The 57,671-nt window shown below is 70.4% G+C and carries 52 protein-coding genes (1 of these 52 running past the window's edge); 35 read left to right on the top strand and 17 right to left on the bottom strand.

The window, feature by feature from the left end:
• Positions 1–301, bottom strand: partial view of a carboxyl transferase domain-containing protein gene (locus AB0F72_RS29335; protein WP_360437545.1) — the 5' end (the start) only. The gene continues 1,085 nt to the left of window position 1, outside the view; the window shows 301 of its 1,386 coding nt (coding positions 1–301); it begins with the start codon at positions 299–301; its stop codon lies beyond the left edge, outside the window.
• A 171-nt stretch (positions 302–472) separates the two neighbouring features.
• Positions 473–1,150, bottom strand: a complete 678-nt coding sequence (locus tag AB0F72_RS29330; protein ID WP_014447921.1) for a Crp/Fnr family transcriptional regulator — start codon at positions 1,148–1,150, stop codon at positions 473–475.
• Between the two features lie 206 nt (positions 1,151–1,356).
• Between AB0F72_RS29330 and AB0F72_RS29325 the strand changes: the two genes are divergently transcribed.
• From AB0F72_RS29325 to AB0F72_RS29305, 5 genes are read left to right on the top strand one after another with little or no spacing between them, the layout of a single operon-like run.
• Positions 1,357–2,541, top strand: a complete 1,185-nt coding sequence (locus AB0F72_RS29325; protein ID WP_360437542.1) for a CapA family protein — start codon at positions 1,357–1,359, stop codon at positions 2,539–2,541.
• 6 nt (positions 2,542–2,547) lie between these two features.
• Complete coding sequence (nth, locus tag AB0F72_RS29320; RefSeq protein WP_360437539.1) at positions 2,548–3,378, top strand: endonuclease III; 831 nt, start codon at positions 2,548–2,550, stop codon at positions 3,376–3,378.
• A complete protein-coding gene (locus AB0F72_RS29315; protein ID WP_360437536.1) occupies positions 3,375–3,959 on the top strand; it encodes a TlpA disulfide reductase family protein in 585 nt (194 codons plus the stop codon). Before nth ends, AB0F72_RS29315 begins: the two co-directional genes overlap by 4 nt.
• Positions 3,956–4,684: a CoA pyrophosphatase gene (locus tag AB0F72_RS29310; protein ID WP_360437533.1), complete on the top strand. Its 729-nt coding sequence runs from the start codon at positions 3,956–3,958 to the stop codon at positions 4,682–4,684. Before AB0F72_RS29315 ends, AB0F72_RS29310 begins: the two co-directional genes overlap by 4 nt.
• 28 nt (positions 4,685–4,712) lie before the next feature.
• A complete protein-coding gene (locus AB0F72_RS29305; protein ID WP_360437530.1) occupies positions 4,713–5,891 on the top strand; it encodes a MarP family serine protease in 1,179 nt (392 codons plus the stop codon).
• A 112-nt stretch (positions 5,892–6,003) separates the two neighbouring features.
• Here the strand turns inward: AB0F72_RS29305 and mycP are convergent, their stop codons facing one another.
• Both mycP and eccCa read right to left on the bottom strand, forming a co-directional pair.
• Positions 6,004–7,275: a type VII secretion-associated serine protease mycosin gene (gene mycP / locus AB0F72_RS29300; protein WP_360437527.1), complete on the bottom strand. Its 1,272-nt coding sequence runs from the start codon at positions 7,273–7,275 to the stop codon at positions 6,004–6,006.
• 88 nt (positions 7,276–7,363) lie between these two features.
• Positions 7,364–11,182, bottom strand: a complete 3,819-nt coding sequence (gene eccCa / locus AB0F72_RS29295; RefSeq protein WP_360437524.1) for a type VII secretion protein EccCa — start codon at positions 11,180–11,182, stop codon at positions 7,364–7,366.
• Between the two features lie 115 nt (positions 11,183–11,297).
• Between eccCa and eccD the strand changes: the two genes are divergently transcribed.
• A complete protein-coding gene (gene eccD / locus AB0F72_RS29290; protein ID WP_360437521.1) occupies positions 11,298–12,653 on the top strand; it encodes a type VII secretion integral membrane protein EccD in 1,356 nt (451 codons plus the stop codon).
• Positions 12,654–12,781: 128 nt separating this feature from the next.
• On the opposite strand, the gene AB0F72_RS29285 is transcribed toward eccD, so the two are convergent.
• On the bottom strand, positions 12,782–13,288 hold the full coding sequence (locus AB0F72_RS29285; protein WP_360437518.1) for an inorganic diphosphatase: 507 nt from the start codon (positions 13,286–13,288) through the stop codon (positions 12,782–12,784).
• Positions 13,289–14,513: 1,225 nt separating this feature from the next.
• Between AB0F72_RS29285 and dacB the strand changes: the two genes are divergently transcribed.
• From dacB to folE, 6 genes are all read left to right on the top strand, one after another.
• A complete protein-coding gene (gene dacB, locus AB0F72_RS29280) occupies positions 14,514–16,016 on the top strand; it encodes a D-alanyl-D-alanine carboxypeptidase/D-alanyl-D-alanine-endopeptidase (protein WP_360437705.1) in 1,503 nt (500 codons plus the stop codon).
• Positions 16,017–16,076: 60 nt separating this feature from the next.
• Positions 16,077–17,117: a zinc-dependent metalloprotease gene (locus tag AB0F72_RS29275; RefSeq protein WP_360437515.1), complete on the top strand. Its 1,041-nt coding sequence runs from the start codon at positions 16,077–16,079 to the stop codon at positions 17,115–17,117.
• A gap of 3 nt (positions 17,118–17,120) precedes the next feature.
• A complete protein-coding gene (tilS, locus tag AB0F72_RS29270) occupies positions 17,121–18,095 on the top strand; it encodes a tRNA lysidine(34) synthetase TilS (protein ID WP_360437512.1) in 975 nt (324 codons plus the stop codon).
• Between the two features lie 64 nt (positions 18,096–18,159).
• Positions 18,160–18,735 carry a hypoxanthine phosphoribosyltransferase gene (gene hpt / locus AB0F72_RS29265; protein ID WP_014447908.1) on the top strand — a complete coding sequence of 192 codons (576 nt, stop codon included), beginning with the start codon at positions 18,160–18,162 and terminating at the stop codon, positions 18,733–18,735.
• Between the two features lie 298 nt (positions 18,736–19,033).
• Positions 19,034–21,049, top strand: coding sequence for an ATP-dependent zinc metalloprotease FtsH (ftsH, locus tag AB0F72_RS29260; RefSeq protein WP_360437508.1), 2,016 nt, complete (start codon positions 19,034–19,036; stop codon positions 21,047–21,049).
• A gap of 5 nt (positions 21,050–21,054) precedes the next feature.
• The gene (folE, locus tag AB0F72_RS29255) at positions 21,055–21,693 is read left to right on the top strand and encodes a GTP cyclohydrolase I FolE (protein WP_360437505.1); all 639 of its coding nucleotides are present in this window, start codon (positions 21,055–21,057) and stop codon (positions 21,691–21,693) included.
• Position 21,694: 1 nt separating this feature from the next.
• Here folE and AB0F72_RS29250 read toward each other — a convergent pair whose 3' ends face one another.
• From AB0F72_RS29250 to AB0F72_RS29240, 3 genes are all read right to left on the bottom strand, one after another.
• Entirely contained in the window at positions 21,695–21,955 is a 261-nt protein-coding gene (locus AB0F72_RS29250) for a hypothetical protein (RefSeq protein WP_360437502.1), read from the bottom strand.
• 66 nt (positions 21,956–22,021) lie between these two features.
• On the bottom strand, positions 22,022–22,708 hold the full coding sequence (locus AB0F72_RS29245; protein ID WP_360437499.1) for a hypothetical protein: 687 nt from the start codon (positions 22,706–22,708) through the stop codon (positions 22,022–22,024).
• Positions 22,705–25,317 (bottom strand): FtsK/SpoIIIE domain-containing protein, encoded by a 2,613-nt coding sequence (locus AB0F72_RS29240; protein WP_360437496.1) that lies wholly within the window; start codon positions 25,315–25,317, stop codon positions 22,705–22,707. The genes AB0F72_RS29245 and AB0F72_RS29240 overlap by 4 nt, the downstream gene beginning before the upstream one ends.
• A 165-nt stretch (positions 25,318–25,482) precedes the next feature.
• On the opposite strand from AB0F72_RS29240, the gene AB0F72_RS29235 reads away from it, so the two are divergent.
• From AB0F72_RS29235 to AB0F72_RS29215, 5 genes are read left to right on the top strand one after another with little or no spacing between them, the layout of a single operon-like run.
• Positions 25,483–25,776 carry a hypothetical protein gene (locus tag AB0F72_RS29235; RefSeq protein WP_360437493.1) on the top strand — a complete coding sequence of 98 codons (294 nt, stop codon included), beginning with the start codon at positions 25,483–25,485 and terminating at the stop codon, positions 25,774–25,776.
• Positions 25,777–25,789: 13 nt separating this feature from the next.
• A complete protein-coding gene (locus AB0F72_RS29230) occupies positions 25,790–26,131 on the top strand; it encodes a hypothetical protein (protein ID WP_360437490.1) in 342 nt (113 codons plus the stop codon).
• Positions 26,128–27,123, top strand: coding sequence for a hypothetical protein (locus AB0F72_RS29225; protein ID WP_360437487.1), 996 nt, complete (start codon positions 26,128–26,130; stop codon positions 27,121–27,123). Before AB0F72_RS29230 ends, AB0F72_RS29225 begins: the two co-directional genes overlap by 4 nt.
• A gap of 3 nt (positions 27,124–27,126) precedes the next feature.
• Complete coding sequence (locus AB0F72_RS29220) at positions 27,127–27,411, top strand: hypothetical protein (RefSeq protein ID WP_360437484.1); 285 nt, start codon at positions 27,127–27,129, stop codon at positions 27,409–27,411.
• 49 nt (positions 27,412–27,460) lie between these two features.
• Positions 27,461–28,015, top strand: a complete 555-nt coding sequence (locus tag AB0F72_RS29215; protein ID WP_360437481.1) for a hypothetical protein — start codon at positions 27,461–27,463, stop codon at positions 28,013–28,015.
• Positions 28,016–28,018: 3 nt separating this feature from the next.
• Here AB0F72_RS29215 and AB0F72_RS29210 read toward each other — a convergent pair whose 3' ends face one another.
• From AB0F72_RS29210 to AB0F72_RS29180, 7 genes are all read right to left on the bottom strand, one after another.
• Positions 28,019–28,621: a hypothetical protein gene (locus tag AB0F72_RS29210; protein ID WP_360437479.1), complete on the bottom strand. Its 603-nt coding sequence runs from the start codon at positions 28,619–28,621 to the stop codon at positions 28,019–28,021.
• Positions 28,618–29,733 (bottom strand): M23 family metallopeptidase, encoded by a 1,116-nt coding sequence (locus AB0F72_RS29205; RefSeq protein ID WP_360437476.1) that lies wholly within the window; start codon positions 29,731–29,733, stop codon positions 28,618–28,620. Before AB0F72_RS29205 ends, AB0F72_RS29210 begins: the two co-directional genes overlap by 4 nt.
• Positions 29,730–30,275, bottom strand: coding sequence for a hypothetical protein (locus AB0F72_RS29200; RefSeq protein WP_360437473.1), 546 nt, complete (start codon positions 30,273–30,275; stop codon positions 29,730–29,732). Before AB0F72_RS29200 ends, AB0F72_RS29205 begins: the two co-directional genes overlap by 4 nt.
• A 5-nt stretch (positions 30,276–30,280) precedes the next feature.
• On the bottom strand, positions 30,281–32,227 hold the full coding sequence (locus AB0F72_RS29195) for a DMT family transporter (RefSeq protein WP_360437470.1): 1,947 nt from the start codon (positions 32,225–32,227) through the stop codon (positions 30,281–30,283).
• Between the two features lies 1 nt (position 32,228).
• Positions 32,229–35,798: an ATP-binding protein gene (locus AB0F72_RS29190; protein ID WP_360437467.1), complete on the bottom strand. Its 3,570-nt coding sequence runs from the start codon at positions 35,796–35,798 to the stop codon at positions 32,229–32,231.
• A 94-nt stretch (positions 35,799–35,892) separates the two neighbouring features.
• The gene (locus tag AB0F72_RS29185; protein WP_360437464.1) at positions 35,893–36,255 is read right to left on the bottom strand and encodes a hypothetical protein; all 363 of its coding nucleotides are present in this window, start codon (positions 36,253–36,255) and stop codon (positions 35,893–35,895) included.
• Between the two features lies 1 nt (position 36,256).
• Positions 36,257–36,517: a hypothetical protein gene (locus AB0F72_RS29180; protein ID WP_014447892.1), complete on the bottom strand. Its 261-nt coding sequence runs from the start codon at positions 36,515–36,517 to the stop codon at positions 36,257–36,259.
• Between the two features lie 363 nt (positions 36,518–36,880).
• Here AB0F72_RS29180 and folP point away from each other — a divergent pair, with 363 nt between their 5' ends.
• The 8 genes from folP (at position 36,881) to AB0F72_RS29140 (ending at position 43,147) form a co-directional block, all read left to right on the top strand.
• Positions 36,881–37,693 (top strand): dihydropteroate synthase, encoded by an 813-nt coding sequence (gene folP / locus AB0F72_RS29175; RefSeq protein WP_360437702.1) that lies wholly within the window; start codon positions 36,881–36,883, stop codon positions 37,691–37,693.
• A 94-nt stretch (positions 37,694–37,787) separates the two neighbouring features.
• Positions 37,788–38,150 (top strand): dihydroneopterin aldolase, encoded by a 363-nt coding sequence (gene folB / locus AB0F72_RS29170; protein WP_360437460.1) that lies wholly within the window; start codon positions 37,788–37,790, stop codon positions 38,148–38,150.
• Positions 38,147–38,674, top strand: a complete 528-nt coding sequence (folK, locus tag AB0F72_RS29165; RefSeq protein WP_360437458.1) for a 2-amino-4-hydroxy-6-hydroxymethyldihydropteridine diphosphokinase — start codon at positions 38,147–38,149, stop codon at positions 38,672–38,674. The genes folB and folK overlap by 4 nt, the downstream gene beginning before the upstream one ends.
• Positions 38,671–39,189: a DUF3180 domain-containing protein gene (locus tag AB0F72_RS29160; protein ID WP_360437455.1), complete on the top strand. Its 519-nt coding sequence runs from the start codon at positions 38,671–38,673 to the stop codon at positions 39,187–39,189. Before folK ends, AB0F72_RS29160 begins: the two co-directional genes overlap by 4 nt.
• A gap of 126 nt (positions 39,190–39,315) precedes the next feature.
• On the top strand, positions 39,316–40,548 hold the full coding sequence (locus AB0F72_RS29155; protein WP_360437452.1) for an ABC transporter permease: 1,233 nt from the start codon (positions 39,316–39,318) through the stop codon (positions 40,546–40,548).
• 94 nt (positions 40,549–40,642) lie between these two features.
• On the top strand, positions 40,643–40,936 hold the full coding sequence (locus tag AB0F72_RS29150; protein ID WP_360437449.1) for a hypothetical protein: 294 nt from the start codon (positions 40,643–40,645) through the stop codon (positions 40,934–40,936).
• A 44-nt stretch (positions 40,937–40,980) separates the two neighbouring features.
• Positions 40,981–41,472: a hypothetical protein gene (locus tag AB0F72_RS29145; protein WP_360437446.1), complete on the top strand. Its 492-nt coding sequence runs from the start codon at positions 40,981–40,983 to the stop codon at positions 41,470–41,472.
• 121 nt (positions 41,473–41,593) lie between these two features.
• Positions 41,594–43,147, top strand: a complete 1,554-nt coding sequence (locus tag AB0F72_RS29140) for a hypothetical protein (protein ID WP_360437443.1) — start codon at positions 41,594–41,596, stop codon at positions 43,145–43,147.
• 28 nt (positions 43,148–43,175) lie between these two features.
• On the opposite strand, the gene AB0F72_RS29135 is transcribed toward AB0F72_RS29140, so the two are convergent.
• Together AB0F72_RS29135 and AB0F72_RS29130 are read right to left on the bottom strand one after the other, a co-directional pair.
• Positions 43,176–44,309 (bottom strand): NADH-quinone oxidoreductase subunit D, encoded by a 1,134-nt coding sequence (locus AB0F72_RS29135; RefSeq protein ID WP_360437440.1) that lies wholly within the window; start codon positions 44,307–44,309, stop codon positions 43,176–43,178.
• 31 nt (positions 44,310–44,340) lie between these two features.
• Positions 44,341–45,360 (bottom strand): SAM-dependent methyltransferase, encoded by a 1,020-nt coding sequence (locus tag AB0F72_RS29130; protein ID WP_360437437.1) that lies wholly within the window; start codon positions 45,358–45,360, stop codon positions 44,341–44,343.
• 286 nt (positions 45,361–45,646) lie between these two features.
• On the opposite strand from AB0F72_RS29130, the gene AB0F72_RS29125 reads away from it, so the two are divergent.
• The 10 genes from AB0F72_RS29125 to AB0F72_RS29080 all read left to right on the top strand — a co-directional run bounded on the left by AB0F72_RS29125 (position 45,647) and on the right by AB0F72_RS29080 (position 57,476).
• Positions 45,647–46,528, top strand: coding sequence for a Rossmann-like and DUF2520 domain-containing protein (locus AB0F72_RS29125; protein ID WP_360437434.1), 882 nt, complete (start codon positions 45,647–45,649; stop codon positions 46,526–46,528).
• A complete protein-coding gene (panC, locus tag AB0F72_RS29120) occupies positions 46,525–47,358 on the top strand; it encodes a pantoate--beta-alanine ligase (protein ID WP_360437431.1) in 834 nt (277 codons plus the stop codon). The genes AB0F72_RS29125 and panC overlap by 4 nt, the downstream gene beginning before the upstream one ends.
• Complete coding sequence (gene panD / locus AB0F72_RS29115) at positions 47,359–47,787, top strand: aspartate 1-decarboxylase (protein ID WP_360437428.1); 429 nt, start codon at positions 47,359–47,361, stop codon at positions 47,785–47,787. It begins immediately after the preceding gene.
• Positions 47,788–47,952: 165 nt separating this feature from the next.
• Positions 47,953–48,834 (top strand): septum formation family protein, encoded by an 882-nt coding sequence (locus AB0F72_RS29110; RefSeq protein WP_360437699.1) that lies wholly within the window; start codon positions 47,953–47,955, stop codon positions 48,832–48,834.
• Positions 48,835–48,896: 62 nt separating this feature from the next.
• Entirely contained in the window at positions 48,897–50,579 is a 1,683-nt protein-coding gene (locus AB0F72_RS29105) for an L-aspartate oxidase (protein WP_360437425.1), read from the top strand.
• A 55-nt stretch (positions 50,580–50,634) separates the two neighbouring features.
• Positions 50,635–51,492 carry a carboxylating nicotinate-nucleotide diphosphorylase gene (gene nadC, locus AB0F72_RS29100; RefSeq protein WP_360437421.1) on the top strand — a complete coding sequence of 286 codons (858 nt, stop codon included), beginning with the start codon at positions 50,635–50,637 and terminating at the stop codon, positions 51,490–51,492.
• 129 nt (positions 51,493–51,621) lie between these two features.
• Positions 51,622–52,380: a type III pantothenate kinase gene (locus AB0F72_RS29095; protein ID WP_360437418.1), complete on the top strand. Its 759-nt coding sequence runs from the start codon at positions 51,622–51,624 to the stop codon at positions 52,378–52,380.
• A 56-nt stretch (positions 52,381–52,436) separates the two neighbouring features.
• Positions 52,437–53,945 (top strand): lysine--tRNA ligase, encoded by a 1,509-nt coding sequence (lysS, locus tag AB0F72_RS29090; RefSeq protein WP_360437415.1) that lies wholly within the window; start codon positions 52,437–52,439, stop codon positions 53,943–53,945.
• A gap of 103 nt (positions 53,946–54,048) precedes the next feature.
• Positions 54,049–54,405, top strand: a complete 357-nt coding sequence (locus tag AB0F72_RS29085) for an Lsr2 family protein (RefSeq protein ID WP_014447873.1) — start codon at positions 54,049–54,051, stop codon at positions 54,403–54,405.
• 548 nt (positions 54,406–54,953) lie between these two features.
• Entirely contained in the window at positions 54,954–57,476 is a 2,523-nt protein-coding gene (locus tag AB0F72_RS29080; RefSeq protein WP_360437411.1) for an ATP-dependent Clp protease ATP-binding subunit, read from the top strand.
• Positions 57,477–57,671: the final 195 nt, after the last annotated feature.

Genomic DNA, 57,671 nt, shown 5'->3' with positions numbered 1-57,671 from the left:
ACTCGACGCCCTCGACCGCCCCGACGCCGGTGACGACGCTCGCGCCGACCGGGTACTCGGACCCCCAGGCCGCCGACGGCGCCAGCTCGAGAAACGGGCTGTCCTGGTCGAGCAGCATCTCGATCCGCTCGCGCGGGAGCAGTTTCCCGCGCGCGTGATGCCGGGTCACCCACTTCTCGCCGCCGCCCGCACGAGCCTGGTCGAGCGCGTCCTCCAGATCGGCGAGGAGTTGCAGGGTGGCGCTACGCCCTTCCAGGTACGCGGGGTCACGCGGGTCCAGCGTGGTGTCGAGCACGGTCATGCAGACACCCCGATGCCCGCTCCGCCCCTACCTGCGTTCAAAGCCGCGCCCTTCCTTGTCACGCCGGTGCCTCTCGGCCACCTCCGTAACGAGTGGCCTGGGGGGTGCGACACGGTGACGCGGGCATGCTGAAGGGGCTGTCCGCGAGGACAGCCCCTTCAGACGGAAAGGTCAGACGCGGGCGCGCCGCGCGAGCCGCTCCGGGTCGAGGATGATCACGCTCTTGCCGTCGAGCCGCAGCCAGGCCCGGGAGGCGAAGTCGGCGAGCGCCTTGTTGACCGTCTCCCGGGACGCGCCGACCAGCTGGGCCAGCTCCTCCTGGGTGAGGTCGTGGGTCACCCGCAGCACGCCGCCGTCCCGGGTGCCGAACCGGCCGGCCATCTGCAGCAGGTTCTTGGCGACCCGGCCCGGCACGTCCGTGAAGATCAGGTCGGCGAGCGCGTCGTTGGTCCGGCGCAGGCGGCGGGCCAGCACGCGGAGCAGCTGCTCGGCGATCTCCGGCCGGTTGTTCAGCCACGGCCGCAGCGACGACTTCTTCAACCGGGCCAGGCGGCTGTCGGTCACCGCGGTCGCGGTGGCCGTCCGCGGGCCGGGGTCGAAGAGGGAAAGCTCGCCGAGCATGTCCGACGGCCCCATGATCGAGACCAGGTTCTGCCGGCCGTCCGCGGCCCGGCGTCCGAGCTTGATCTTCCCGGACAGAACGATATACAGGCTGTCGCCGGCCTCGCCCTCGTTGAAGACCACGTCGCCCTTACGGACTTCGATCGTGTCCATCTCCTTGGCGAGCGCCTCTGCGGCTTCCGGGTCAACGCCCTGGAAGATCCCGCTGCGAGCCAGTACCTCATCCATCGCCGCACCTCCGAAAACGCGCAACGTCTGCGCTCGATCAGTCTAGGCGCACGCGGGCGGGAAACGGGCGGCCACCCCTTGATCCAGATACTGGACGGTAACCAGAAATGCCGTGACCGCTAGTGACGAATCAGCGGTCCGGGCATATCAGGACAGGCCTTTCGTCGGTCGATCCCGCATGCGAGCTGACGGTATCGTCCCGGTCGATGAATTCGCACCCCCGGTCCCATCGCCAGGCACGTTTAGGACACCCTGCCCTAACTGTCACCATTGTCCTAGCGGTTCTGGCCGGTGCCGGCGTTGCCGGTGTCGCCATCGCCAAACGCGGAGACTCCCCTGCCGCGGAGTGGGAGGCGCCGGCCGGCTCCGCCGCGCCGGCTACTTCGCGTGGCCCGAAGCCGGTCGAGGAGTCCGCCACCGTCGAGTCGATCACCCTCAGCGCCACCGGCGACATCATCATGGGCAGCGCGCCCAATCGGCTGCCGGCCAACGGTGGCGAGGGCTTCTTCGACTCGGTGAAGAAGGGACTCGCCTCCGATCTGGTGATGGGCAACCTGGAACAGCCGCTCACCGGTGACACCGGCAGCTCCAAGTGCGGCTCGCCGCCGCGGCCCAACTGCTTCGCGTTCCGCTCGCCGCCCTCGTACGCCGAGCACCTCAAGGACGCCGGGTTCCAGCTGCTCAACACCGCGAACAACCACTCCAAGGACTACGGGACGGCCGGGTACCGGAACACGGTCGAGGCCCTGGAGGGCGCCGGGCTGGAGCACACCGGGGCCGAGCGCCAGATCACCGTCGTGGAGATCAAGGGCGTCAAGGTCGCGGTCATCGGATTCTCTCCGTACGCGGGAGCGAACAACCTGAACGACCTGGACGCGGCGGCCGAGATCGTGGCGAAGGCCAAGTCCGAGGCGGACCTCACAGTGGTGCAGGTCCACATGGGCGCCGAGGGTTCCGACAAGCAGCACGTGAAGCCGGGCACCGAGCTGTTCTTCGGCGAGAACCGCGGCGATCCGATCAAGTTCAGCCACACGGTGATCGACGCCGGGGCCGACCTGGTGATCGGGCACGGGCCGCACGTGCTGCGCGGCATGGAGTTCTACAAGGGCAAGTTGATCGCGTACAGCCTCGGCAACTTCGCCGGCGGCGGCAAGACGCTCTCCAGCAACGGTGTCCTCAAGTACGCGGGGATCCTGCACGTCTCGCTCACCAGGGACGGGAAGTACACCGGCGGCAAGTTCCTCTCCACGTACATGAACACCACCGGCGTGCCGACCCGGGACAGTAAGAACGAGCGAGGACGCGAACTGGTCGCTCAGCTCTCCGAGTCTGATTTCGGCGACTCCGCAGTGTCGATCGGTGACGACGGGACGATCAAGCCCTCGGCGTGACCGCAGATGTTCGCCGCACCGACGTACTCTTTACCGGTGACTCCGCCCGCCTCCGCATCGCGATACGCGGGGGAGACCCTGCTCGGCCGCAAACGACGGGCCCGCAAGATGGCCCGGGTGCTCGCCGAGACCCATCCGGACGCGCATTGCGAGCTCGACTTCACCAATCCGCTCGAGCTCGCGGTGGCGACGATCCTCTCGGCGCAGACCACCGACGTGCGGGTCAACCAGGTCACCCCGGAGCTGTTCAAAAAATACCGGTCGGCCGCCGACTACGCCGCCGCCGACCGGGCCGAGATGGAGACGCTGCTGCGGCCCACCGGCTTCTTCCGGGCGAAGACCGACTCGCTGATCAAGCTGGGTCAGGCGCTTCTCGACCGGCATGACGGCCAGTTGCCGCGCAAGCTCGACGACCTCGTGAAGCTTCCCGGGATCGGCCGCAAGACGGCCAACGTGATCCTCGGCAACGCGTTCGGTGTGCCAGGCATCACCGTCGACACCCACTTCCGGCGGCTGACCAACCGGTTCGGCTGGGTCGACGAGGAGGACCCGGTGAAAATCGAGTTCCTGGTCGCCGAGCTGATCGAGAAGCGCGACTGGACCATGCTGTCGCACCGGGTGATCTTCCATGGGCGGCGGGTCTGTCACGCGCGGAAGCCGGCCTGCGGCGCCTGCACGCTGGCGAGCACCTGCCCGGCGTACGGGACCGGCCCGACCGAGGCGGCGGCCGCGGCGAAACTGCTCAAAGGACCCCGGGCCCGGGATCTGGCGGTGGCGGCCGGTGTCGACCCGGAGCTCGTGCCGGCCGCCGCGGTCCTCGCGCCGGAGGAACCGTGATCCGGTTCCGTGCGGTGGCGCCGCTCGTGATGGCGCTGGCGGTGGTGTCGGGCTGCACGGCCTCGGCCGAACCGAGCAGCAGCGAGCCGGAGACGCCGCCACCGTTCGTCGCCTGCGACACGCTGGCGTCGCCGCCAGCGTCGGCGTCGCCGGCCCCGAGCCCGAACGAGTTGCCGGATCTGTCCCTGCCCTGCTTCACCGGCGGCGAGCAGGTCAACCTCCGCGACGTGCGGCTGCCCGCGGTGATCAACATCTGGGGTTCGTGGTGTTCGCCCTGCCGGGAGGAGCTGCCGGTCATCCAGGGCCTCGCTGACCGGGCCGACGGCCGGCTGACGGTCTTCACCGTGGACAGCATGGACCGGCGGGAGGGTGCCACCGCGTTCGCCGCTGACAACGGGATCAGCATGCCGACGCTCTTCGACCCGGAGCAGTCACTGGCGATCGCTGTCAAACAGCCGACGTTGCCGGCAACGATCTTCGTCGACCCCGCCGGGAAGGTCTACGTTCACCGCTTGCCGCTGGACGTGGACGGTTTGATCAAGCAGGTCAAGGAGCACACCGGCGTGACGGTGACCCGATGAGTCAGGGGCAGGTGCTGCGGCGGCCGGACGGCCTGCCGGACTGGTTCGAGCCGCTGCTGACCCGGGTGTCGACGTGCCGGACCGAGGACTTCACCCCGCTGCGCCAGCCGGCCGGCGGCACCGGGCGGCACAGCGCGGTCCTGGTGCTGCTCGGCGAGAGCGAGCCCGCGGCCGACACCCCCGGCGGGCCGGACCTGCTGGTCCTGCAGCGGGCGGCGACCATGCGCAACCACGCCGGGCAGCCGGCGTTCCCGGGCGGCGCGACCGACCCCGAGGACCGGGACGCGCCGGACACCGCGCTGCGGGAGGCCTCCGAGGAGGTCGGCCTGGACCGCGGCAGCGCCGAGGTGCTGGCCCTGCTGCCGGACCTGTGGATCCCGGTGAGCCGCTTCGTCGTCACGCCGGTGCTGGCCTGGTGGCGGCGGCCGCACCCGGTGCATCCGCTGCAGGCGACCGAAGTCGCGCATGTCGCACGTCTGCCGATCAGTGAACTGGCCGACCCGGCGAACCGTATCCGGGTGCGTCATCCGAGTGGCTGGATCGGACCCGCGTTCAGAGTCCGAGGGCTGCTCGTCTGGGGTTTCACGGCAGGGGTGATCTCGTCGTTGCTGGACATGGCCGGGTGGTCGCAGCCCTGGGAACCGGGCCGCGTGGTGGAACTTCCGGATGCGTCGGCGCCCGTTCCGGCGGCTCGAGGTGGCGCGCCCGACGAGGTGGTGCCGTGACGTGGCCACGTGCTTCTACGCTGAGTGAGTGCCCGTGGTCGATGTGATACTCGTTGTGCTGATGCTGCTGTTCGCGATCAGCGGCTATCGGCAGGGATTCGTCATCGGCGCGTTCTCGCTGGGCGGGTTCTTCAGCGGGGTTCTCATCGGGCTCCAGCTCGGACCACTCATCGCGCAGCAGTTCGCCGACGGGACGGTGCGGCTGGTCGTGGCCCTGGCCGTCATCCTCACGTTCGCGGTTCTCGGGCAGACGCTGGCCGGCTGGCTCGGCACCAACCTGCGCCGGGGGATCTTCAGCAAGCCGCTGCAACACCTGGACGACGCCGGTGGCGCGCTCGTCTCGGTGGTCGCGCTCCTGCTCGCCGCGTGGCTGGTCGCCGTCCCGCTCGGATCCACCCCGTTCCCGGCGATCAACCGGGAGTTCCGGAGCAGCGCGATACTGTCCGGCATCAACGGGTTGATGCCGGAGCAGGCGCAGGCGCTCTCCTCGGCGCTGCGCGACACCCTGGACACCAGCGGATTCCCGGACGTGTTCGGGGGCCTCGCCCGTACCCAGGCGAAAGAGGTCGCCGAGCCGGACCCCAAGCTGAAGAGCTCCAAGGTCGTCCAGGAATCGAAGAAGTCCGTGCTCAAGGTGCTGGGCGCCGCGCCGAGCTGCTCCCGGCGGATCGAGGGCACCGGGTTCGTCTACGCCGGCGAGCGGGTGATGACCAACGCGCACGTGGTGGCCGGCACCCGGGAGGTCGTGGTGGAGACGTCCCGCGGCCAGCTCGAGGGCACCGTCGTGGTCTACGACCCGAAACGCGACCTCGCGGTCCTGCACGTGCCGGGCCTCAAGGCGCCGGTGATGGAGTTCGTCAGCAAGGAGGCGGCCAGCGGGGCGAGCGCGATCGTGCTGGGTTATCCACAGGACGGGCCGTACAACGCTCAGTCCGCGCGGGTCCGGGACGTCAGCCGGATCACCGGGCCGGACATCTACGACTCGGGTGACGTGACCCGGGAGATCTACACGATCAAGTCGCTGGTCCGCAGCGGCAACTCGGGCGGCCCGCTGATCGACCCGAACGGCGGCGTCCTCGGCGTCATCTTCGCGGCTGCCGCCGATGACAAGAACGTCGGTTTCGCCCTCACCGCGGACGAGGCGGCCGGGGTCGCGCAGACCGGCAAGGGCCGCACCAGGGGCGTCGACACCGGCGAGTGCGCCTGAGCCAGCGGTGCCGCAGCCAGTGGCACCCAGCCAGCGGCACCCAGCCGGCGGTGCCCCGCCGGCGGCACCCCGCCGGCGGTGCCCCGAACAGCGGTGTCTCGGCGGCGGTGTCTCAGCCGGCGGTGCCGGCGAATTTGCGGACCGTGAACGCGGCCGCCAGCGCGGAGATCAGGAAGAGCAGGATCGCTAGCCAGCGGGCCGGACGGCTCTCACCGCCGAGCGGCTGAGCCGGCGCGGCCCACCCGCCCGCGTTCGACGCGGGTGACTGCGTGACGGCGTCCGGCGCGCCGCTCTCCTCGGGCGCCGACTGGGCCTGGCCGGAGACGGGTGCGCTGCCGAACCGGGCGACTCCGGGCGGCGGCGTGGTGTCCAGCGGGTTGTCGGTGACGAACGGGACGTCGGCGGTGAGCGCGGCCACCGGGTTCACCAGGCCGAAGCCGAACTTGTCGTCCCGGCCGGGCTCGCCCCGGTCGTCAGCGGTCCTGATCAGCCGATTGATCACCTCGCCGGCCGGCATGTCGGGCCAGCGGGAGCGGATCAGGGCGGCGGCGCCGGCCACCATCGGCGCGGCGAAGCTGGTGCCCTGCACGCGCCAGTAGTCGTCCGGCCCGCGGGCGCCGACCAGCTGGGTGGCGGGCGCGGCGAGCACGGTCTCCTTGCCGGTGATCGAACCCTCCCAGAGGCTGGTGCCGTCCCGCTCCGTGCCGGCCACCGCGACCACGCCGGGCTCGCGAGCCGGGTACCACACCCCGCTGTTCTCCGAACTGGCCGACGCGCTGGCGTTGCCGGTGCAGGCGATCACCACGACGTCCTTGGCGAACGCGTAGTCGAGCGCGGCGGCCAGGGTGGCGCTGGAGCCGCTGCCGCCGAGCGACAGGTTCAGCACCTTGGCGCCGTGGTCGACCGCCCAGCGGACCCCTTGCGCCACGATCAGCGCGTCGTCGTATCGGTTCTGCTCGTCCAGAACCCGGACTGGAAGGATCTTGGCTTTGGGAGCGATGCCCACCACGCCGGCGTCGTCGTCGTTGCGGCCGGCGATCAGGGCCGCGACGGTGGTGCCGTGGCCGACCGGGTCGCTCTCGCCGCCGCCCTTGGTGTCGACCAGGTCGAGGCCGGGCAGCACCTGGCCGTCCAGGTCGGGGTGCTGCGCGTCGACGCCGGAGTCGAGGACCGCGACGGTCACGCCGGCGCCCTCCGCGTAGGACCACGCGCCGGCCAGGTCGAGCGCCTGCAACTGCCACTGGTCGGAGCGGACCGAGTCGTCGGTGGTGACCACCGGCTCGGCCACGATCGGCGGGGCGGCGACGGCCGCGGTGGCGGGAAAGGCGAGCGTCAGGAGCCCGGCCAGTGTGGCGGCGGTCGTCCGGCGGGAGAGGCTCGGCAACGAACACCGCCTTCGCTCTGGTGAGGGTGGTCAGTCGATGGAGGGAGATTACTCCCCACGGTCGGCGTGTCGCTGCGGTCGGCCGCGCTTAATCGCACGCGGAGTCTGCTGATTTTTCCGAATCCCGAAACGGTGGCAGGTAGGCCAGCTGAATCAGCCGCGCTCCCTCACGCCGCGTGATCAGGTGACCACGCCCTGGTGGTAACGGTCCCGCTCGCACGGTGCCGAGCAACACACCCTCCTCGACCGGCCCGGACATCACCAGGCCCGGCGCGGACAGCTCCCGCAGACGCTGGATCACCGGCTCGTACAGGGCCCGGCCCGCGCCGCCGGCCCGCCGGGTGAGCACCAGGTGCAGCCCGATGTCGCGGGCCTGCGGCAGATGGTCGAGCAGCGGCGTCAGCGGGTTGGCCGGTCCCGCCATCACCAGGTCGTAGTCGTCGACGAGCACGAACAGCTCCGGTCCGGTCCACCAGGAGCGTGTCCGCAACCGGTCCGGCGTGACGTCCGGCCCGGGCAGCCGCCGTTCCATGTACCCGGCCGCCGACCGGATCAGATCGGCTGTCTGCTGAGCCTGTATGCCGTACCCGATGCGGTGTTCGGTGTGCGGCAGGTCGATCAGGCCGCGCCGGTAGTCGACCAGGATGATCCGCGCCTGCTCCGGTGTGAAGCGGCTGGTCAGCGACGTGACGAGCGCGCGGAGGAACGACGACTTGCCGCACTCCGCGTCGCCCAGGACCAGCAGGTGCGGATCGGCTGCGAAATCCAGCTCCACGGTCCGCAGATCGCTCTCGGCGATGCCGATCGGCACGCGCAGGCCGGTGCCCTCCGAAGGCCCCGGACCCGGGTACGCCACCACGGCCGGCAACAACCGCACCGGGGCCGCCACCGGCCCCTCCCAGGCTGCGGCCACCGCCTTGACCAGCGCCGCCGTGTCGCCCAGTGTGGACACCTCCGGCCGGGCGGTGAGCAGGTGCAGCCCGCGGTCCCGGTCGTCCGGGTGCTCGGTCATCCCACGGCCCGGCTGTCCCTCGGGCACCGCGGCCGCGGCCCGCCGATGCACCGCCGAGTCGGCCGGGTCGCCGAGGCGCAACTCCACCCGGGAACCGAACAGATCCCGGATCGGCGGGCGGAAATCGGTCCACCGGGACGCGGCGGCGACCAGGTGGATCCGGTAGGCGAGCCCGCGCGTGGCCAGGTCGGTGAGCACCGGCTCCAGCTCCTCGAAGTCGGTGCGCAGCGTGGACCAGCCGTCGACGACCAGGAAGACGTGCGGGTCCTGCGGGTGGGACTGCCGTTCCCGCTCGGTGAGCAGCGCCACCATCTCGCCCGCGGTGCGGCGCACCCCCTCCGCCTCCAGCCGGCCGAAGACGCCGCCCACGTGCGGCAGGCCGCGCAGGGCGCTCAGTGTTCCGCCGCCGAAGTCGAGGGCGTAGACGCGTACCTCGGCGGGGGTGTGGGTGAGCGCGAGGCCGCAGACCAGCGTGCGCAGCGTGGTGGACTTGCCGCTGCGGGTGCCGCCGGCCACCGCCACGTGCCCGGCCGAGCCGGACAGCTGCAGCCAGAGCACGTCGCGCAGCTGCTCACGGGGCTTGTCGACGAGGGCGATCGGCACCTGAAGGGCGCCGCGCAGGGCCGGGTTGGCCACGGTCAGCCCGCGCCGCGGGTCGGTGGCGAGCGGCCCGAGCAGGTCGTCCAGGGTGGCGGACCGGTCCAGCGGCGGCAGCCAGACCCGATGCGCCGGCGGGCCGTGGCCGGCGAGACGGCCGACCAGCACGTCGGCCAGGGGCGGGCCCTCCAGCTCCGGCCTGCGGTCGGCGGCCGGGAGCGGCAGCAGGCGGGTGGTCCACGGCAGGACCCGCGGCGGGGCGGGAGCGAGCTCTCGGGGGCGTGGGGACGGGCCGGAGACGTACGCGGCCCGGAACCGGATCGGCGGCTCGGTGCCGGACCGCAGGTATCCGTGGCCGGGCGAGCGCGGCAGCTCGTACGCGTCCGGCACCCCCAGCACCGCCCGGGACTCCAGCGCCGAGAACGTCCGCAACCCGATCCGGTACGACAGATGCGTGTCCAGGCCGCGCAGCCGCCCGTCCTCGAGCCGCTGGCTGGCCAGCAGCAGATGCACGCCGAGCGACCGCCCGAGCCGCCCGATCTGCAGGAACAGGTCGAGGAACTCCGGCTTGCGCTGGAGCAGCTCGGAGAACTCGTCGCAGATCACCAGCAGCGACGGCAGCGGTGGCAGCGCCGCGCCGGCCGCACGGGCCCGCTCGTAGTCACGCTGCCCGGCGAAGTTGCCGGATCGGCGCAGCAGTTCCTGCCGTCGCAGCAGCTCACCGTCGAGCGCGTCGGCCATCCGGTCGACGAGTGGCAGCGCGTCCGCCAGGTTGGTGATCAGAGCGGCGGTGTGCGGCAGCCGGTCCATCGAGGCGAACGTGGCGCCGCCCTTGAAGTCGATCAGCACGAGGTTCAGCGTCTCGGCGGAGTGGGTCGCGGCCAGGGCCAGCACCAGCGTGCGCAGCAGCTCGGACTTGCCGGACCCGGTCGCGCCGACGATCAGCCCGTGCGGGCCCATCCCGTCCTGCGCCGACTCCTTGAGGTCCAGCTCGACCGGCCGGCCGTTGTCGTCCACCCCGATCGGCACGCGCAGCCGATGCCGGTCCGACCGGTGCACCGAGGGCAGCGTCCCAGGGTCGCCGATGCCGAGCAGCTCGGCCAGGCCGGGGTCGGACCCGGCCGCCGGTCCGGCCGGGTCGGTCCCGGTCTCCAGCCGTAGCGGCGCGAGCCGCCGGGCGATGGCCTCGGCCTGCGCGACCGCCAGCCGGTCGGCCCGGCCGGCCACGCCGTGGTCGTCCACGGTGGACGTGCGCAGTGTGCCGTCGTCGTCGATCTCCAGGACCAGCGTCGAGGCGTCCGGCAACCGGGGCGGCGCGGTGTCCAGGTCGAGCACTGTCACACCGTCGAATCCGATCGGGACGGGTTTGTCCGGCCGGTCGGTCACCACCACCAGATGCGGGACGGCCGCGGGCCCGGAGCGGCCGGTCAGCAGATCGTCCAGCAGTGCCGGGTCGCCGATCAGGCGGAGCCGGCCGAGCGCGTCGGAGCGGGCCGGATGACCGTTGTGCGGCAGCCACTTCACCCACTCCCAGTCGTCCCGGGTTCCCGGGCCGGTGCAGACCGCGATGATCAGGTCGTCCGGCGCGTGGAAGACGGCCAGTTGCACGAGCACCGCGCGGACCAGGGCGCGAGCCTCACCGCCGCTGATCAGGACCCGGGCGAAGCCGCGTACCGACATCGCCACCGGCAGATCCGGCACCACCGCGTACGCCTCCAGGAACCGCCGCAGCGCGCCGGCGGTCATCGGCTCCAGCTCGTCCAGCGGCCGGGTCGCCGGTGGTGTCAGCGGGGTGGCCAGCGACTGCGGTCCCAGTCCGATCCGGACCACGCCGAAGTCGGAGTCCTCAGGCCGGCGTTCCCAGAGCCGGTGGCTGTCGACGGTGGACCACAGCCGGTCCGGGTCGGGATGGCGGTAGAGCAGCCCGATCCGCTGCATCCGGGCGGTCCGGCGGGCCCGGCGCCGCAGGCCGGCGAGGTGACGCAGGTACTCCCGGCGCGCGGCGATCAACTCCGCCCGCCGCGGTGCGCCGGTGGTCCCGAGCGACATGGTGAGCATCGCCAGCGACGAGATCCCGAAGAGCCCGCCCACCACGTACGCATAAGGTCCGCCCTGCCCCTGGCCCATCATCATCGCCATGGCGAGGGTGCCGCCCAGCATCGGCAGTGCCAGCAGCCACTGCTGCCAGCGTCCGGTCGGCTGGGCGGGCATCTCCGGCGGGGGATCGATGGTGAGCGGGCCCGACGGGATCACGGGTTCCGGGCGGCGTGGCGGCCGCCGGACCGTGACCGTCCCCATCGGACTCCGATCTTGTTGCTCTCCGTAGCGATGTCCTCACGATGCTAGGTAGAGTGCGTGCCGTCCGCAGCATTGAATTCACGCCTGTGGACAACTCCCGTTCCGGAGGTGCCTGATGAGCACCGGACTCGCCCGCGTGACGATCAGCGCGCCACTGCGCCGGCTGGACGTCGCCCTGCCCGAGCAGGTGCCGCTCGCCGAGCTGCTGCCCGACGTGCTGCGGCAGGCCGGCGAGGACCTCGCCGACCGGGGGGAGAACCACGGCGGGTGGGTGCTCCGGCGCGCCGACGGCGTCGCTCTCGCGACCGGCCAGGGTCTCTTCACCCAGGGGGTACGGGACGGCGAGGTGCTACACCTCGTCCCGGCGTATGACGAGTGGCCGGAGATCGAATACGACGACGTGGTGGAGGCGGTCGCCGAGGGCGCTCGCCGGCGCGGCGGCATCTGGACGCCGGAGACCACCCGGACGGCCGCGCTCGCGTCCGCCGCGGTGCCGCTCGGGCTGGGCCTGTTCGCGCTGTTCACTGCCGGTCCCGGCCGGGGTGCCGCCGGGCTGGCCGCGGCGGTGCTGCTCCTGCTCGGCGGGACGATCGCGGTTCGGGGGTACGGCTACGCGTACACCGGGGCGGCACTCGGCGGCTACGCGCTGCCGTTCGCCGCGGCCGGCGGAGCGGGATCGAGTGGCGCCGGCTGGGACGTGCCGGCCGGAGCGGTGGCCCTCACGGTGGCGGCGCTGCTCGGCGCGCTCGCGATTCCGGCCGGGACGCGGATTCCGGTGGCCGGCGTGACGGCCGGGGTGCTCGGCTTGCTGACCGCCCTGATCGCCGAGGCCTCCACGGTCGCGGCCGCCGCCGCTGCCCTGATCTCGGTGCTGGTCTGCGGACTCGGCGTGCTGCCGGTGCTCGCCGTCCGGCTCGGCCGCATGCCGCTGCCGCCGCTTGCGCTGCCGGCCCGGACGCCCGGTCGCCCGGAACCGGCCCGGGACGAGCCACCCGGCCGGGACGCCGTCTTCGCCGCGGTCGACCGTACCGATGAGATCTTGACCGGCATGCTGCTCGGCCTCGCCGTGCCGGCCATCGCCGGATTCGCCCTGCTCGCGGCCGAGGGAACGCTCTCCGCCCGGATCCTGATCGCGGCCGCCGCGACCGCGCTGCTGCTCCGCGCCCGCCTCTTCGTGACCGGGCGGCTGCGCGCCCCGCTCCTGGTGGCCGGCCTCGGCGGCTTCGCCGCCCTCGGCATCGATCTGCTGCTCACCGAGGACTGGGACGCGCGGCGTCTGCCCGCCCTGATCGGGGTGGTCCTGCTTGTCGCGTCGGTCACAGTCGTCGCAGGTTCCCGGTACGCGTACCGCCCGCCCTCGCCCTATCTGAGCCGAGCGGCCGACCTGCTGGAGGGGCTCGCCGTTATCGCGGTGATCCCGGTGGCCTGCGCGGTGGCCGGACTTTACGCCGCGCTCTCCGGCATCTCCTGACGCCTGCTGTTCCCGGACGCCTGCTGTTCCCGGACGTCCGCTGTTCCCAGGCGCCTGCATACGACCGCACCTGCGAGGCGTAGCGCCCCGCAGGTGCGGTCGTCAGCGGTATCGGCGGGAGCGTCCGGTCAGTGCTCTCCGTGCTCCTCGGCCTCGGCGGCCTCAGCGCGCTTGAAGGACGCCCGGATCTCGTTCTCGGCCTCGATGCGGCCGACCCAGGTGGCGCCCTCGACGGACTTACCCGGCTCCAGGTCCTTGTAGACCGTGAAGAAGTGCTGGATCTCCATGCGGTCGAACTCGCCCAGGTGGTGGATGTCCCGCAGGTGCTCCTGACGCGGGTCCTCGAACGGAACGCAGAGAACCTTGTCGTCGCGGCCCTTCTCGTCGCTCATCCGGAACATGCCGATCGCACGCGCGCGGACCAGGCAGCCCGGGAAAGTCGGCTCCTGGATCAGGACGAGAGCGTCCAGCGGGTCACCGTCCTGACCGAGGGTGCCCTCGATGAAGCCGTAGTCCGCGGGATACTGAGTCGCGGTGAAGAGGGTCCGGTCGAGCCGGATGCGGCCCGTCTTGTGGTCTACCTCGTACTTGTTGCGCTGCCCCTTGGGGATCTCAACCAAGACGTCGAAATCCATTATTTTCGCTCCCCTTTTGCTTGCCCGCGTGATTAGACCGGTCCGCCGGGCGGGAAGCGGGGCGTGGAAGCCGGGCCCGCAGGATCCGCGCGCAACGGTGTGCCGGATGTCGCTAGTCTCCCCTAAGTCTGACGCCACGGGCGAGGAGGGGCGTGTGACGAGGCAAGATTCACATGACGGCGCGGCCAATGACGGCGTGTCGAGTTCGCAATCCGGTGCCGAAGAGGGTAAAAGGGCGGCCGGTCGATCCGGCGTGCCCGGATCCGAGCAGGCCGCATCGGAGCAGGCGGGCCGCGCACAGCCGGGCGCTGGGCAGGCGGCGTCTCCCGAGGCGTACCGCCAGCCCTTCCCCTGGCAGCAGGGCTCCGCGCCGGGTGCGGGGTGGCCGGCAGCGGATCGTCCGAGCGGTCCGGGGTCAGTGAGCGGTCCGGGGCCTGTGAGCGGTCCGGGGCGGGCGAGCGTGCCGGGCACGGTGCCGTGGCCGGGTTCGCCGATCTCCGACCCGGCGGCCAGTTACGACTGGGCCGGTGGCACGCAGCAGATCCCGAGCCGTGGCAGCGTCCCGCCCGTGGACTGGGCGCGGCCGCCGTCTGCCGGTCCCGCTGCGGGGCAGGAGGCGCCCGGGCAGCCGGCGAGGCCGGCCGCGCAGACGCCTGCGCCGAATCCGCGCCCGGTGGTGCCGGCCGCCCAGATGCCTCCGGCGAACCCGCAGCCAGCCGTGCCGCATTCGCAGCCTGCCGTGCCGAGTCCACCGCCCGCTGTGCCGGGTGCGCCGCCTGTCGCGCCGTCGGCCGGTGGGGAGTATCCGCCGAGCGGGCCGGGGCCGGTGGGGCCGTGGAACTCGCCGCGCAATCCGTGGTCGTCCGGTCCGCCTGCGAATTCCGGCAATTCGGGGCAAAGCTTCAACCAGCAGGGTCAGGGAGCAGGTCCGGGTGAGGCGACCGCGCAGATTCCCGAGGTGCGTGGCGGGGATCCGTGGGGGCAGCCGGGGGATGCGACAGCGCAGTTCCCCGGGGTTGCCCGGCCGGGAGAGGCCACCGCTCAGCTGAACCCCAACCCGGCCACGGCGGCGGGGGGCGTGCCTGAGGTCAAGCCGATCTCGGGTAGTGGTAGCTATGGGCGGGCCTCCGTGCCACTGAACATGACGCGGCCCGCGGCGTCGGCCTCCTCCGCCGGGGCGCGCGCGGCCGGCGACGCGCCCGTCGCCGGCGGCGGCGCAACGGCCGTGACCAGCGACGGCGCTGGCGTGGACGAGGCGGGAGCTGGTCGGAAATCCCGTACGAAATTGGTTTCTGTTCTTTCGGTCGTGGTGTTGCTGGCGCTGGTGGCGGCAGTGGGTCTGGTGGTGCGGCCCGGGCCGGTCGACGGATGGCTCGGCACCGAATCGGCCGGCTCGCCCAGTGCCGCGCCGGTCGCGCCGGAGCCCACGCCCACGCCGGTGCTCGCCGCCGCCGAGGCGGACGGCGCGACACCGGACACCGCTGCGGTGCAGGCGGCGCTCGACCCGCTGGTGGGTGCGAGCGCGCTGGGAAGCTCGGTGCACGTCTCGGTGCTGGACCCGGCGACCGAGACCGTGCTCTACGCGCAGAACGCCGACGTGCCGACCACGCCGGCCTCGACCACCAAACTGCTGACCGCGGCCTCCGCGCTGGCCGCCCGGGGGCCGGCCTATCGGCTGACCACCCGCGTGGTGGCCGGGGAGAACCCGGGTGAGGTCGTGATCATCGGCGCGGGCGACGCGACCATGTCGGTGGACGGGAATCAGCTGTTCCCCGGCGCGGCGCGGCTGGACACGCTCGCCGAGCGGGTGAAGAAGGCGCTGGGCGGCACCCCGGCCACCCGGGTGTTCGTGGACCTGTCGCTCTACGAGGGTCCGGAGACGGCTACCGGATGGGGTTCGAGCGACATCGGGGACGGGCAGGTGGCCCGGATCCAGCCGTTCATGACCAACGGTGGCCGGATCGACCCGGTGCACAACGAGTTCGGCGGCGACCCGCGGTACGTGAACCCGGCGAACGCGGCCGGCAAGCTGTTCGCGAAGGCGATCGGCGCGTCCTCCACGTCGGTCCGGGTCGCCGAGGCGCCGCAACTCGCCGAGTCGGGGAGCGCCCCGGCGCCCGGCGCGTCGGCCGCGGCCGGGAACGCCTGGACGCCCGGCAAGGAGCTCGGCAGGGTCGACTCGCCTCCGCTCGTGCAGATCGTCGACTGGATGCTGCAGCAGAGCGACAACGTGCTGGCCGAGACGGTCGCGCGGCAGGTGCCGCTCGCCGCCGGCAAGCCGGCGGCGAGCTTCGAGAACACCGCCGAGGCCATGCTCGAGAAGTTGCGGGAGCTGGGCCTTCCGGCCGACGAGGCCAATCTGTACGACGGCAGCGGCCTCTCCCGGAACAACGGGATCAGCCCGACCATGCTCGTGCGGACCCTGGCCCTCGCCGCGAGCGGCAAGAACGCCAGCCTGAGCGCGATGTTCAACGGGCTGCCGGTGGCCGGCTGGTCGGGCACGCTGCGTACCCGGTTCGTGGTGCCCAGCCCGAACCAGACCGCGCAGGGCATCGTCCGGGCCAAGACCGGGTCGCTGAGCGGGGTGAACACCCTCGCCGGTGTGCTGGTCACCAAGGACGGCCGGGTGCTCGCCTTCGCGATCATGGCGGTCGGCGGGGCGAACGCGGTGACCGCCCGCGCGGCGCTCGACAAGATCGCGGCACGGCTGGTGGCGTGCGGCTGCTGAGGACAGACCCCGGGGTTTCACCGGAGGGCCGGTTGGTTCCGCACGGGTACGGTGGGCTGCATGGCGCAGTTCGTTGACTGGGATCTGGCCGCCGCCACCGCGGGCGCGCTCTCCAAGACCGGCCCTGCGGTCTCCCTCGAGGAGGCCACGCAGGTGGTTGCCGAGCTGCGGGCACTCACCGAGGAAGCGGCGGGGCATGTGGCGGCGTACACCGGCTTGACCTCGCAGATGGAGGTTCCACCGGTGCGTGTGGTGGACCGGCGGGACTGGGCGAAGGTGAACATCGCCGGCCTCCAGCGGGTGATCGGCCCGCTGGTCAGCCGGATCGCCGGGGACAATCCGCCCGGCCCGCTCGCCGACGCGATCGGGTCCCGGGTCACCGGGGTGCAGGCCGGGACCATCCTGGCGTACCTCTCCGGTCGCGTCCTCGGGCAGTACGAAGTGTTCTCCGGCGAGCCCGGCCAGCTGCTGCTGAACGCGCCGAACATCGTCGAGGTGGAACGGAAGATCGGCGCCGACTCCCGCGACTTCCGGCTCTGGGTCTGCCTGCACGAGGTGACGCACCGCACTCAGTTCACCGCGGTGCCGTGGATGCGTGGCTACTTCCTCGGCGAGGTGCAGGCGTTCGTCGACGCGTCGCAGGGCGGCGAGCACATTCTCGAGCGGCTGCGCCGTGGTGTCGCCACGCTCTCCGACGCGGTGCGTGACCCGGAGAGCCGGGCCTCGGTGCTGGACATCGTGCAGACGCCGGCGCAGAGCGCCGTGCTGGACCGGCTGACCGCGCTGATGACCCTCCTCGAGGGCCACGCCGAGTTCGTGATGGACGGCGTCGGCCCGGAGGTCATCCCGTCGGTCGACTCGATCCGGGCGAAATTCAACAGGCGCCGGGAGAGCGGCAACCCGCTGGAGAAGGCGATCCGCCGCCTGCTCGGCATCGAGGTCAAGATGCGGCAGTACGCGGAGGGCCGCAAGTTCGTGCACGGCGTCGTCGAGCGGGTCGGGATGGCCGGCTTCAACCGGGTCTTCGAGTCGCCGCTCACCCTCCCCCGGCTGGAGGAGCTGGGCGACCCGGACGCGTACGTCGCCCGGGTGCACCACTAGACCATGGCCCGGATCCCGGCCCCGGTCGCCGCCGTTCGCACAGCGGTGCGCCGCGGCCTGGCCGACCTGCCGTCCGACGCGCTCCTGCTGGTGGCCTGCTCGGGCGGCGCCGACTCGCTCGCGCTGGCCTCGGCGGCCCGGTTCGCGTTCTCCCGGGTGGGGCTGGTCACGGTCGACCACGGCTTGCAGGAGGGCTCGGACCGCCGGGCCCGGTCGGTGGCCGCGTGGGCCCGGGACGCGGGCTTCGACCCGGTGCGGATCGAGACCGTCTCGGTGGCCGGCCTGCCCGGCGGACCGGAGGCGGCCGCCCGCACCGCGCGTTATGAAGCGCTCAGCGCCGCCGCCACCGAGCTGGGCGCGGCCGCGGTGCTGCTCGGCCACACTCGCGACGACCAGGCGGAGACCGTGCTGCTGGCGCTGGCCCGCGGCGCCGGCCCGCGCGGGCTCTCCGGGATGCCGGGGCGGCGCGGCGTGTTCCGGCGGCCGCTGCTCGACGTGGCGCGGGCGGACACCCGCAAGGCGTGTGCGGCGCTCGGCCTGGCCCCCTGGGAGGACCCGCACAACAGCGACCCGGCGTACGCGCGGTCCCGGGTCCGCGCCGCGGTGCTGCCGGTGCTGGTGGACGCGCTCGGCCCGGCCGTGGTGAGCAACCTCGCACGGACCGCGTCACTGGTGGCCGCGGACAGCGAGGCCCTCGACGAGCTGGCCGCCGGCGCGCTCGCCGCGGCGCGTGTCCCGGAGGGGCTGTCGGTGCCCGTGCTGGCCGGGCTGGCGGCCGCGATCCGCAGCCGGGTGCTGCACCGATGGGCGCGGGAGCTGGGTGCGCCGGGTGGCGCGCTGGCGTACCGGCACGTGGTGGCCATGGACGCGTTGATCTCGGAGTGGCACGGTCAGGGACCGGTCTTCCTGCCCGACGGGATCGTCGTGGCCCGCCGTGCGGATCGCCTCGTTCGGGTGGTTCCGGCCCATATCAAGTGAGGCCACCTCATCGGAATCCGGCCCCGTTCGACAATCGGTAACCTCCATGGGGCAGTCTTAGCCCATGGCTGATGGTTCTTGGTACGACGCCGACATCGACCACGTGATCATCTCGGAGGAGCAGATCCGGGAGAAGATCGATGAGCTGGCCAAGCAGGTCTCCGCGGACCACGCGGACGCGAAAGACGGAATCCTGCTGGTCTGCGTGCTGAAGGGCGCGGTCATGTTCATGGCCGACTTCGCCCGGGCACTCGGCCGGCACGGCCCGTCGACCGAGATGGAGTTCATGGCCGTCTCGTCGTACGGGCAGGGCACCACCTCCTCGGGTGTGGTGCGCATTCTCAAGGACCTGGACCGGGACATCACCGATCGCCACGTGCTGGTGGTCGAGGACATCGTGGACTCCGGGCTGACCCTCTCCTGGCTGATGAAGTACCTGGAGTCGCGCTCGCCGGCGAGCGTCGAGGTGGTCGCGCTGTTCCGCAAGCCGGACGCGGTCAAGGTGCAGGTCCCGGTCAAGTACGTGGGCTTCGACATCCCCAGCGAGTTCGTGGTGGGTTACGGGCTGGACTTCGCGGAGCGTTACCGCGAGATGCCGTACGTCGGGGTGCTGAAGCCGGAGGTGTACGCCCGTAGCTGAACCGCTTTCCCAGCGTGTTCACAGTAAGAGTCGTTCTGGGCGGTTTTACACCGAAACCGCCCGTACTTATCGCCGGGTACGGGGGGCTCGCCCTCCGGGCTCACGGGTTCGTAATCGGTACCTACGGTGTACGGTCGAGTGACCGATGGCGTGGTGTCACAAACGCCGGAGGGGCCGGTCCCGATTCACCGTCACCGGACAGGGGTATCGGAAAGCCGGCGGCCGCCGGTGGGCGGCGACGTTGAGGTGACCAGGACGCCGATCAGGAGGGTCCGGGCGCTTGGCGCCCGACAACAGTATGGAACGTACGCGTTTCTTCCGCCGCCCGGTGGTCTGGATCATTCTGGTGATCATCGGCGTAGTCGCGCTGAGCTCTTTCTTCACCAGTGGTCCCAGCTACCAGCGGGTCGATACTTCCATCGCTCTCGAGCGACTCAACCAGGGCGGCATCAAAAACGTCGTCCAGAAGGACAAGGAGCAGACGCTCCAGATCGAGCTGGACGCCCAGGAGCGGTTCGACGGCAAGTCCACTGACAAGATCGAGACTCAGTACCCGTACGAGGCGACCGAGCAGATCTGGGACGACGTCCTGCAGGCCAAGGCCACCGGGCGTGTCTCCGGGACGGTCGACGCCACGGTCTCCGGCGACAACATTCTGCTGAGCCTGCTGATCAACCTGCTGCCGATCGCGATCCTCGTGATCCTGCTGCTGCTGTTCATGTCGCAGATGCAGGGTGGCGGCTCGCGCGTGCTCAACTTCGGCAAGTCCAAGGCGAAGATGATCACGAAGGACACGCCGAAGACGACGTTCGCCGACGTGGCGGGCGCCGACGAGGCGGTCCAGGAGCTGCACGAGATCAAGGACTTCCTGCAGAACCCGGCGAAATACCAGGCGCTCGGCGCGAAGATCCCGAAGGGCGTTCTGCTCTTCGGCTCGCCCGGTACCGGTAAGACGCTGCTGGCCCGCGCCGTCGCCGGCGAGGCCGGGGTGCCGTTCTACTCGATCTCCGGCTCGGACTTCGTCGAGATGTTCGTCGGTGTCGGCGCGAGCCGGGTCCGCGACCTCTTCGAGCAGGCCAAGTCGAACGCGCCGGCGATCGTCTTCGTCGACGAGATCGACGCCGTCGGCCGGCACCGCGGCGCCGGCATGGGTGGCGGTCACGACGAGCGCGAGCAGACGCTCAACCAGCTGCTCGTCGAGATGGACGGCTTCGACACCAAGGGCGGGGTCATCCTGATCGCGGCCACCAACCGGCCCGACATCCTCGACCCGGCGCTGCTGCGCCCGGGCCGTTTCGACAGGCAGATCCCGGTGGACAACCCGGACATGGAGGGCCGCAAGGCGATCCTGCGGGTGCACGCCAAGGGCAAGCCGTTCACGCCCGACGTCGACCTCGACTCGGTGGCCCGCCGGACGCCCGGCTTCTCCGGCGCCGACCTGGCCAACGTGATCAACGAGGCCGCGCTGCTGACCGCCCGGAACGAGAAGCGGGCGATCTCCAACGAGTTCCTCGAGGAGGCGATCGACCGGGTCATCGCGGGCCCCGAGCGCCGCACCCGGGCGATGAGCGACAACGAGAAGAAGATCACCGCTTACCACGAGGGTGGGCACGCGCTGGTGGCCTACGCGCTTCCGCACTCCGCCCCGGTGCACAAGGTGACGATCCTTCCGCGTGGCCGCTCGCTCGGGCACACCCTGGTCCTGCCGACCGAGGACAAGTACACACAGACCCGCGCCGAGATGATCGACACCCTGGCGTACGCGCTGGGTGGCCGCGCCGCCGAGGAGCTCGTCTTCCACGAGCCCACCACCGGGGCCGGCAACGACATCGAGAAGGCGACCGGCCTGGCCAAGGCGATGGTCACGCAGTACGGCATGAGCTCCAAGCTGGGCGCCGTGAAGTACGGCAGCAGCGGCGACGAGCCGTTCATGGGCCGCAGCATGGGCCACGAGAAGTCCTACTCCGACGCGGTCGCCGCCGACATCGACGCCGAGGTGCGGGCCCTCATCGAGCTCGCCCATGACGAGGCCTGGGAGATCCTGGTCGAGTACCGCGACGTCCTCGACAACATGGTCCTGGAGCTGATGGAGAAAGAGACCATCACCCAGGACGACATGAACCGGATCTGTGCCCGGGTCGTGAAGCGGCCGCCGATGTCGCCGTTCAACGGCTTCGGCAAGCGGCTGCCGTCCGAGGCGCCGCCGGTGCTCACTCCCGCCGAGCGGGAGAAGCTGAAGGCGCAGGCCGAGGCGGACGGTCAGATCGCGGTCGGGCCGAACCCGAACGCGAACGGTTCAGAAAGCAGCAACTGATCACCTTGCACGACGAAATCGACTATCTCGCCGCCCGTCTGGTCGACGGCAAGCTCACCGGTACGCCGGTCGAGCAGGCCGTCGACCTCGGGCGGATCGAGAAAGCGATCCGGGAGATCCTCATCGCGATCGGTGAGGACCCGGATCGTGACGGTCTCGAGCGCACGCCCGCCCGGGTCGCCCGCGCCTACGCGGAACTCTTCGCCGGCCTCCGGGTCGACCCGGCGACCGTGCTCACCACCACGTTCGAGGCGGACCACGAGGAACTCGTGCTGGTCCGTGACATCGAGGTGCAGAGCATGTGCGAGCACCACCTGCTCCCGTTCAAGGGCGTGGCGCACATCGGATACATCCCGGGCACCGACGGGCGGATCACCGGCCTGTCGAAACTGGCCCGGCTCGTCGAGGTCTACGCCCGCCGCCCGCAGGTCCAGGAGCGGCTCACCTCGCAGATCGCCGACCTGCTGATGGAGAAACTCGCCGCTCGCGGCGCCATAGTGGTTCTCGAGTGCGAGCACCTCTGCATGGAGATGCGCGGAATCCGCAAGGTCGGCGCCCGCACTGTCACCTCAGCGGTGCGAGGCGCCTTCCAGACCGACGGCAAGGTCCGGGCCGAAGCGATGGCCCTGATAAACGCCCGCTGATTCAGATGAGGCCGCGGAACGTGTTGGCCGAGTCCATCGCCGACACGGTCAGCGCGGTCGCCTCGTCCAGGCGGGTGCGGGCCTGCTCCAGATTCGCGATCGCGGTGGCAGCCGCCGGGTGGAACGAGCCCACCGCCGTCATCCGCAGCAGCAGCAGCGCCTGATCGAGCTGGTCCGACACCTGCTGGATGCCGGCGATGGCACGCTGGGCACCGTCCACCGACGCGGCGACGTTGACCTTGACCTCTTCGACGCTTGCCATGGTTCCTCCCCTGTCTCGCACCCTGTCTCGTGCACCCGGTCCCGGGCGGCCCGATCTGGTCCGCTCTCAGCCGAACAGCGCTTGAAGGCCCCGCCCGGCGCAGGTGAGCAGCACCGGAACCAGGCAGACGATCACGCCGAGCACCGCGGTCCGGTCCGCTTTCACACCCTCGTCGTCGTAGACGAAACCGATCGTCGCCCAGCCCAGCCCGAACGCCAGCAGCGGCATGCTCAGCCCGCACGCCAGCGCGTAGTCCGGCGGCGAGCCGACCAGCAGGAACAGGATCACCTGCACCAGCAGCACCACGAACGCGAACGGCCCGTAGATCAACAGGTTGCGTCCGTAGGGCCGATGCGGGCCGAGTGGCGCCGGCCCGATGAACGCGTGATCCGCGGCGTCCGCGGTGGCGCGCGCTTCGTGCAACGCGGCGAGCACGGCGGCCGGCCCGCCGGCCACCTTCGCCATCGCCACGGCCTGATCCTCCGCCTGCGGCGTCAATTCCCATTCGGGTACGGCGAAGTCGCGCGCCAGTCGTGCCCGCTGCGGTGTCAGCCGTGCCCGTACCGAAGAAAGCTCCTGCCGTGCGGCAGCGATCGTCTCGGCATGCTCGCCCGCCATCGAGCTCGCCGCCCGGCGCACCGCGTCGAGCTCCCGGGCAGCGGCCAGGTAGTCCGCCCACGGGTCAGGCGGCGCGGCCTGCGGCGGCGCGGCCTGCGGCGGCACCGTCCCGCGCTGTTCGGCCTGCTCGGTCACGGCTCCTCCGCTTCCGGGGCGACGAACGGGACCACTGTCACGGTGCGGTCGGTGTGCCGGTCGTGCAGCAGCACCCGGTTCGGGCGGGGGTGCCAGTCCACCGCGCGGCCCAGCATCAGCGTCACGTCGGTCTGCGGCACGTTCAGGAAGAGCAGGCCGGCCACGTCCTCCCGGCCCATGCTGCCGCCGGTCTCCTCGCCGAACCGGCGCACGCCGCGCCACCAGGAGAGCAGGTGCGCGCCCCGGCTCGGGCCCTCCCGCAGCAGCTGCCGCAGCCCGCTCAGGCTGCCCGGCGGCGCCGCGTCCATCCCGAACACCACCCGATAGCCGGGACGCCCGGCGTCCAGCTCGGCGGCGAGACCGGCGGCGTCGACCACCGCCACGTCCTGCCGGTGGGCGATCTCGGCAGCCAGCGCGGAGGCCATGGCGTCGCCCTCGGCCACCAGCGAGGCGATCACGAACCGGGTGGTGCGGGGCGCGTGGCAGGCCGCCACGCTGCGCGCTGCCGCGTCCAGCACCTCGGCGCCGACGGCGTTCGAGCCGAGGATCGCCAGATGCCGGCCGGGCGAGGAGTCCAGCGGGAACGTGGCGGTCGACAGGTTCACGTCGATCACCCGGCCGAGCAGCGCCGCGGGCCGGGACGACCGGCCGGCGAGCGTTGCACGGTACGTCGGGTCGTCGGCGAGGTGCTGGTGCGCGTAGCCGGCGAAGACCAGCGGCTGCGGCGACTCCGGGTCGCGGGCGGCCCACAGCCGGTGCCGCAGGTCGCTCAGCAGTTTCTGATCGGCGTGCGGATCGGGGAACCGGACCACCCGTTCGTGTCCCCGGGTCGCACCCCGCGGGCCGCCCAGGCCGCCGGCCGTGTTCACCACCGCGCTGCCCAGCGGCAGACCTGCGGCCGAGTCGTTCGTCGGCTCCAGCACGTCACCACCGCCCGGCAACGCGATCCGCACCGGGAACTGGCCGAAGATCGAGTCACGTTTCGCGTAGAGCGCCTCGACCCCGAGGACGGTCTGACTCGCCAGGACCAGGTGAATCCCGTACGACCGGCCCTTGCGAGCCAGCGACTCCAGCAGGGCCACCGCCTCGGCGGCCGTCGGGTCGTTGCCGGCCAGCAGCACCTGGAACTCGTCGATCACACACAGGATCCGGGGCAGCGGACGGCTCCGCCCCTCCTCGGCCGCGACCGCCCGCAGATCCGCGAAGCGCGACACCCCGGCCCGCTTGTACGCCAGGGAGCGGCGGCCCATCTCGGCATCCAGCTCGCGGAGCACGGCCAGGCCGTACTCCCGGTCGGACTCGACGCCGACCGCCCGCGCGTGCGGCAGCCAGGTGCGGTCCCGCCGGGTCGGCACGAACTCGGAGAACGAGACGCCCTCCTTGAAGTCGAGCAGGTAGAACGCCAGCTCGTCGGGGCGGTAGCGGGCACCCAGGCCGTACAGCACGTTGATCAGGAACGCGGTCTTGCCGGCGCCGGACCGGCCACCCACCATCCAGTGCGGAGTGAGGTCGTTGAAACGCAGCACCAGCGGCACGTCGCCGTGATGGCCCACCACGGTCTCCACCCCGGACGCCGCGTCACCACTCCACAGATCCTCGGCCGAGTCCGGCAGCAGGTCGGAGAGCGTCACCCGGGACGCCGCAGCGGAATCCGCCGCCAGCTCCTGGCAGACCGCGTCGATCAGGCGCGGAGGCGGATCCTCGTCCAGGAAGACCGGCGCGTTCAGCCACAGCGCCTCCGGCACCGACCCGAACGTGCCGCCCGGCGGGTCGCCGATGATCGCGAACGGGTTGCGCACCGAGATCGCCGTGGTCCGTGGCAACGGCGCCTGCGTGGTCTCGGTGGTCAGCGGCGCCGGCGGCCAGCCGGCCACGATCAGGTGCAGCCCGGAATCCGGGCCCTGCTGGGCCAGCGCGGCGATCCGGCGCAGCTCCTCGCCCTCGGTCATCTCCGGAAGGCCGGCGATCACGACGAGCAGCGTCCGGTCCCGCCGGGCCCGGCGGGTGTTGCCGGCCCGGGCCGGGCGCAGCCATTTCTCCGCCTCCGACAGCACATCGCGCAGTCCCTGGCGGTCGGTCGCCGGCGGCGACATCAGGCCGGCGTCGGCGAGCTCCTCGAACGGGGCGAAGACCGCGCCGCCGCCCACCCCGTCGACCGCGCGGACCAGCAGCGAACCGGCCTGCGCCGACGCGAACAGCCGCACCAGCAGCGCGCGCAGCAGGCCGAACACCCGCGGGTCCGTCGCGGTGGCGTCGATCGTCAGGTGGCCGGCGCCGAGCAGGGGCACCACCGCCGGGAACCGGACGTCGTCCAGCGGCTGAGCGACACCCACCCGGACGAACTGCGGTTGTGCCGGCCCGCCGCTCGGGTCGCCACCCAGCGGGCCGAGGGGAGTCATCGGGTCCAGGGTCACGCCCCGCCAGCCGGGCGCCAGGTGCGCCGCTGCGGCCCGCAGGCGCTCGGCTATCCCGTACTGGTCGCGGGGGTCGGCCGCGGCCGGAGCGTACGCCTCCAGCGCCGCGGCGGCCGCGTCCACTGTCGCCACCGCCTGCCGGTGCAAGGCGGCGGCCTGCCGGACCCGCAGAGTCGAATCAGCCACTGCCACCACCTCCTGTCCGCGGATAAAACCTATCCCAGAGGCCGTCGGCCGCCGCGTTGCGTCCCCGATCCCGATTTCGTGCCCCGCCGTAGGCGCGTTCCGTGCCGGGTTGAACTCGAAGCGTGTTCCGGTGGTATTCGCCTGCACAGGATCAGCTGGTTTGTGGAGGCCGCAGTGGACACCAACTACATCGTTTCGGGCGAGGCAGCCGGCGGCTGGATCCGGGTCGAGCTCGCCAGCGACGGACGGCTCTGGGACCTGATCCTGGATCCGCGGGTGACCGCCATGACGGCCCAGGACCTGCGATCCGGCCTGGTGGAGGCGTTCCTCGACGCGCAGGAGTGCCTGGCCCCGGCCACCGGCGAGGCGTTCGCCCAGCAGGTGGCGGATGCCTCCGAGGCGGCCGAACGGCGGTTCGCCGAGATCTCCACGGCGCTCTACGACATCACCCGGAGGGCGGTGCGGTGAGATGAGCGTACAAATGCGGTTGGATCCGGACGCGGTGGCCGCGACCGGCAGCACTCTGGCGGGGATCGCCCAGCGGATGGCCGCCGATGTGGCAGAGCTTGATGCGACAGTGGCCGGGGCCGCCAACCCGTGGGGCGAGGACGAGAGCGGAAGTGCGTTCGCGCTGGCCTACCAGGCGATTCTCGGGCATGCGCTGGGGGCCCTCGGGTCGTATGTGCAGCAGATGGGTGACGCGGCGGTCAGCCTGACCGTGCAGGCCAGGGCGGTGGCCATGGCTGATCTCGCCGCAGCGTCCGATCTGTCTTCCTCTGGTTCGCCCTTCCCCGGCTCGGCTTCTCCCGGGGGCCTTCCGTGACCATCGAGCTGCCCGCGGAACTGACCGAGCCCCTCGGCTGGGTCGGGCTCAGCTGGCCGCAGGTCGACGAGGACCGGCTGTACGCCGACGGCCTCGCCTGGATCGAGCACGGCACCCGGCTCCGGCGGCACCTCACCGAAGCCGACGCCGCCGCCCGCCGGGTCTGGATGGAGAACGAGGGCGCCTCGGTCGAGGCGTTCGAGCAGTGGTGGAACGGCCCCGAGGGTCCCGGCCGGCGGCTCACCGACGCGGCCACCGCTGTCGAACTGATCGGCGCCGGGCTCATCGCCATGGCCGGCGTCACGGTCGCGCTGAAGACCGCGTACATCGCCCAGCTCACCCTGCTCGCGTTCCAGGTCGGCCAGGCCGTGGCGACGTCGTTCGTGACGGCCGGGGCCACGCTCGCCGAAATACCGGTCTTCGTGGCCGCCACCCGGCTCGCCTGCCGGCAGCTCATCCACCGGTCGCTGCAGGTCGTCGAAGGCGAAATCGCGCAGATGTTCACCCGTGCGGCGGACCTGCTGCCGGTCTCCTCCGGCGCTCTGGTCCGCCAGGCCGGCCTCCTCGGCCGTCATTTCGGGCAGAACTCCGAATTCCATCGGCTCATGCGTGAGGTCGAGCAGGTCGACGTGCGCAGCCCCGTCAACGGCGCGACCTTCTACTCCGGACGCGCCGGTGACGGCACGCCGATGCGGGTATTCGCCGAGAAGTACACGGATGGGGTGACGTCGGTGACACTGGAGAAGACGCCGGGCGGTGCGACCTTCGACGATCTGCGGCTCTTCGAGGACGGATCACCCGTACGGCAGACGCAGGCCCGGGACATCTGGGGCCGGCTCTCCGAACGGTATGCGTCCACCGCGGTCGGCGAGGTGACCGCCTGGACACACAACCCGCGCGCCGACGGCATCTGGAACGCTGTCGAACGGCGGGCCCTGTTCGAGAACCCGGCGACGACGCGGCTCACGACCATCGACCCTTCGGGGGTGTGACGATTGGCAGTCCACGAGATCCGCAGCCAGGCCGCGCGGACAGACAGCGGGGTGCTGTTGCGGACGGTCGACCGGGAGACGATGCGCGTCGAGTACCGGGGGCGTGTCATGCATGTGCCGGTCGACCGGGGGTTGTTCAGTTACGGGTTCTACCTGCCGGCGGCGCCTACCTGGGATGACGAGTCAGTGGTGTCCTCCGAGGACCTCGAGATGGTCAAGGCGGCGATCGTGGAGATCCAGCGGCATTGGGGGTTCGGTGTGGACTTCCATGTTCTCGAGGTGGATTAGGGTTCGTGGTGTGGGAGCGGGCGTGTCGGAGCCCTTGGAGGTCAAAGCCGTGGTGACGTCAGACGGCGCAAGCCGCCCAGCCGGAAGCGAGTCAAGCGGAGGCGTGCCGAGCGGCACCATGCCGGGCGGAAGCGGGCTGAAGAGCGGCCGGCTGCGAAGCCGTCGCGTTCGGCTGTTGCTAGCGTTGACCGCCGGTGTTATGGGGTTGTTGTGCTTAGGCGGAGCAGGCATCTTCTTCGTCCTATACGACGACGCCACCGAAATCGAGCGGACGGCTCCCGACGCTGTGGTGGACAGCTTTCTGGGTGCTTACCTTGTGAATAGGGACGACGAAGAAGCGGCTTTGTATCGCTGCGGATCAGGCAACTTTGATATGCTGCAAAGCTTCCGCGAGGATACTCAAAATCGTGAAATTGAGCACTCGGTTGGAATTTCGACAACTTGGTCAAGTCTTGACGTAAAGATCGTTGGAGACAAGGGCACCGTCGAAGCTGACCTAACTCGGACTATTGCGAAGCAGGCCGGGCGTGACAGCAGTTCGTGGCGATTTGATGTAGTAGAGCAGAATGGCTGGCGTGTCTGCGGCGCTACAAGAATATATTAGTGATCATTCGATCCAGAGTAGGTGCGCTGGTACCTCTAACGTTCTTGGTGTGCGGCCGTCCCAGCCCCAGCGGTACCAGTCGAGTTCTTCCGTTATACGTGCGCAGATTTCGCCATCCTCGCTCGTGTAGAGCTCGGTGACCGCACGGAGATCACGCTGCTCACCACCGTCTTCCAGCAAGCGAGTGACACGGCGCCCGGCCAGGAAATCGGCCTCGGTGGCTACGACCGGCGGCCGCCGCGGCGGCTCATCAAGTGTGACCAGTTGTGCTTCCGCCGGTCTGTTGGATGAGGTCGTCCCGGCTACGCCCAACTCCTCGACCCACACCCGATCAACCGGTACCAGCGCGGCGAACACTTCAGTTTGCTCTGCTTCGGCGCGATACCACTCGGATTCGGCCATGACGGGAACATACGTCCGGCTGCCCTGGACGACCTTCTCGTCGGCACGCAGGTCGCCCCGCCAACCCAGACCGGGAGATCCGATCACCACGCGACGGCCGCGGAGTTGCCCGCCCATTGTTGCTGGAGTCGGGATCACCGGACGAGGAGCGTCCAAGGCCCATCCTGAGTTCGCAGCGAAAGGATCCGGGAATCCGTCGTTCATCCTTCACCGCCCAGCGCCGCACCCTGTTGCCGCATGAACCGAACAGGGTCGACCGCGCCGGCGCTCGATCGGTCGTTGTTCAGATGCACCTCGAAGTGCAGGTGCGGGCCCGAGGAGTTACCGCTGGAGCCGACTCGTCCGATGATGTCACCGGCTGCAACCTGCTGATTCTCTTTGACGAACGGCCGTTGCACCAGGTGACAGTAACGCGTCATGACGTTTCCCGCATGGATGATCTCGACCATCCACCCGCAGCCGCCCTTGCCCGGATAGCCGTCAACATTGCAGCTCTTACGGCCCCGGAAATCCTCGTCGCATTTGACTAACGAGACCACGCCGCTTGCTACCGACGCGATCGGTGTGTACTTGTCGACGCTGAGGTCGACGCCTTGGTGGTTGGGGCGTTCAGGACTACGGAAGCCTGAGCCGACACCAGCCCGCAGCGGAACAGTCCAACCAGATGCTGCGATTTGACCCGAGGCGGCGCAGACCATCGTGACCGAGTTCCCAGCCGCGCTGGCCGCCCCGTCGGCGAGCATGTTGACGATCTGAGTGGCGATCGGTTCATGTTTGGCGTACGCATCTGGGTAAGCGCTGATCTGGACGGATTGTGCGGCCCGGGTCAACGGCATGGTTTCCCAGCCGTTGACAGTCTTCAGCTTGTTGTAGAACTTGGTGCTCGCGTAGACCGGGTCCCGAACCTGTGCCGGCGTCCCCCACCCGGAACTCGGCCGCTGCTGGAACAGACCCTGCGAGTCATGGTCGTTGCGGGCACCCAGGTGCCCGAGGTTGACCAGCCGGGATTCCTGCATCGCAGTAGCTACGGCGATCACCCACGCACGCGGGGGCATCTGCAGCTGCTCACCGACATTGATGATGACGGCCGCGTTACGAATCTGAGTTGCGCCATAGGGTCTGACCCTCGGCAACTTCGAGTCCGGGTCGATCGCGCCGCCCTTACCGCATCCAAGTGCCGCGTTGAGGCTGCTCTGTTCATCATTGCTGAGGCTGCCGAGCAGCAGGGCTGTCACGCTTCCACCGCAACAAAGCAGCACGAGCGTCACGACCAGGGAGATAAGCACGACTATCCTGCGTGGTCGCGGAACGCTCACGCCGACTCCCAGTCGATGCCGTCGACCAGCCAGAGCCCTTCTGGAGCAATGAGCCGCAGGCTCAGCTTCCCGGAGTCCATCGTGACGATCGCGTTCACCATGGTGTCGTTGACCGCTACGAGTTCGGGACGGCCGATCACTCGCTCGGCCGGCACCCCGGCAGGATCCACCCCACGGAGTTGATCAGAGAGATTGGAGGTGGAGTTCGGTAGAAGACGATCCCGCCATTTCTCCGCGCTCACCGACTGGTGGTCAACCCATGCAGAGGCGAAGGCATAGGCGACCGCCTCCGGTTTGGCCTGCCCTGGACTGGTCTTCGGCGTCGGCGGAGGCTCGGACGACACGACGCTGTCATCCTCGGACGGGTCGATGCTGATCGCCGGTGCGGGACTTCCGGCACCGAGCTGTGGCGAGACGTCATCCCCGTCAGAGAAGAGGCGGCCGATGCCCACCACCGCGAACACGATCGTGACCAGAACGATTGCGACACCCCACCGCGACCGGAAGATCCCGGTGAGCGTGCGTTCGAACAGCCCTGCCACACCACTCACCGAGCCTCGGAACGAATCCGCGGGCTGGCCGGCTCCTGACTTGTCGCTCCGGTCTCCGGTCGGTAGATGGCGTACGACGCGGGCTTCTCCGCAACCTCGGGCTCGGTCCACTCTGCGGCCCCGCGCGAACGGGCAGGAGCGGATTGCTGCCGTTTGGACGCCGGAACGGGCGCTCCGTCGTGGACGGTTTCCTTACCGTCCGGACGAGTGGCGACGTCCGTGGAAATGCCGCTGCTCACGATCTCGGATCGAGTGGCACTCGAGTGCGCTGGGTCTTCCAACCGAGCTTCAGGGCGCAGGTTCCGCTGTTCCACGTATATCGGACGGCCGTCCTTGCCGAATGTCGGCTCGCGCGTCCCCCCACCTTCAGCAACTTCGAGCTTGGCCGCCTCACGCATGTCACGGAAGAACCGGCGGTGCCACGAGCCAGCGGACGCAATCGCGGCCGCGCTGTCCTTCCCGCCAAGCTGAGTGATGCGCCGGTATGGGCGAAGAAGGAGCCAGCCGACGACTCCACATAGCCAAACCAAAACGACCTGTAGCCATCCAGCAAGACTCGTGGTGCTCATGATCAGGTCAACGGCGAAAAGATAAATAGCCGCGCCGGTTCCGAAGATGGCGATATTGAAAATAGCGGCCACGACTGCATTGCCAAGGCGACGAATCCCTGAGCTTGCCGGGCGTAGTAGGCCAATCGTGCCAAGGATTGGGGCGACGATTACTGCCCATCTGAAAATCAAGAACCCTAGAAGCACGAGGATCGAGGCGGTAATATCGAACATTGCGAACAGGAATGCCGCAAGCACTGCAATAAAGCCGGCCCCGATGCGCTCCATTCCGTTAATTCCCTGCAGGTAGCTATAGGCTTCCGGATCTTCATTCTTGATCTGCTCGGCGACCCTCATCCATTGGTCTTTTTTGCGTTCCAGGGTGCCATCGCGAGTCTCGGGGTTGCTTCGAATCTTCTCGACTTCGTCCCAGCTTAGTGAGCGGGCGTCGTAGAGCGCCTCTCCGTACTTCTGTGCAGTCTCGCTATCTGCCGATCCCAGTAATCCGCGGAGCCAGTTGCGATACAGCATGCTCTCGGTCGCTGTGTCGCTGGCGCGCACCGCAGGTGGCCGATTGTCGGTGCAAGCTTCCGGCCCTAGAGCGCACCCGGTGATGGGTTTGTCCGGCTGTGGTCCTACTGCGTCGTGAACTACCCCGAGGCTCGTAATCAATGTCTGGTCAGCGATGTTAGCCGAGCGGACTGGCCAAGCTGCAATGGCAGTTACGACGACCATGATCAAGATCGCCCAGCCAGCCGTTGTGGTGGCGGCGCCCATATCGGCTTGCCTGGAGCGCCACAGTAGATAGATGCCAACGACGGCTAGCGTCACAACACCGAATACGCTGAATACTTTCTGATAAACGGCTGTGGTCGCCTGGTCGACAAGAGGATTCGCCCAGCCCCACAAGGTCTCTGGTTCCCATGCGCGTTCTCGTAGGGCGTTCGATGCTCCAATGATCGCGGTGGCAATCATTAGCTCGCCGTTGGCGATTGTGTTTTCGACTTTTGTATCGGCTTCGGTGACCGAGGCTGCGCAGCCGCCTTCGAGATCGTAGGTCGAATAGCTATAACCGGCATAGCCGTAGTCGCTGTAGAGTCCAGGGTAACTGCCAGTAGTGGACGAACTTGGGCGCTCTGCGAACCATCCGGCCAAGCCGGAATCTGGGGTGCTGGGTGTTGGCGGAGTCAGACATTCGGCTCGGGTGCCTGTCACTTTGGCGAGCCGTCCCACACACCCCGAAAGATTCTGCTGCCACTCCTCGACGCTGCAGAGCCCCCCAGGCGCCTTGGCCGGCGCCGCAAAAGCTCCCTCCGGGGCTGCCACCGCCCAAGCGATCGAAGCGACCGCGACGACAATCATCGCCGTTACCAGCGCCAACCCCCGCCGCACCATCTCAATCCTCCAGCTCGGACGGAAGAGGAATCACCGTAGGAGGTGCCACGCCCGGCGTCGTATCCAGATGGTCGAGCAGGCCGTCGACATACGAGACGTCGACTCGGACCTTCTGGACCCGCCCGTCCACGTCGCGCATCACGAATTCGCGGAAGCCCAGGCGGTGCTGGGATGAGCTGTCCACCTGGGAGAGGGAGGCGAGCGTCGCCTCGTACCCGTCATGGACCGGCACCCGCAGGAGCCGGAGCGCTTCGGAGGCGATTTCCTGGTCCTCGGCGATGCGGCCGACGAAGACGGTGGAGACGAGGTTCTGCACGTCCAGGCCGAGGATGTCGCGCGGGTTCTGGGAGGCGACGAGTGCGGCCAGGTTCCATTTGCGGGAGTCGCGGGCGAGGCGGACCAGGAAGGAGCGGCCGGAGCGCCAGCCTTCCATGAAGTGTGCCTCGTCGAGGCCGACCATTTTGCGGGACGACATGGAGCCGCCGTAGCAGCGACGGACCGCGAGCCGGTGTGCGGTGTGCAGCATCGGCAGGGCCAGCGATTCCTCCGCCGACCAGTATTCCCGCTCGATCTTGAGGTCGGGGAGCCGGAGGCCGGCCATGGTGATGACGGTGAGTGCCGCGTCGGCACCGAGCAGGTGCGGCGGCGGGTGGCCGAAGAAGAGCAGCGCGAGCGGCATCTCGGCGGTGTCGAGGAGCAGGTTGGCGAGTTCCTTGCCCTCGTCGTCGTCAAGACCTTGGAGGGTACGGACGACGTCGTCCAGCGTCGACGTCTCCTCGGCGGGGACCTGCCGGACGGCGTGCCGGAGCAGCGTCGCGGTGGACGCCTCCTTGGCTACCTGCGGCGGCACCAGCATCGAGCAGATGTCCTGGACGAGCATGCGGCGCTCGGCGCGAGCGTTGGAGATCGCAATCTCGAATTCCCGGTCGCCGGCCGGGCCGGTCGCGAACTCGGAACGGATCGGTGTGGGGATCAGCGCGTACGGCGCGAGCGTCCCCTGTTCGGAGCCGGTCAGGTTCAGCACCCGGCTGTACGGCCGCAGCTCCGGCATCTGGCAGAGCCGGGCGAGCGGCCCGGACGGGTCGAGCAGCGTGACCTGGACGCCGCGGCGGGCGTTCAGGTAGCCGAGCGCGCCCATCAGGGTCGACTTGCCACCGCCCGGCTCGGCCACGAAGACGCCGAGGCCGGAGCGTTCCCGGACCTCCATCGGGAAGTGCAGGTCCAGGAAGACCGGACGGCGGCAGGTCCCCGCGGTACGCCCGATCAGGTCCCCGCGCCGGTCGCCGACCGTGGACGCGGCCTGGGGCAGCGCCGCCGCGAGCAGCTTGACCGGCATCCGCCGCACGTACCCGGTGTTGGCGATCGGCTCGCCGGGGATGAACTCGCGGGCGAGCTGGTCCTGGTTCTTCGGGTGCTGCAGCGAGATCCGCAGTTCCCGGGAGTAGAGCTGGATGAGCCGCCGGGCGCGTTCGAGGCACTCCTCGCGGGTGGCGCCGCCGACCGCGATCCGGTGCCAGCCGTGCGCACGGGCCGACTCGACGGGCAGCCCGGTGGTCATCTCGTCGCCGATGACCAGGGCCCGCTTGGCGAGGCGTTCGAGTTCCGGTGGCGCGTCGATGCCGTGCTCGGCGTAGTCGAGCTGCTGCGACCGGATCATGCGGAGCCGGTGCTCGAGGTTCTTGAACGAGCTGTTGGAGCCGAGGATGTCGATCCGCGAGGAGAGTTCCATCGGCCAGGGCAGGCGCTCGTGGAAGTGCATCCACGGCTCGTGCTTCTCCGGGATCTCCAGCGGCTCCATCCGGCCGACGGAGAGGACGGCGACGTGCCGTTCCTCGCCGGTCATCCGGTTGACCAGCTTGACCGTCGACCCGTACGGCGTGCGGTAGCGCTCGACCTGCTCGGTGAGCGCGAGCAGGTCACCGGTCTCCCAGTGGCCGTTGGTGACCGGGGAGAGCAGCCCGGGCGGCGCCATGGCGAGCGCCACCGAGCGGTAGAGCAGCCATTCCAGTTCCTGCGGGGTGACCCGGCGCCCGCGCATGCCGAACGCGTTGAGCACCTCGTCGAACTGCTCGACGGTCCGGCCCAGCTTGCGGCGCTCGCCGTCGGAGGTGCCCTTGCCGAACATCCGCAGGATGCGCTCGGAGAACGTGTCGCCGAGCGAGCGCCGGGCGAACGTGACGCCGAGGAACGTCTGTCCCTCGGCGTGGTTGACCGAGAGCAGGTGCCGTTGCGCGGCGACCAGATGGTCCGACCACGACGTGGCGCCGTGCACGTCGGGCAGCGGTTTGGCGGTGAACGAGTCGACAGTGCGGGCCCACTCGTCGGCCGGGAACGGCCGGGTGGTCCGGCGCAGGTGCAGCCGGAATCCGGCGAGGCCCGCGTACTGCTCGGAGATGGCGCTGAGCAGAGCCTCCCGCTCGGCGTCGGGCCGGAAGGCCCAGCGCACCTCGGGCAGTGAGTACCACGCCGTCACGGTGCTCTGGGTGAACGTCAGGTGCCCGGCGATCTCGCTGATCGCCAGCTCCATGGCCGGGTCGCGGTCGCCGAACCTCATCTTCTGCGGGCGAACCGCAGGCGCCTTGCCCTCCTTGCGCTGCCGGACCGGCTTCGCCGGCTTCTCCCGCTTCGCGGGAGCCTTCTCCGGACGCTTGGCGGGCGCTTTCTCCGGCACCGGTACGGGTAGAGCGCTCGCCACCGGAGCCGGAGCGGCAAGGGTCTGCCACAGTGCCGGAGCGGGCCCCGGGTCGACGGCCGCGGGACGCGGCGGCTCGGGTGCCACGCCGGTCGGCGAGTGCCCGGCGGCGGGGGCGGACGCGGAGGTCGGCCAGTCGTCGAACTCGCTGAAGTCGAACTCGTCAGGCATCGGCGCGGCGGCCGGCGCGGGCTCGGCCGGGAACGCCGGCGAGACCGGCTCGGGCTCGGAGTAGAAGTCCGGTTCCGGCCCGACCGGCGCCCGGGTGAACGGCGCGCCACCCCAGCCGGGCGACTCCTCGACGACCGCGTCCGAAGCCGGCGCGGCGGGCCGAGCCGATGCTGTCGGCCGAGCCGGCGCTGCGGGCCGAGCCGACGGTGTCGACGGAGCCGGCGCAGCGGAGGAAGCCGCCGGCGCGGAGGACGCCGGCGGCGCGGACGGAACCGGCGGCACCGGCGGCGCGGACCGGGCCGGCGGACGCGGCGAAGCAGGCGAGACCGGGGAAACCGGCGACGGAGAATCCGGAGCGGTCACCCGGTCGTTGAACCCGAAGCCACGGTCCGGATCGGAGTCCACCGGGTTCGCGTAAACATCACTCGGACGGGTACTCGTGGTACGCGCCGGGGTGGCTGTTCCGCCGAACAGGTCGAGGAAGGGCGAGTCGATGTCCATGGTGGTGTCGACAGCGGTGCCACGCGGGCGAACCGGCTGCGGCGCCTGGAAGACACCGACGCCGCCGTGCCCGGGGGCGGCGACGAGCTCGTCCGAGTTGTCCAGCGGATCAGGCGGAGAGTAATTGTCCGATCGCACACCGTTACTGTGCCTGTCTGCGGGCGAGGCATCCGCGCGGGGCTGCCCGTGCGGAGAGGTTCCGGTCATGCGCGGATCCCGGCAGCGCGTGCGGCAACCGTTGTCGCGCGAGCGGTCGAGGCCGTCAGATCCCCGGCCGGCACCTCGGGGACAATCCAACTGGTCATACCAACTCCTCCCGGACGCGGATGCGAGTGGCGACAAGTCTCGGATCGCGTTGCTCCACGGCGGGCTCGCGAGTGCGGCGCCAGTCGGTGAGCGCGGTGCGGATGACGACGCGGGCCGGGCGGTCCGGGTCGACATGCCGGAACACGTACGACGTGGTGACCATGGCGAGGGCGATCTCCCAGGCCGGGAACGGGTCGAAGTCGAGCGTGATCAGGTAGTGGAGGAACATGAAGAGCGGCACCAGCACGACGAACATCCCGTACTGCGCGTAGGGCAGGTGGATGGGCAGCGTGTATCCGGGCGGGCCCAGATAGACCAGGCGTGCCCGGTAGATGTCGTCGTCGGTCCTGAGCCGCATCTCAGTTGAAGATCAGGTCGATGATGTTTTCGCCGACGAAGAAGAGCGTCGCCGCGCCGGCGATGAACGCCAGGCCCACGATCGCGATCGCCGAGCTGGTGAGGACCTTGGAGATCTCGCCGCGGCTGGCCCGGCCGATGAAGATCACGCCGAGCACCGCGAGCAGGATCGGTGCGATGTTGCTCGCGAAGAAGGTGACGATGCCTTCGGTATTGATGGTGCCGCTTGGGGCCGCCAGGACGGCGAGTTCAGTGGCGATCATCGGTAAACCTCCCCGTGTCCGGTATGGGGGGTACGGACACGCTGCAGTTGTGAAGCCGTACGGCAACGCCCATATGGTGCTACCTCGCGCTCACCACGTCGAGTGAGCTGTTCGGGCACTGCCATGCTCGTCTGCTCTCTTCGGTCACTTCATGATGCCCAGATCCGAAGAGTACGGCTCGTACTTGCGAGCAACAAGCGCCCGTTTCGTTACCCAAGGTGAAGGAGTGCGTGAATTTCAGTCACGTGGCATCGTACACCTGTTCGAAAACCTGCTGCCCCGTACCCTTTGCCTGTGCCGACTTCACCGCTGGACGTGCAGCTCACGGGTGCTGAACTGCTCCGCCGGGATCACCCGGTCGTGATGGGCGTCCTCAACGTCACGCCGGACTCCTTCTCTGACGGTGGGAGATACACGGATATCGACGCCGCGGTTCAACACGGCGTATGCCTATTTGAAGAAGGCGCCCACGTCATCGACGTCGGCGGCGAATCGACCCGGCCGGGAGCGGAGCGTGTGGACGCTCCCACCGAGATTGCCCGGGTGGTTCCGGTGATCCGGGGCTTGTTCGCCGAGGGCGTACCGGTCAGCGTCGACACGACGCGCGCCGCGGTCGCCGAGGCGGCTCTGGAGGCCGGCGCCGTCGTGATCAACGACGTCTCCGGCGGGCTCGCCGACCCGCGGATGGCCTCGGTCGCGGCCGCCGCCGGCTGCCCCTGGATCCTCATGCACTGGCGTGGACACTCCCGCGACATGCAGAAGCTCGCGGTCTACTCCGACGTGGTGACCGAGGTCCGTGACGAGCTGCGGGCCCGCGCCGACGACGCGATCGCCGCCGGGGTCGATCCCAACCGGATCGTCCTCGATCCGGGTCTGGGCTTCGCGAAACTGGCCGAGCACAACTGGGCGCTCTCGGCGCACCTCGACGAGCTGATCGCTCTCGGCTTCCCGGTCCTCTTCGCGGCGAGCCGCAAGACCTACCTCGGGCGTCTGCTCGCCGGTCCGGACGGCACGCCGCGACCGGTGGACGGCCGCGAGGCGGCCACCCTCGCCACCTCTTTACTGGCGGTCGCTTCCGGCGCGTGGGGGGTCCGGGTCCACGAGGTGGGCGCGACCGTCGACGCGCTCGCCGTCTGGCGCGCCACGGGCTCACCCCGATTTTCCGGTACGCGTTGACGCCGTCACCACCCGCAGCGCGACGGTCCCGCCAAGCGGAGTGCCCATGGCCTGCGGTGACCTGTGCCGGACCACCCATCACACGGAGGACTCGATGACCGGACGGATCACGCTGACCGGACTGCGCGCGCGGGGCAACCACGGCGTCTACGACTTCGAGCGCGAGCAGGGCCAGGACTTCGTCGTCGACGTCCGGCTCGACCTCGATCTGGGGCCGGCCGCCCGCTCCGACGACGTGGCCGACACCGTTCACTACGGCGAGTTGGCCGGCCGGCTCGTCGAGGTGCTCACCGGCGAACCGGTCAACCTGCTGGAACGCCTCGCCGACCGGCTGCTCGACGTCTGCCTCGCGGACCCGCGGGTGACCGCCGCCGAGGTGACGGTGCACAAACCACAGGCGCCGATCCCGCACGAGTTCGCCGACGTCGCCGTCACGCTGCGCCGGGGACGCTCGTGACCCGGGCCGTCCTCTCGCTGGGCAGCAACCTCGGCGACCGGCGAGCCCACCTGCGGGCCGCCGTCGCACTTCTGGGTGACAGCGTCACGGCGACCTCCGGCGTCTACGAGACACCCCCGTGGGGCGATGCCGGGCAACCCCCGTACCTCAATGTGGTGTTGATCGTGGAGGACGCGAGCGCGACAGCGCGCGACTGGCTGGAGCGCGCCCGGGCGTGCGAATCGGCCGAAGGCCGGGTGCGGGACCCGGAGCGCCGGTTCGGGCCGCGGACCCTCGACGTCGACGTGATCGACGTCCGTTCCGCCGACGGCACGCCGGTGACCAGCGACGACGAGGAGCTGACGCTGCCCCATCCGCGCGCGCACCTGCGGGCGTTCGTGCTCCGGCCCTGGCTCGATCTGGAACCGGACGCGGTGCTGCCCGGGCACGGATCCGTCGCCGCGCTCCTGGACGTGCCGGAGACGGCCGCCGACCTCGCCGCGATGAGCCCCCGCCCCGATCTGTCGCTAGAGTCGATGGAGTGAGCGCCAACCCCCAAGACGGGCGTCGTCCCGACCCGTCGCTGCGGCCGACGAGCATCTCCGTCCTCGTGGTGGCCGGCCTGGCCTCCGCGGCCGCGGGCTGGCTGCTGCTCAGCTTCTCCTACTCCCGTCTGCCCTCGCTGCCGTGGACGCCGGCCCTGGTCCTGGCCGTCCTCGCGGTCGCCGAGGCGATGCTCGCGCAGAACACCGCCGCCCGGATCCAGCGCAAACCCGGCGCTCCTCCGGTCGAGCCGCTGGCCGTCGCGCGGTACGTCGCGCTGGCGAAAGCGTCCGCCCTCGTCGGCGCGATCTTCGCCGGGTTCTCCGCCGGCCTGCTCACCTGGCTGCTGCTGGAGCCGACCAAGGCGGCCCGCGCGGACATCCCGGCCACCGCGGGCGGTCTCGTGGCGGCGCTCGCGCTGATCGGCGCGGCGCTCTGGCTGGAGCGGTCCTGCCGGGTGCCGGAACAGCCCGACCGGCAGGACGACGACTCCGATCGGCCGTCCGAGCGGCGTTGACGGTTGTCGACGTCTCATACGCTCTGAACTGAGGCCATGCCGTATCCGTATGCTTTGCGGCGGGCGGCCCACAGCCGGAGTAGCGTGCGCCTCGAACCGCTCGCGGAGGCGTAAGGAGGCGCGGCCATGTCGTACGACGACACCACGTTTCGCCGGCAGAACGACCAGACCGAGTCGGACCCGGCCGCGTATCGGCGCCGGGTGCAGTACGACGACGCCACCGCCAGCACCCTCGACCAGTCGCTGCGCGCGCCGGTGACCACCACCGGCTCCTTCCCGGTGGTCGACGAGGACGGCCGGGACCGCCTCGGCGTGCACCTGGGCTGGGAGGTGGTGCTCCTGCTCGCCGCCGCGGCCATCGGCTTCCTGCTGTTCAGCGAGGACTCGGCCGCGCTGGAGCGCCCGGCCCTCGACGCGCTGCTCGTCACCGGCGCCGCGATCGGGCTGCTCACCCTCGGCGCCGGGCTCAGCCTCCGGGCCGGCGTGCCGAACCTCGCGATCGGCCCGATCGCCCTGGCCGCCGCGTTCCAGTGGGCGGAGAACGGCGACAAAGGACTGGTTCCCGCGCTGGCCCCGGCGCTGATCATCGGCGCGGCCGGCGGCCTGATCGTGGCGATCGTGATCGTCGCGCTGCACGTGCCGGGCTGGGCCGCCACGCTGGCCGCCGGGCTCGGCGTCATCGTCTACGCCCAGTTGCGCGTCGCGCCGGTCGTGGTGCAGGGCGACTGGGACCCGACCGATCAGGCGTTCCTGCTCTTCGGCGGCTTCGCACTGCTGGCCCTGCTCGGCGGCGCGCTCGGCGCGGTCGGCCCGGTGCGCCGCTGGGTCGGCGCCTTCCGTCCGTCCGGCGACCCGGCCCGCCGTCCCGGCGCCCGGGCAGCCGCGCCCGTGGTGCTCGCGCTGATCTTCTCCTCGGTCTGCGCGGTCGGCGCCGGCACGATCCTGGCCGCCGGCACCGACGCCCCGGTCGCCCCCGGCACCGGGCTGGAGTGGACCGGCATCGGCATCGGCCTGGCCCTGCTCGGCGGCACCAGCGCGTACGGGCGGCGCGGCGGGATCTTCGGCACGCTCTTCGCGGTGACCGCGCTGACCCTCTTCCTCGACTTCGAGAACCGCCGGGAGCTCGACATCGCGCTCTTCGCGATCGCGGCGGGCGTCTTCGCGGCCGGTCTGATCGTCACCCGGCTGGTCGAGACGTACGGACGGCCGCTGCCCGCCGGCACCGGCGAGGAGTGGAACGCCGCGGCGAGCAACGGCACCTGGTCACCGGATCGGCCGGAGACCTGGAACGCGCCGGGCAGCCCGCAGCCGGCCCGCGACGGCCGCTGGGACGACGGTCCGTGGGGCGCGGCTCGGTGATTGAACTGTTTTCAACGTGGCGAGAGCCGTAGCAGCCGGCGCCGGCCGGCGGCCGGATGCCTGCGGCTCGATGTCAGGTGGAAAACAGTTCATTATGCTCTTGGTCATGAGCTCGCCGACGTTCGCCGAACTGGACGCCCTTTCTACCGAGGAGCTGCGGGAGCGGGCCTTCGCCCGGGCCCGGCAGCACCACGACGTCAAGTTCTACTGGTCGGTGCTGCGGCACCTGCCGGACGCCGACGAGGCAGCCGCGCTGGACGGCGCGCCCAACTCGATCGGCCCGACCATCGACGAGGCGGTCGCGCTCTGGCGTGAGCTCGAGGGCCGCGACCTCGGCGAGGCGGAACCGCTGCTGCGGGCCGCCTTCATCGACTACCTCAGCAAGTGACGTTCATCGTTTGAGCGCCGGGCCCCGCTGGGAATAGCGGGGCCATGGCTCTCGGGAATCGATATAAGACCGCACCGGGTGCGGGCACACTCGCCGCACTGATACTCGTTCTGGTGTTCGGCAGCCCCTGGTACAGCGACTGGGCTCTGGAGAACACCAACGCGGAAACCGCGGGCGGCTGGTGGCTGCGGCTGCTGGCCTGGCCGCACTGGAGCTTCGACACCGACGACTCGCTGCGTGACGTGATCGTCGGCGACCTCAAGGCGATCCTGCTCGTGGTGCTGACCGCGCTCTTCCTCTATCTCCTGCCCGGCTCGCAGCTGGCCCGGGCCCGCGGCACGATCAGCCAGTTCTTCGCCGGCTGGGCCGCGTACATCTTCGCGGGCGGTTTCGCCGCTCTGCTCGCCACCCTCTTCCTCAGCAACCCGTCCCTGCTCGGCGCGTTCCAGGCGGCCGGAGCGGGCGCCGGCTACGGCCTCTTCGTCGGCTGGATCATCGGTTTCGCCTCGCTCGGCGGCCGGCGCGGCACCCGCTGATCGGTCCGGTTGGCTCCCGCGTACGGGAACCAACCGGATCGCCGGGTGACAGGGGGCCATATGTGCCGTTCGAGTGCGTGGCCGTTTCGTCCGGGGCGCACTCTCGGTAACATCTGCCCCCATGCCGGAACGCGACCCCCAAGCGGGACACAGCGCGAAGCTGCTCCGTGGCCTCCTCTGGGGCGCAGTGGTGCTCGCGCCGCTGGCGGCCGCCGTCGTGCTGATCGGCGGAGGCCAGACGTCGATGCGCTTCGCCGTGCTGCTGATCGCCGTGAGCGTGGTGCTGGTCGGCGCGTCCCTGCTGATCCGCGCCGATCCGGTGCTGCTCAGAATGGATGTCGAGGACCGCGTCGCGGAAGAGATGGACAAGCTCCGCTCGCAGATGCGCGCCGAGTTCGCCGGCCTGGCAGCGGCACAACCGGCCGCCGAGGCGCCCCGCCCGCCACTGCCGCTGCGCAACACCGGCGGCCGAGCGGCCGTCGCGGCCGCGCCGCCGGAGTCTGGTTACGCTCCGCAGTCGGGGTATGACGCTTCCGGCTATGAGGGTTACGACGCGGAGCCGGTCTACGGTGCGCCGCAGGGTGGTTACGACTCCTACGTGGGCGACCAGTCCTATGACGGCCAGTCCTATGACGAGCAGCCGTATGAGGAGCACTCCTACGACGAGCAGTCTTACGACCAGCAGTCGTATGAGCAGCAGTCGTATGAGCAGCAGTCCTACGAGCAGCAGTCGCACGACGAGCAGTCCTACGGCGGCCAGTCCTATGAGCAGGCGCCGGCTTATGACGGCGGTCAGGGCTACGGGAACGCTCCGGCGGGCCGGGCCTCCGCCTCGGTGCCGTCCGGGTCCGCCTCGGTGGTGCGCTCGGCTGCCGTACCCGCTGGTCCGCCTCCGATGAACGGCGCCGCGCCGGTTCCCGGCACCCTGCCGCCCGGTCCCGTTCCGCGCCCCCGCGCCGCGGCCGCGGTACCGCCGGCCGGTGCCGGCCCGTCCCGTGGCGCGGCCACCCCGCCGCCCGGTCCCGGCCCGTCCCGTGGCGCGGCGACCCCGCCGCCCGGTCCCGCCGGCTCGTCCGGTCCGGTCGGTCCGCTGCCTGGTCCCGCCGGCCCGCCGCCCGGCCCCGGCGGTTCCCGCGCCTCCGCGTCGGTGCCGCCCGGCCCGCCGCGTGCGTCCGCCGCCGTCCCCGGCCCGCTCTCGTCCGGCCCGCTCTCGTCCGGACCCCTTCCTCCCGGGCCGGTCACCTCCGGGCCGATCTCGTCTGGACCTCTTCCTCCCGGGCCGATCTCGTCCGGGCCGATCCCGCCGGGTCCGGTCTCCTCGGGTCCGATCCCGCCCGGTCCGGCGGGGCCGCCGCGCGCCTCGGCGTCGGTCCGGCCGGGCACCCAGTACGGCCGCCCGGAAGCCCCGAACGGCGACTTCGGCGCGGCCGGGGGACATGCCGGCGGAAACGAGTACGGCAGTCCCTACAACGCCTACGAAGAGCGGGCCTACGACGACCAGGGGTACGAGGACCACGGCTACGAGGACCACGGTTACCAGGACCAGGGATACCCGTCCTACGAGGAGCCGTCCGGCGAGTACAAGGCGCGCCGCCACCGCCCGTCCGCGAACGACACCAACGTCGGCTCGCTCGACGACTTCGCTTCCTACGGCGGTTACCAGCAGGACCGCTGACCACGGCAGTTACCAACAGGGCCGCTGACTACTTGTCGATGTCCCCGACCACGAAGAACATCGACCCGAGGATCGCGATCAGGTCCGGCACCAGACAGCCCGGGATCAGCGTGGAGAGGGCCTGCACGTTCGCGTACGACGCGGTGCGCAGCTTGAGCCGCCACGGCGTCTTCTCGCCCCGGGACACCAGGTAGTACCCGTTCACGCCGAGCGGGTTCTCGGTCCACGCGTAGGTGTGCCCCTCCGGCGCCTTCACCACTTTCGGCAGCCGCACGTTGACCGGCCCGCCGATCCGGTCCACCCGGTCCAGGCACTGCTCCACCAGGTCGAGCGAGACGTACGTCTGGTCCAGCAACACCTCGAACCGCGAGTGGCAGTCACCGGCCTGCCGGGTCACCACCGGCACGTCCAGCTGGTCGTAGGCCAGGTAGGGCTCGTCCCGGCGTACGTCGAAGTCCAGTCCGCTCGCCCGGGCCACCGGCCCGGAGGCGCCGAACGCGGCCGCGTCGGCCGCCGAGAGCACGCCGACGCCGACCGTGCGTGCCAGGAAGATGTCGTTCTTGCGGATCAGCTGATCGAGATCGGGCAGACGGCGGCGGACCGCGGCGACGGCCGCACGGGCTCGCTTGGTCCAGCCGGCCGGCACCTCCTCCTTGAGGCCGCCCACCCGGTTGAACATGTAGTGGATCCGGCCGCCGGAGACCTCCTCCATGACCGTCTGCAGCGTCTCGCGTTCCCGGAACGCGTAGAACATCGGCGTGATCGCGCCGATCTCCAGCGGGTAGGAGCCGAGGAACATCAGGTGGTTGAGCGCCCGGTTCAGCTCGGCGAGGGCCATCCGCAGCCAGACCGCACGCTCCGGCACCTCGATGCCCATCAGTCGCTCCACGGCGAGCACCACGCCGAGCTCGTTGGAGAACGCGGAGAGCCAGTCGTGCCGGTTCGCCAGCATGATGATCTGCCGGTAGTCGCGCACCTCGAACAGCTTCTCGGCGCCACGGTGCATGTACCCGACGATCGGCTCGCACTCGACGACGCGCTCACCGTCGAGCTTGAGCTTGAGCCGGAGCACTCCGTGCGTCGACGGGTGCTGCGGCCCGATGTTGAGCACCATGTCGGCCGTCTCCAGCCCGCTGCCCGTTCCGACCGTTATTTCACGCATGGGGCCGTCATTTCACGCATGGGGATGGCCTTCAGTCCGTTTTGCGGGTGGCGGGTGGGGCGGTCGGATGGCACGGCTGCATCGTCCCACGGATGTCCACGCCCACCTCGTGCCACAGCCACCAGTGCGCGCCGAGCCCGCTCGGGTCGATCAACTCGGCGGCGCTGCCGGCCGCGGAGAGGGACCGGAGATAGGCCGCCGGGTCGGTGCGGGCCAGATCCAGCGGTGGCCGGGCGCCGTCGACGCCGAGCGCTTTCAGCGCCTCACGCTGGCGGATCATCGTGTACGGGTGACCGGCCGCCACCGCCACCGCGTCCATCGCGACATGGGCCGTCACGTCGCAGCTGCCGTCCGGGACCGGTGGCACCTGGCGGCCGCCGCGATAACCGGTGAGGCTGCCGAGCGCGGGCCGGTCGCCGCGCCGGTGCCCGTAGTCGACACAGAGCGCCACCCCGCGGCGGACCGCGGCGACCGCGTCCGCCCAGGCGGCGTCCCGCGGCCAGCCGATCTCGATCCGGCCCGGGCCGGTCCACCAGCGGCTCAGCCAGAAGAGGTCGGCCGCGTCGGCCGGTGCGCCGAGCGTCTCGGCGCCGGTCCGGCGGTCGACGAGCACCTTGCGGGGCGTGCCGTGCTCGTCGGTCTCGACCACGTCGAGCGGGACGTTGTCGAGCCACTCGGTGGCGATCATCAACCCGGTCACCCGGTCCGGGGTGTCGCGGCGCCAGGAGATGCGCGGGTCCAGGCCGGGCGGCCGTGGCGCGATCTCGACGGCGATCGGGCGGACCCGTCCGGCGAGACCGGCGGGGAGCGTCGCGAGCAGGGTGCTGAGCAGTTCGCCGCGACCGGCGCCGACGTCGACCAGGTCGAACGTCTCCGGCCGGCCCAGCGCCTCGTCGATCCGTTCGACGAGGCGCAGCAGCGCTCCGGCGAAGAGCGGCGAGGCGTGCACGCTGGTGCGGAAGTGCCCGGCCGGCCCGGCGTCGTCACGCACGAAGAAGCCGTCGCTGCCGTAGAGCGCCGCCCGCATCGCCAGCCGCCACCCGATGGACATACCGCCAGCCTAAGCCCCGCCGCCGGCCGCCGCGCGACGCCGACGCCGAGGAGCCCTGACAGCCAGCCGGTCCGGCTGGTCCGGCTGGTCCGGCTGGCGTTGAGTGTGGAGCCGGGCGTGCTGGCGGCCGGCTGGTCCGGCTGGCGCTCAGTGCCGTGGCGGGGTGGCCGATACAGCACGTGGAAGCGAGCCGGTGCGGTTTGCCACAGGTGGTTGCTACGGGCGTGTTAATTCGGCGCATACTTCTCGCACGACCGGTACCCCGACTCGAGGACTGGATCCACAGATGAACGCTTTGACCGTCGGCGTCGTCGGCGCCGGCCGGGTGGGCGCCGTTCTGGGCGCCGCACTCACCGCGGCCGGGCACCGCGTGGTGGCCGCCGCCGCCGTCTCCAGCGCTTCCCGCGAACGAGCCGCCCGCCTGCTGCCGGACGCCGCGATCCTGCCCGCCGACGAGGTCGCGCGGGCCGGTAGCGACCTGCTGCTGCTCGCCGTTCCGGACGACGCCCTGCCCGAGATGATCGCCGGCCTGGACCGGACCGGCGCCCTGCGCCCCGGCCAGGTGGTGGCACATACCTCAGGGGCTCACGGACTCGCCGTTCTGGGCGATGTGAACGGCATGGCCCTGCATCCCGCGATGACCTTCACCGGCGCGGACACCGACCTGGACCGGCTGCCCGGCATCGCCTGGGGCGTGACCACCCGCGACCGGGCGTTCGCCACCCGGCTCGTGGCCGACCTGGGCGGCGTGCCGGAGTGGGTGGCCGAGGACGCCCGGCCGCTCTACCACGCGGCCCTCGCGCACGGGGCGAACCACCTTGTCACGCTCGTCAACGAGGCCTCCGACCTGCTGCGCGCGGCCGGCGTCGGCCGGCCCGGCCGGGTGCTGGAGCCGCTGCTGACCGCGGCGCTCGACAACGCTCTGCGGATGGGTGACGCGGCGCTGACCGGTCCGGTCTCCCGGGGTGACGCCGGCACGGTCGCCAAGCACCTCGATCGGATGCCGGTGGACGCGGTTCCGGCGTACCTGGCGATGGCCCGGCGCACCGCGGACCGGGCGATCGCTTCCGGCCGGCTGCGCCCGCACGACGCGGCCGCGCTGCTCGACGTCCTGTCCCGGGCCGACGCGGCTCGCGTGAAGAACGTGAAGAGCGGGAGTGTCGCGTGACCACGCTGGTGCACACCCGGGCCGAGCTGGCCGCTGAGCTGGACCGGGCGCCCGGAGAGATCGCGGTCGTGATGACCATGGGGGCGCTGCACGAGGGTCACCGGCAGCTGATGCGGGTGGCGCGCGAGCGGTCGGCGTTCGTGGTGGTGACGATCTTCGTGAACCCGCTGCAGTTCGGGCCGGGCGAGGACTTCGAGAAGTACCCGCGCACCCTGGATGACGACGTCGCGGCCTGCGCGGCGGAGGGCGTCACGGTGGTGTTCGCGCCGAGCCGGGACGACGTCTATCCGGGTGGCCCGCCGTCGATCACGATGCATCCGGGCCCGCTCGGCGAGATCTTGGAAGGCGCGAGCCGGCCGGGACACTTCTCCGGCATGCTCACCGTGGTCCAGAAACTGCTGATGCTGACGCGCGCCGACGTGGCGTACTTCGGGGAGAAGGACTTCCAGCAGCTCGCGCTGATCCGCCGGATGGCGCGTGACCTTGAGCTGGGCGTGGAGATCGTGGGCGTTCCGACCGTACGGGAAAGCGACGGTCTTGCCCTTTCCAGCCGAAACCGATACCTCTCCGCCGAGCAACGCGTGTCGGCGCTGGCGCTCTCTCGCGCTCTGCGCGAGGGCGCCGCGCAGAGCGACCCCGAGTCGGTTCTGGCCGCGGCGAACAAGATCTTGGCGGAGGAGCCCGGGGTACGGGTGGACTACCTGGCTCTCACCGGTGCGGACCTGGGCGCCGCGCCGGAGGAGGGCGAAGCTCGCCTGCTGGTGGCTGCCAAGGTCGGCAGCACCCGGCTCATCGACAACGTTCCGCTCCAGCTCCGGAAGGACTCCTGAATGCTGCGCACCATGCTCAAGTCGAAGATCCACCGGGCCACCGTGACCCAGGCCGACCTCCACTACGTCGGTTCGGTCACGATCGACGAGGATCTGCTCGACGCGGCCGACCTGATCCCCGGGGAGCAGGTGGCGATCGTGGACGTGACGAACGGCGCGCGCCTGGAGACCTATGTGATCCCGGGTGAGCGGGGCAGCGGCGTGATCGGCATCAACGGCGCGGCCGCGCACCTGGTGCACCCCGGCGACCTGGTCATCCTGATCTCTTACGGTCAGATGTCGACCGAGGAGGCGAAGGAGTACCAGCCGCGGGTGGTGCACGTGGACGCGTCCAACAAGGTCATCGAGCTGGGCGCCGACCCGGCCGAGGCAGTCCCCGGGATGGCCGGCGACCTGGTGCGGGGTGACCTGACGCTGGCCCGCGGCTGAGTCGCGTGGGCGCTTTGTAGCGCTCTGCGGCGGGAACTTCCCGGAACGCCGCCGGTATCCGTACAGATCGTCATACGATCGATAAATCGGACACCGGCGGCGGACGTGGGAGGCGGGTTCATGCGACACCGGCGGCGGACCCGAGGAGGCGCCGGGGTGGCCGCGATGACCGTGGCGGTGCTGCTCGCCGCCGGTTGCGGTGGCAGCGGCGACATCGACGGCGATCTCACCAACAACTGGGGCGCGATGGCCGCGGCCACCAGCTTCGTGCCGGTGGCCGGGACGTGTCATCTGTCGAACTTCGCCGTCTCCGGCCCGCGGTCCACCTATGAGGAGGCGGACTGCGAGGTGCTGCACCGCACCGAGACGGTGTTCGTCGGCGCGTACACCGGTGCGGCAGCCGAGTCCGGTGAGCCGCCGGCCGAGAGCTCGTCCGCAGCCAAGGCCGCCTATCGGACCTGCGACGACAAGACCACCGAGTACGTGGGCGGGCCGTGGCGCAACGCCCGGCTCTGGATCGGCGTCACCGACCCCTCACCGGCGGCCTGGAGCGGCGGCGCGCGGTGGTTCCGCTGCGAGGTGGTGGAACTCGACTCGATCGAGGACGACGGCGCCCTGGTCCAGCGTAAGGGCACGCTGCGCAACGCCCTCTCCACCGAGGGATCCGACCTCGAACTCGGCTGTTACGCCATCGGCCTGGACGGCGGCGGGGCGATCAAGACGATGCCGGCCGCCGGGTGCGCCGAGAAGCACAACGCCGAGTTCGCCGGAGTGTGGGAGGCGCCGGCCGAAGCGGCGTACCCGAAGCGGGACGCGACGTGGGACGAGTTCCACGACGGCTGCCGGACCGTGGTGGCGAAGTACGTCGACGTGCCGGACGACGCCGACCTGCGCTATCGGACCGGGGTGGTGTCGCTGCCCGGCAACGCCGACGTGTGGGCGCAGGGCGATCACAGCGTCCGCTGTTACCTGTGGCTCGACGGCGCGGAGCTGACGAGCTCGCTGGAGGGCAAGGGACCGAAAGCCCTTCCTGTCCAGTACAAGTAACCGTGACCACTGATGGTGCCCCCGCCGCGACGGATCCGAGCGGGCGGAGTGTACTGGGACACATGTCACCTCTCGCGGATCTACCGGCGCTGCCACGCCGGCTCGCGGCTGCCGAGCCGGGCTGGACCGAGACCACCGACGTCGTCGTGGTCGGTTCCGGGATCGCCGGCCTGACCGCCGCCCTGCACCTGCGCGAACAGGGCCTGCACGTCACGGTCGTGACCAAGGTGAACATCGACGACGGCTCCACGCGCTGGGCGCAGGGCGGGATCGCCGCCGTGCTGGACCCGCTGGACACGCCGCAGGCCCACGCGTACGACACCGAGATCGCCGGCGTCGGCCTCTGCGACCCGGAAGCGGTCCGGGTGCTGGTCGAGGAGGGCCCGGCCCGGATCCGGGAGCTGATCCGCCGGGGCGCCGAGTTCGACCGCAACCCGGACGGCTCGCTGATGCTGACCCGCGAGGGCGGCCACCGCGCCGACCGGATCGTGCACGCCGGCGGCGACGCGACCGGCGCCGAGGTGCAGCGGGCGCTGCACCAGGCGGTGCACCGCGACCCATGGATCCGCCTGGTCGAGCACGCGCTCGTGCTGGACCTGCTGCGCGCCGCCGACGGCCGGGCCTGCGGACTCACCCTGCACGTGCTCGGCGAGGGCAGTGAGGACGGCGTCGGCGCGATCCTGGCCCGGGCCGTGGTGCTGGCCACCGGCGGGATGGGCCAGATCTACTCGTCCACCACGAACCCGTCGGTCTCCACCGGCGACGGCGTGGCGCTCGCGCTGCGGGCCGGCGCGGTCGTCACCGACGTCGAGTTCGTGCAGTTCCACCCCACCTCGTTCGTCTCCGGTCAGGCCAACTCCGCGGATGACGCCTCAGGGCTCCCGCAGTTGAGCTCGGCGCAGCGGCCGCTGATCTCGGAGGCGCTGCGGGGCGAGGGGGCGTACCTGGTCGACGAGGCCGGCGAGCGGTTCATGGTGGGGCAGCACGAGCTCGCCGAGCTGGCGCCCCGGGACGTGGTCGCCAAGGGCATCTACCGGGTGCTGCGGGCCACCGGGGCGGACCACGTCTACCTGGACGCGCGGCACCTCGGCAAGGACTTCCTGGAGCACCGGTTCCCGACCATCATGGCGTCCACCCGGGCCGCCGGCGTGGACCCGGCCACCGAGCTGATCCCGGTCGCCCCGGCCGCGCACTACGCCTCCGGCGGGGTCCGCACCGACCTGCACGGCCGCACCAGCATCCCCGGCCTGTACGCCTGCGGTGAGGTCGCCTGCACCGGTGTGCACGGCGCCAACCGGCTGGCCAGCAACTCCCTGCTCGAAGGTCTGGTCTTCGCCAAGCGGATCGCCGACGACATCGGCCGGGACCTGCCGGAACAGGCCGAGCCGGTACGGTCCGACGCGGGCCCGGCCTGGGTCACCGACCCGGCGACCCGTCCCGAGCTGCAGCGGGCCATGACCCGGGGGGCCGGCGTGCTGCGCTCGGCCGACTCGCTGGCCGGCGCGGCCAAGGAGCTGAGCCGCCTGTCCGAGCAGCGCTCCCGGCCGAACACCGCGGCGTGGGAGGCGACGAACCTGCTCACGATCGCGTCGGTGCTCGTGGCCAACGCGCAGTCGCGCCGGGAGACGCGTGGCTGCCACTGGCGCGAGGACCACCCGACCGCCGCCGACGAGTGGCGCGGCCACCTGCTCAACGCCGTCGGAGCCGACGGACACCTGACCCAGAAGTTCGAGGAGATGGCGTGATCGACTGCACCGCGGCGAAGCAAGGGCCGGGAGAGCACGCCCGAGGAGGAACAGCGTGACGCTTCCCGGAATAGACCTGGCCGAGCTGCAGCGGATCGTCTTCACGGCGCTCGGCGAGGACCTCGGCGACCCGCCCCGCGACGTGACGAGCGAGGCCACCATCCCGGCCGGCCAGATCGGCATCGCCGAGCTCGTCGCCCGCGCCGACGGCGTGGTGGCCGGACTGCTGGTGGCGGCGGAGGTCTTCGCCGTCACCTCGTCCGGCACGGCGACGTTCGAGCAGTTGGCGAACGACGGCGACCGGGTGCGCCGGGGCGACGTGCTGGCCCGGGTCACCGGGCCGACCCGGGCGCTGCTGACCGCCGAGCGGACCGCCCTGAACCTGATCAGCCGGATGTCCGGCGTCGCGACGCACACCCGCAAGTGGGCCGAGGTCCTGGAGGGCACCGGCGCGACGGTGCTGGACACCCGCAAGACCACGCCCGGCCTGCGGGCGCTGGAGAAGTACGCGGTACGGGTCGGCGGTGGCACCAACAAGCGGATGGGCCTCTACGACGTCGCGATGATCAAGGACAACCACAAGCTGGCGGCCGGCAGCATCACCGCCGCCTACCAGCTGGTGCGCCAGACCTTCCCGGACGTGGCGGTGCAGGTCGAGGTGACCACGCTGGACGAGGCCCGGGAGGCGGTCGCGGCCGGCGCGACGTTCCTGCTCTGCGACAACATGCGGCCGGAGCTGCTCACCGAGGTGGTGGCCGCGGTCGGTGCTCAGGCCGAACTCGAGGCGACCGGGAACCTGACGCTGGAGACCGCCGCCGCGTACGCCGCGACCGGGGTGAACTATCTGTCGGTCGGCGGGCTGACCCACTCGTCGCCGATTCTGGACATCGCACTGGACCTGCGCCCGCGCTGAGCAGTGGGTGCCGGTCACAGGTCACGGCGGGCCATGGGCACCGGTGCGCCACGGGACGGTCCCGGTGCGGTCGGGTGAGGTGTGGCGCGTACAAAATGAAGGTCTTGATTTTGATTCTTAGGGGCCATCGTGCTGCTGTGCATTGACATCGGTAACACCAACACCGTGCTGGCCACCTTCGACGGCGACAAGCTCGTGCACAACTGGCGGATCAAGACCGACGCCGCATCGACCGCCGACGAACTGGGTCTGATGTTCCGCGGGCTGCTGGCCGGGGACGCGGTCGAGATCACCGGGGTGGCCGCGTGCTCGACGGTTCCGGCCGCGCTGCGCAACCTGCGCACCATGCTGAAGCGCTATTACGGCGAGGTGCCCAGCGTGATCGTGGAGCCGGGCGTGAAGACCGGTGTGCAGCTGGCGATCGACAACCCCAAGGAGGTCGGCTCCGACCGGGTGGTCAACACGCTCGCGGCGCACGCGCTCTACGGCGGGCCGTCGATAGTCGTCGATTTCGGCACCACCACCAACTTCGACCTGATCAGCGCGAAGGGTGAGTTCCTCGGTGGCGCGTTCGCGCCCGGCATCGAGATCTCCTTCGACGCGCTCGCGGCCCGTGCCGCCCAGCTGCGCAAGGTCGAGCCGACCAGACCGAAATCGGTCATCGGCAAGAACACCGTGGAATGTCTGCAGGCCGGGCTCTACTTCGGCTTCGCCGGGCAGGTGGACCGGATCGTGGAGCGGATGATCGAGGAGATCGGCCCGGTCAAGGCGGTGATCGCGACCGGCGGCCTGGCCTGGCTGGTCAAGGACGAGTGCCGGACCATCACCGCGCACGAGCCGATGATCACGCTGATCGGGCTGCGGATGGTATATGAGCGGAACGTCTGAGCAGCGCTGAGTACGCTTTCCAGGTCTTTGATGAGAATCCAGCAGGAAGTCGAGCCGTGACCGAGCAGAACACGCCAGCAGTGGACCCCGCCGAGGACCTTCCCGAGCAGATGCGGGTCCGCCGGGCGAAGCGCGACAGGCTGCTGGCCGAGGGCGTCCCGCCGTACCCGGTGAACGTGCCCCGGACCGCCGAGCTCGCGGAGGTCCGCGCCAAGTACGCGGATCTGCCCACCGACACCGCCAGCGGTGACACGGTGTCGGTCACCGGACGGGTGATCTTCGTGCGGAACGGCGGCAAGCTCTGCTTCGCCACGCTGCGGGCCGGTGACGGCACCGAGCTGCAGGCGATGCTCTCGCTGGACAAGGTCGGCGCCGACGCGCTGGAGGAGTGGAAGAAGGTCGTCGACCTCGGTGACCTGGTCGCGGTCACCGGTGAAGTGATCACCAGTCGCCGTGGCGAGCTTTCCGTGCTCGCCGATTCGTGGACGATGAGCGCCAAGTCGCTGCGCCCGCTTCCGGTGGCGCACAAGCCGCTTTCCGAGGAGACCCGGGTGCGGCAGCGTTATGTCGATCTCATCGTCCGGCCGCAGGCACGCGACGTGGTGCGGACTCGTGCCACGGTGGTCCGCAGCCTGCGTGAGTCACTGTTCCGCCGCAATTTCCTCGAGGTGGAAACACCCATGTTGCAGTTGCTGCACGGGGGCGCGGCGGCCCGGCCGTTTGTGACTCACAGCAACGCACTGGACACCGATCTTTATCTGCGGATCGCCCCGGAACTCTTTTTGAAGCGTGCCGTGGTCGGCGGCATCGAGCGGGTCTTCGAGATCAACCGCAACTTCCGGAATGAGGGCATGGACTCCACGCACTCTCCGGAGTTCGCCATGCTCGAGGCGTATCAGGCGTATGCCGACTACAACGTCATGCAGCAGCAGGTGCGGCAGTGGATTCAGGAGGCCGCGACCGCCGTCTCCGGATCGCACGTGGTCACCCACGCCGACGGCACCGAGGTCGACCTGGGCGGCGAATGGGCGGAGATCACCCTCTTCGGCGCCGTCTCCGAGGCGCTCGGCGAGGAGGTCACCATCGGCACCGACCTCGCCCAGCTGCAGCGGTACGCGGAAAAGGTCCAGCTCGGCGTGGACCCCAAGTGGAGCGCCGGCAAGCTCGCCGAGGAACTCTTCGAGCACCTCGTGCAGCACAAGCTGCAGCAGCCGACGTTCGTCCGGGACTACCCGGAGGAGACCGCGCCGCTCACCGCGCCGCACCGCTCCATTCCGGGACTGACCGAGAAGTGGGACCTCTACGTCGCCGGATTCGAGCTCGCCACCGCGTACTCGGAACTCGTCGACCCGGTCGTCCAGCGCGAACGGCTGCACGCGCAGTCGCTGCTCGCCGCCGGTGGCGACGCCGAGGCGATGCAGCTGGACGAGGATTTCCTGCGTGCCATGGAGTACGGAATGCCGCCTACCGGTGGCATGGGAATGGGAATCGACCGGCTGTTGATGGCGCTCACCGGCCTTGGCATTCGGGAAACGATCCTCTTCCCCTTGGTCCGGCCGGAGTAGCCGCTCGGCATTATTGCCCCCGCCATTGACGGCCGATACGCCCCTGGCGTTATTGTCTTCCCATTGCTGGGGAGAGAACCTGTGTTCGGGAGGATAACGGCGCGTGGCCAAGCAGATCATTCACAAGCTGGTCGATGACCTCGACAACGGTGACGCCGACGAGACCGTGAAGTTTGCGCTCGACGGCATTCAGTATGAGATCGACCTGTCCGAGAAGAACGCCGCGAAATTGCGGGAGGTCTTCGAGCCCTTCGTCAAAGCCGGCACCCGGGTCGCCCGCGGTGGTGTCGTGGTCGGTGGCCGGGCGGCGCGTGGTCGTGGCGGCGCCACCGCCGACCGCGAGCAGAACAAGGCGATCCGCGAGTGGGCCAAGAAGGCGGGGAAGGACATCTCCGACCGGGGCCGGATCCCGCAGGAGATCGTGGACGAGTTCCACTCGAAAGGACCCGGACGGGCCTGAAACGGCCGTCCGGGTCTCACCCTCGCCTTCGGCATCGCTAGTGGCTGAGCTTGGTGGCTGAGCTTGGTGGGTTTGGCCGGGCTTGGTGTGGCTGGGCTTGGTGGGCTTGGCTGAGCTTGGTGTGGCTGGGCTTGGTGGGTTGGCTGGGCTTGGTGTGGCTGGGCTTGGTGGGCTTGGCTGGGCTTGGGTTTGGGTGGGGGTCGGTGGCTGGGCTTCCTGGCGCTCACGGGCGCGCTGATCATGTGATCAGCGCGCCCTTCGGCGTTCTGTCCCCAAGTTATCCACAGGCAGGTGCCTAGTTGTCCACAGGCTGTGGATGCCCGCGATTTCGCTGTACGCGTACACGTTCGGGTGGGGGAACAGCCGTTGAGCGTGCGAAGTTGGCTAAATCAACGTCGCGGATCGTTTCGAAGGGTCACGAGGACCCAGCGGAGCGCGTCAGCGGCGATAGAGTTACAGCACGGGCATCACCGATGCCCGTGCGCTGGCCCCGCCACCTGTTGAGACAGGCTCAGCATGGGCGCACGGCACGTGAGGAGCACGAGGGCATGTTCGAGCGGTTCACCGACCGAGCGCGACGGGTTGTCGTCCTGGCCCAAGAAGAGGCCCGGATGCTCAACCACAACTACATCGGTACAGAGCACATCCTCTTGGGTTTGATCCACGAAGGAGAGGGCGTCGCTGCGAAGGCCCTCGAAAGTCTGGGCATCTCCCTCGAAGGTGTACGGCAGCAGGTTGAGGAGATCATCGGCCAGGGCCAGCAGGCGCCGAGCGGGCACATCCCGTTCACGCCGCGAGCCAAGAAGGTCCTGGAGCTCTCGCTGCGCGAGGCGCTTCAGCTCGGCCACAACTACATCGGCACCGAGCACATCCTGCTCGGCCTGATCCGTGAGGGCGAGGGCGTCGCCGCCCAGGTTCTGGTCAAGCTCGGCGCCGACCTGAACCGGGTCCGCCAGCAGGTGATCCAGCTGCTCAGCGGCTACCAGGGCAAGGAGCCGGCCGCCGCCGGCGCCGCGACCGGAGAGGCCGCGCCGTCCACGTCGCTGGTTCTCGACCAGTTCGGCCGCAACCTGACCCAGGCCGCCCGCGAGGGCAAGCTCGACCCGGTCATCGGCCGGGAGAAGGAAATCGAGCGGGTCATGCAGGTGCTCTCCCGCCGCACCAAGAACAACCCGGTTCTGATCGGCGAGCCCGGCGTCGGCAAGACCGCCGTGGTGGAGGGCCTGTCCCAGTCCATCGTCAAGGGCGAGGTGCCCGAGACGCTGAAGGACAAGCAGCTGTACACGCTGGACCTCGGTGCTCTCGTGGCCGGCTCCCGTTACCGCGGTGACTTCGAGGAGCGCCTCAAGAAGGTGCTCAAGGAGATCCGCACCCGCGGCGACATCATCCTCTTCATCGACGAGATCCACACTCTGGTCGGCGCCGGCGCCGCCGAGGGCGCGATCGACGCCGCGTCGATCCTCAAGCCGATGCTGGCCCGCGGTGAGCTGCAGACCATCGGTGCGACCACGCTGGACGAGTACCGCAAGCACCTGGAGAAGGACGCGGCCCTGGAGCGCCGCTTCCAGCCCATCCAGGTCGGCGAGCCGTCGCTGGCGCACACCATCGAGATCCTCAAGGGCCTCCGGGACCGCTACGAGGCGCACCACCGGATCAGCATCACCGACGCGGCTCTGGTCGCGGCCGCGACGCTGGCCGATCGGTACATCTCGGACCGGTTCCTGCCGGACAAGGCGATCGACCTGATCGACGAGGCCGGCGCACGGATGCGCATCCGCCGGATGACCGCGCCGCCGGACCTCCGCGACTTCGACGAGCGCATCGCCCAGGTGCGGCGCGACAAGGAGTCCGCGATCGACGCGCAGGACTTCGAGCGGGCCGCCCAGCTGCGCGACAAGGAGAAGACGCTCCTCAACCAGAAGGCGCAGCGGGAGAAGGAGTGGAAGGCCGGCGACCTGGACGTGGTGTCCGAGGTCGACGACGAGCAGATCGCCGAGGTCCTCGGCAACTGGACCGGCATCCCGGTCTACAAGCTGACCGAGGAGGAGACCTCGCGTCTGCTGCGCATGGAGGATGAGCTGCACAAGCGGGTCATCGGCCAGGAGGACGCGGTGCAGGCGGTCTCCAAGGCGATCCGGCGTACGCGTGCCGGCCTGAAGGACCCGAAGCGCCCGAGCGGCTCGTTCATCTTCGCCGGCCCGTCCGGTGTCGGTAAGACCGAGCTCTCCAAGGCTCTCGCCGAGTTCCTGTTCGGCTCCGAGGACGCGCTGATCCAGCTCGACATGTCGGAGTTCCACGACCGCTACACGGTGTCCCGCCTCGTCGGTGCCCCTCCCGGTTACGTCGGTTACGACGAGGGCGGCCAGCTGACCGAGAAGGTGCGCCGCAAGCCGTTCTCCGTGGTCCTCTTCGACGAGATCGAGAAGGCCCACCCGGACGTCTTCAACACGCTGCTGCAGATCCTGGAAGACGGTCGCCTGACCGACGGCCAGGGCCGGATCGTGGACTTCAAGAACACGGTCATCATCCTCACCACCAACCTCGGCACGCGCGACGTGGCGAAGGCGGTGTCGCTGGGCTTCCAGGCCTCCGAGGCCGAGGAGTCGTCCTACGAGCGGATGAAGATCAAGGTCAACGACGAGCTGAAGCAGCACTTCCGCCCGGAGTTCCTGAACCGTATCGACGACACCATCGTCTTCCACCAGCTGCGGGAGCAGGAAATCCTGCAGATCGTGGACATCTTCACGGCCCGTATCGAGGGCCAGCTGAAGAACAAGGACATGGGTCTCGAGCTGACCGACAACGCGAAGAAGTACCTGGCGGCCAAGGGCTTCGACCCGGTCCTGGGTGCGCGGCCGCTGCGCCGGACGATCCAGCGCGAGCTGGAGGACACGCTGTCCGAGCAGATCCTCTTCAACGAGCTGCGGCCGGGTCAGATCGTGGTCGTCGACTGCGAGGGGGACCCGGCTCAGGTGGAGAAGGCGAAGCTGGTCTTCCGTGGGGCTGACCGTGGGGTCTCGGTGCCGGATGCGGTGCCGGCTGACCTTGGGGCTGCTACTACCGAGGAGTGAGTTTCTGACGGATCCGGCCCGGCGCCTTTTGGTGCCGGGCCGTTTTCGGTTTTGCGCGTCGCTTGCCCTGGGGGTGGGCGCCAGCGGGGCGGTTTTGGGGCGGGGGAGGGCCCACTCCGGGCGGTCAGGCTTGATAACAGCCGGGGGCCGCCCACCAACGGACAGACACACAACTTTAAAAAATAACAAGAGTCA

The sequence above is a fragment of the Actinoplanes sp. NPDC023936 genome (assembly GCF_040639325.1).
Classification (GTDB): domain Bacteria; phylum Actinomycetota; class Actinomycetes; order Mycobacteriales; family Micromonosporaceae; genus Actinoplanes.
Note: the sequence above shows the minus strand (reverse complement) of the source record. Positions and strands in the feature narration are given on the sequence as shown.

What these genes read in the sequence shown, in the direction of transcription:
- AB0F72_RS29330 (WP_014447921.1), bottom strand. Translation starts at nt 1,150, where the DNA reads ATGGATGAGGTACTGGCTCGCAGCGGGATCTTCCAGGGCGTTGACCCG.
- AB0F72_RS29325 (WP_360437542.1), top strand. Translation starts at nt 1,357, where the DNA reads ATGAATTCGCACCCCCGGTCCCATCGCCAGGCACGTTTAGGACACCCT.
- nth (WP_360437539.1), top strand. Translation starts at nt 2,548, where the DNA reads ATGTTCGCCGCACCGACGTACTCTTTACCGGTGACTCCGCCCGCCTCC.
- AB0F72_RS29310 (WP_360437533.1), top strand. Translation starts at nt 3,956, where the DNA reads ATGAGTCAGGGGCAGGTGCTGCGGCGGCCGGACGGCCTGCCGGACTGG.
- eccCa (WP_360437524.1), bottom strand. Translation starts at nt 11,182, where the DNA reads ATGGGGACGGTCACGGTCCGGCGGCCGCCACGCCGCCCGGAACCCGTG.
- eccD (WP_360437521.1), top strand. Translation starts at nt 11,298, where the DNA reads ATGAGCACCGGACTCGCCCGCGTGACGATCAGCGCGCCACTGCGCCGG.
- AB0F72_RS29285 (WP_360437518.1), bottom strand. Translation starts at nt 13,288, where the DNA reads ATGGATTTCGACGTCTTGGTTGAGATCCCCAAGGGGCAGCGCAACAAG.
- AB0F72_RS29275 (WP_360437515.1), top strand. Translation starts at nt 16,077, where the DNA reads ATGGCGCAGTTCGTTGACTGGGATCTGGCCGCCGCCACCGCGGGCGCG.
- tilS (WP_360437512.1), top strand. Translation starts at nt 17,121, where the DNA reads ATGGCCCGGATCCCGGCCCCGGTCGCCGCCGTTCGCACAGCGGTGCGC.
- hpt (WP_014447908.1), top strand. Translation starts at nt 18,160, where the DNA reads ATGGCTGATGGTTCTTGGTACGACGCCGACATCGACCACGTGATCATC.
- ftsH (WP_360437508.1), top strand. Translation starts at nt 19,034, where the DNA reads ATGGAACGTACGCGTTTCTTCCGCCGCCCGGTGGTCTGGATCATTCTG.
- AB0F72_RS29250 (WP_360437502.1), bottom strand. Translation starts at nt 21,955, where the DNA reads ATGGCAAGCGTCGAAGAGGTCAAGGTCAACGTCGCCGCGTCGGTGGAC.
- AB0F72_RS29230 (WP_360437490.1), top strand. Translation starts at nt 25,790, where the DNA reads ATGCGGTTGGATCCGGACGCGGTGGCCGCGACCGGCAGCACTCTGGCG.
- AB0F72_RS29210 (WP_360437479.1), bottom strand. Translation starts at nt 28,621, where the DNA reads ATGAACGACGGATTCCCGGATCCTTTCGCTGCGAACTCAGGATGGGCC.
- AB0F72_RS29195 (WP_360437470.1), bottom strand. Translation starts at nt 32,227, where the DNA reads ATGGTGCGGCGGGGGTTGGCGCTGGTAACGGCGATGATTGTCGTCGCG.
- AB0F72_RS29190 (WP_360437467.1), bottom strand. Translation starts at nt 35,798, where the DNA reads ATGACCGGAACCTCTCCGCACGGGCAGCCCCGCGCGGATGCCTCGCCC.
- AB0F72_RS29185 (WP_360437464.1), bottom strand. Translation starts at nt 36,255, where the DNA reads ATGCGGCTCAGGACCGACGACGACATCTACCGGGCACGCCTGGTCTAT.
- AB0F72_RS29180 (WP_014447892.1), bottom strand. Translation starts at nt 36,517, where the DNA reads ATGATCGCCACTGAACTCGCCGTCCTGGCGGCCCCAAGCGGCACCATC.
- folP (WP_360437702.1), top strand. Translation starts at nt 36,881, where the DNA reads ATGGGCGTCCTCAACGTCACGCCGGACTCCTTCTCTGACGGTGGGAGA.
- folB (WP_360437460.1), top strand. Translation starts at nt 37,788, where the DNA reads ATGACCGGACGGATCACGCTGACCGGACTGCGCGCGCGGGGCAACCAC.
- AB0F72_RS29155 (WP_360437452.1), top strand. Translation starts at nt 39,316, where the DNA reads ATGTCGTACGACGACACCACGTTTCGCCGGCAGAACGACCAGACCGAG.
- AB0F72_RS29150 (WP_360437449.1), top strand. Translation starts at nt 40,643, where the DNA reads ATGCTCTTGGTCATGAGCTCGCCGACGTTCGCCGAACTGGACGCCCTT.
- AB0F72_RS29145 (WP_360437446.1), top strand. Translation starts at nt 40,981, where the DNA reads ATGGCTCTCGGGAATCGATATAAGACCGCACCGGGTGCGGGCACACTC.
- AB0F72_RS29140 (WP_360437443.1), top strand. Translation starts at nt 41,594, where the DNA reads ATGCCGGAACGCGACCCCCAAGCGGGACACAGCGCGAAGCTGCTCCGT.
- AB0F72_RS29135 (WP_360437440.1), bottom strand. Translation starts at nt 44,309, where the DNA reads ATGCGTGAAATAACGGTCGGAACGGGCAGCGGGCTGGAGACGGCCGAC.
- AB0F72_RS29130 (WP_360437437.1), bottom strand. Translation starts at nt 45,360, where the DNA reads ATGTCCATCGGGTGGCGGCTGGCGATGCGGGCGGCGCTCTACGGCAGC.
- AB0F72_RS29125 (WP_360437434.1), top strand. Translation starts at nt 45,647, where the DNA reads ATGAACGCTTTGACCGTCGGCGTCGTCGGCGCCGGCCGGGTGGGCGCC.
- panD (WP_360437428.1), top strand. Translation starts at nt 47,359, where the DNA reads ATGCTGCGCACCATGCTCAAGTCGAAGATCCACCGGGCCACCGTGACC.
- AB0F72_RS29110 (WP_360437699.1), top strand. Translation starts at nt 47,953, where the DNA reads ATGACCGTGGCGGTGCTGCTCGCCGCCGGTTGCGGTGGCAGCGGCGAC.
- AB0F72_RS29105 (WP_360437425.1), top strand. Translation starts at nt 48,897, where the DNA reads ATGTCACCTCTCGCGGATCTACCGGCGCTGCCACGCCGGCTCGCGGCT.
- AB0F72_RS29080 (WP_360437411.1), top strand. Translation starts at nt 54,954, where the DNA reads ATGTTCGAGCGGTTCACCGACCGAGCGCGACGGGTTGTCGTCCTGGCC.